The organism is Streptomyces sp. NPDC002795 (assembly GCF_042888725.1).
GTDB lineage: Bacteria > Actinomycetota > Actinomycetes > Streptomycetales > Streptomycetaceae > Streptomyces.
In genome coordinates, this window is the sequence record NZ_JBIAQB010000008.1 from 1 (window position 1) to 56,179 (window position 56,179).

Consider the following 56,179-nt stretch of genomic DNA (forward strand, 5'->3'; position numbering starts at 1 on the left):
CCATGCTCAAACACCGCACTCCCTACCAGCCGAAGTACGAGCAGGCCGCCTGACCAAGCACACAGACCTTGACCGAACAGATAGGAGCACCCCCCTGGTGTGACGTGCGTGTCTGCGGCTCCCGTGACGTCTCCGGGGCCGGCCGCCCTGCCCCGGGGACGCCGCGGAAGGAGTGGACTACGGTCTCAGCAAGCGGCTGTGGACCACAAAACGGGAGGATCCCCATGCTGAAGCAGGTCGCGGAAGGAGTACTCGTCCACCAAAGCGAGTTGCTCCAGAACAACACCGTTGTCGTGCAGGGCAAGGACGGCGTACTGCTCGTCGACCCCGGGATCACAGGCGACGAGATGGCCTGTCTGGCGAACGACCTTCGTAAGGACGGCCGGCCCGTGACGGCAGGCTTCTCGACGCATCCTGACTGGGATCACGCGCTCTGGCACGCCGCATTCGGCGAAGCGCCTCGATACGGTACGGCCCGTTGCGCGGAATTCCTGGAGCAGCTGCTCTCGGACGCGGACTGGAAGACCCACCTCGCCGAGGGATTGCCACCGGAAATCGCCGAGGAGACGCCGCTTGATCTCTTCGGCCGCATTACGGGTCTGCCTGCCGGGACCGCGCGGATTCCTTGGGGCGGCCCCGCGGTTCGGATCATCGAGCATCCGGCTCATGCCCCGGGCCATGCGGCGCTGTTGATCGAGCAGAGCAGGGTTCTCATCGCGGGCGACATGCTTTCCGACGTCCTGATCCCGATGCTCGACGATTCCGCCGACCCGGTCGAGGACTACTTGGTCGGGCTTCGGCGGCTGGAGGACGCGGCGGGCGACGTCGGTGTCGTCATCCCCGGTCACGGATCCGTCGGCAGGGCCGGTCAGGTACGCGCACGCATCGACCAGGACCGTGCGTACGTGCATGCCCTGCGGGACGGCCTTGCTCCCAGCGACCCGCGTATCGGCGCGTCGGCGAAGCCCGGTTGGGAGTGGGTGAGCGACATACACGAGGGGCAGGCACAGAGCGTCGCCAAGCGGGCGGGGGGCGAGGGGACGCGCGGCTAGAGATCCGCTTCGGTCGCCGACCTGCAATACGCTGCCTCCCTTGCCAAGCCGGCGGAAGCGGTGACGCCGACACGGCTGCGCTCCGCCCTGACTGGAGGTCATCCGGGTGTTCCCCGCACGGGTATGTGTCGGCGTGTCGTTGTTCCTGGTGACTCTCGCCCTGTCCGGCTGCTCCTCCTGGACCTGCACCGACACGACGCCAAACGCGGCGAGGCCGCCGGCAGGGTGCAGCTCGGTGCCGGTTCCCGCACGGGTGACGTATGGCTTGACGTCGACCGGCCTGAGCTGGTGGCCGGAGTGCTGTTGATCCCCAATGACCAGTCCTACCAAGGACATACGACCTGCGAGCAGGACCCCAAAGACGGTGGCGGGCAGCATCCTCCTAAGCGCCCGTCATCGAGGAACGGCTGTAAGCCGCCATTCCGGATGGCGTGGGCCCCGAGTCCACGCAGTCAGTCGCGTCAGGCCCCAAGACCCCGCACCCGCCCCGGAGCCACCCCCGTCGACTCACGCGGAACATAGCTCGTACGCAGAGTGTGTCGGCGCGGCCGGGCCGTGGAGCCGTTGATGCGGCGGGTCAGGATGTCCGCCGCCAGGCCGCCCAGCTCCTGCACGGGCTGGCTGACCACGCTCAGCCGGGGCCGGACCAGCGTGGCCCATTCGGCGTCGTCGAAGCCGATGACGGAGACGTCGTCGGGGATGCGGGCGTCGAGGTCGAGGAGGGCGTCCAGGGTTCCGAGTGTGGCCACGTTGTCCGTGGTGAACAGTGCGGTGGGGCGGTCGTTCGACGTCATCAGCTCCAGGACGACCGAGCGGGCCCAGGCCCGGTCGTATCCGGTGTGCCGGATCAGCTCGGCCCCGCGCGGGATGCCCGCGGCGCGCAGGGCCTGGCGGTAGCCGGTGAGTCGTTCGGTCGTGGTCCAGATGTCCGCGCCCGGTGCCAGCCGACCGGAGGTCTCGTCGGCGGTCGCGGAGGTGATCACGGCGATACGGGTGTGCCCCGCGTCGGTGAACCGGGTCACGGCGGATTTGGCGGCGCCTCGGTTGTCGACCACGACGGTGTCCAGTGCGGCGCCGGTGAGGGCACGGTCGAGGAGGACGACGGGGATGCCCGAGGCGACGGCCTTGTCGAGGTGGTCGTGGTCGGCCGCCGCGGGCGCCACGACCAGGCCGTCCACGCGGCGTTCGATGAAGAGTTGCACCGCGGCCTTCTCGGTCTCGCCGTCCTCGTCGCTGTTGGCGAGGACCACCTGGAAGCCGGCCTTGGCCGCGATGTCGGTGACGCCGCGCACAGCGCGCGCGAAGTAGGCGTTCTCGACGTCGGCGACGATCACCCCCAGCGTGTGGGTGCGTCCGCTGATCATGCTGCGGGCCACCGCGTTGGTGCTGTAGCCGAGTTCGGCCGCGGCGGCCAGCACACGTTCCCGGGTGGCCGGGCTCGCCGAGCCGTATCCGCCCAGCACCCGGGCGGCGGTGGCCTGTCCTACGCCGGCGTGCCGCGCGACGTCGGGGATGGTGACGCGACGCGGCGGCCGTGCGGTGTTCGGCATGGGCGGTCTCTTCGTGGAGGACGGCTCGGCGGATGCCGAGGGGCGGGTCGATGAAATCCGGCTCCATCCAACCATTGACGGACGGCGGCAGCCGATGGGTAAGGTACGAGCCGATTGGTAACGTTATCAAAAACCGATCGGCACCCTCCCCCTGTCTCCCTCGGGCCGACCACGGCATGCCCACGTCCACGGTCGCCCCGGTTCCACGTCCCGAACACCGGAGGTACCACGGATGGCACCCGACACCCTCTCGCCGCCGCCACCGGCCACAGGCCCGGCCATCACCCTCGTCGACGTGGTCAAGTACTTCGACGGTGCCGGCGCCCGGGACACGGCGGTCGTCCGCGGCGTCGATCTCACCATCGGCGAGGGCGAGTTCTTCTCCCTGCTCGGCCCCTCCGGCTGCGGCAAGACCACCACCCTGCGGATGATCGCCGGGTTCGAGGAACCGACCAGCGGTCAGATCCTGCTGCACGGCCGCGACATGGTCGGCGTACCGGCCAACAAGCGCGACATCAACATGGTCTTCCAGTCCTACGCCCTCTTCCCGCATCTGAGCGTCGCCGACAACGTGGCGTTCGGACTGCGCCGCAAGCGCGTGCCCAAGGACGAGATCCGCGAGCGGGTCGCGAAGATCCTGCACACCGTCGAACTCGCCGACAAGGCCGACCGCCGCCCCCGCCAGCTCTCCGGCGGCCAGCAGCAGCGTGTCGCGCTCGCCCGCGCCCTGGTCAACCGGCCCCGCGCGCTGCTCCTCGACGAGCCGCTCGGCGCCCTCGACCTGAAACTGCGCCAGTCCATGCAGCTGGAGTTGAAGCGGATCCAGCGCGAGGTCGGCATCACCTTCATCTACGTCACGCACGACCAGGCCGAGGCCCTGACCATGTCCGACCGGATCGCGGTGATGAACAACGGTCTGGTCGAACAGGTCGCGTCGCCCCGCGAGGTGTACGAGCGGCCCGCCACCGCGTTCGTCGCCGGGTTCATCGGTACGTCCAACCTGATCGGTGGGCGTCTGAGTTCCGTGGAAGGGGACAGCGGCGTCGTCGACCTCGGCGACGGCCAGCGCGTCACGGTCCCGCTCAGCGGCGCGCACCGTGTGGGGGCAAGTGTCGAACTGACCGTGCGCCCCGAGAAGATCACGCTGGCCACCGGGCCCACCGACACCGCGAGCCGCGTTCGCGGCACCGTGCGGGAGGTGGTCTACCTCGGTACCTCGACCAGCTACACGGTGGACACGGGACCCGGCGTCGAGATGACGGTCTTCCAGCCCAACGACGGCACGGCGCTCGTCTTCCCGGATCGCGGCGACACCGTCTGGCTGTCCTGGGCCACCGACCACTCCTATCCGCTCACCACCGTGCCCGCTCCCGCGACGCCGGACGCCGCTCCCGTCTCCCTCACCTCGCGCTGACGACAGGCAGACCACCATGCCCGAGCACTCCACACCCTTCGCGCCCCGACCGCGCGGACCCGTCCCGCGCGGATTCACCCGGCGCGGCCTGCTGCGCGCCGCGTTCGGCGCCGCCGCCCTTGCCCCGCTCGCCGCGTGCAGCGTTCCCGGCGCCCGTGTCCATGTCCCCACCGGCAAGGCGGAGATCGCGGCTGCCGTCGATGACTTCTGGAGCGGGAAGAAGCGGTCGGGGAAGCTGGACTTCGTCAACTACACGCAGTACATCGACGTCGACCCCCGCGACCAGAGCAAGCACCCCACCCTCGACGCCTTCACCCGCGAGAGCGGCGTCAAGATCGCCTATCACGAGCTGATCGACGACAGCGCGTCCTGGTTCGGCAAGATCCAGCCCGAGTTCGCCTCAGGACAGGGCATCGGCTACGACCTGATGGTCATCGGCGGGGACAGTTACCTCACCAAGTACATCGAGCTGGGCTGTCTCGCCCCGCTCGACCACAGCCGGCTGCCCACGTTCGCCCGGCACGGCGGCGCCGTCTTCAAGAACTCCTCCTTCGACCCCGGCAACGTCTACACCGTGCCCTGGCAGTCCGGCATGACCGGCATCGGCTACGACCCGGCCCGGGTCGGCCGGAAGATCACCAGCTGGCAGGACCTGCTCGACCCCAAGCTGCGCGGCAAGGTCGGCATGTGGAACGACGCCGTACAGATGGGCAACATCGCTCTCCTGGCCGTCGGTGTGAATCCGGAGACTTCCACACACGCCGACTGGCGCAAGGCCGCGGCCTGGCTGCGCAGGCAGCGCGACGCGGGCATGGTCCGCTCCTACTCCACCGCGACGTACCAGTCCTCGCTCCAGCGCGGTGACCTGGCGGCCTCGCTCGTGTACTCGGGCGATGTGTTCCAGGCCAACCAGAGCGGCTCCGAGCTGGAGTTCGTCATCCCCGACGAAGGCGGTCTGCTCTGGACCGACAACCTCTGCATCCCCTCGACCGCCTCCCACGCCGTGGACGCCCTCGCCTACATGGACTACGTCTACCGGCCCGAGGTCGCCGCGAAGATCACCGAGACCGTGCAGTTCGTCTGCCCCGTGCCCGGCGCGCAGCAGGTCATCGCCGAGGACGCGGCCGCCGCCACCGGCAAGCGGCACACCGTGCTCGACGCGATGAGCACCAGCCCGCTGGTCTTCCCGACCAAGGCCGACCAATCGAAGCTGCGCCGCCTGCGGGTGCTCGACAAGGAGGAGGAGAAGCAGTGGAACGCGCTGTTCGAGCCGATCTACCAGGCCTGAGCCGACAGCGGCGGCGCCGCCGCCCCGTTGCCTCGCTGGCTCCCTACTGGATGATCCTGCCGGGCTGGCTGTGGCTGGCCGCCTTCTTCATCATGCCCGTCATCGTGATGGTGTCCCTGTCCCTGCAGACCGGCGACTTCATCGACGGCTTCCGCCAGACCTTCCATTTCGGCACCTACGCCGATGTGATCAGCACCTACCACGTGCAGTTCCTGCGCTCCCTCGGCTACGGCGCCGCGGCCACCGCCGCCTGCGCGCTCATCGGCTACCCGGTGGCGTACTGGATCGCTTTCAGGGCCGGCCGCCACAAGTCGCTGTTCCTCTTCCTGATCCTGCTGCCGTTCTTCGTCTCCTTCGTCATCCGCACCCAGTCCTGGAACATCGTGCTGGCCGACAACGGCGTCCTGCTCGGCCCGCTCAAGCAACTGGGGCTGCTCCCGGGCGACTTCCACCTGCTGGCCACGCCGTACGCGGTGATCGGCGGACTGACGTACAACTTCCTGCCGTTCATGGTGCTGCCCGTGTACGTCGCCCTGGAGCGGGTCGATCCCAAGGTCATCGAGGCGTCCACCGATCTGTACGCCTCCCGGGTGGGCACCTTCCTGCGCGTGGTGCTGCCGCTGTCGCTTCCCGGCGTCTTCGCCGGTGTGCTGCTGACCTTCGTGCCCGCCTCGTCCGACTACGTCAACGCGAGCATTCTGGGCGGCCCTTCGACCACGATGATCGGCAACATCATCCAGTCCGAGTACTTCACCAACCTCGACTACCCCAGCGCCGCCGCCCTCTCCTTCGTCCTCATGGGCGCGCTGCTGCTGGCCGTGTTCACCTACGCCCGGGTCCTGGGCACCGAAGACGTTCTGGAGGCGGCCGCGCGATGACCACGCACACCGTCGCGCCACCGGCAGGCGCGCCCGCACCCTCACGGCCGCGCCGAGCAGCACGTGTCCGCCGCCGCCCCACCCTGACCGTGTACACCGCGCTGGTGCTCGTCTGGCTGCTGCTGCCGATCGCCGTCATGATCCTTTTCGGCTTCAACGACACCGGCAGCAGGGTCAACTTCACCTGGCAGGGCTTCACCCTGGACTGGTACCGGCACCTGTTCGCCATCCCCAACCTGACGTCCGCGCTGGTGAACAGCCTCACCATCGCCCTGATCGTCGCCGTGGTCGCCACTCTGCTGGGCACCCCGATCGGGCTTGCGCTGGGCCGCTACCGCTTCCGCGGCCGCGGTTCCGTGGACCTGTTGCTCTTCGCTGCCATCGCGGCCCCCGAAATCGCCCTCGGCGCCGCCCTGTTGTCGCTGCTCATCGTCCTGGGCGTGCCCCGCGGCTACTGGACGGTCGTCCTCGCCCATGTGGCGTTCTGCATCCCCTACGTCGCGATCACCGTACGGGCGCGCATGGCGGGGCACGATCCGACGCTGGAGGAGGCGGCCCGGGACCTGGGGGCCGGCCCGTGGACGGCGTTCCGCCTTGTCACCCTGCCGACGCTGCTGCCCGGTGTGGTCTCCGGCGCCCTGCTCTGCTTCGTCCTGTCCGTCGACGACTACATCATCACCAGCTTCAACGCCGGCCGAACGGTCACCTTCCCGCTGTGGGTGTACAGCGCGAGCCGTACCGGCGTACCCCCGCAGGTCAACGTCATGGGAACGCTGATCTTCGTCGGCGGCCTGATCATCGCCGGAGCGAACGTCCTGTTCTCCCGGCGCCGCGCGGTCTGACCCGACCCGGTCCCCGCGCCCCTCGGACACCGGATCCCCGGCATTCGCCGGCCGGTGCGGAACAACCCTGTTGCGGAACAACCCTCTAAGGAAGATTCACCGTGCTCAAGTTCAACGAAGCCGAGTTCGTCTCCCAGACGGAGAGCCTCGTGGCGCTCCGCCCCCAGATCGAGCAGGTCGTCGACCGTCTCGTCGGCGAAGGCTACGACAACGTCCTGCTCGTCGGAGCGGGCGGCACCTACGCGCAGATGTGGCCCTACGAGCACCTCGCCCGACGCACCTCGAAGCTGCCGGTACGCGCCGCGATCGCCGCCGAACTGGCCGTCTCCGGCGACGCCCTCCTCGGCGAGCGCACCATCGCCGTCTTCACCTCCGTGTCCGGCACCACCGAGGACAGCCTGAGCGCGATCGAGCACTGCAAGTCCCGCGGCGCCCACACCATCGGCTTCACCGGCATCGCCGACTCCCCGGTCGCCCAGAACGTCGACACCGTGCTGGTCTCCGCGCCCAAGGCATGGCCGTTCGATGTCCAGATGCTGCTGTTCATGGGCCGACTGCTCGACCGGCGGGGCGAGTTCGAGGGCTACGAGCGGCTCGCGGACGAGCTCGCCGTCCTGCCCCGCGTCCTGGTCGACGTGTCACGGCAGGCCGAGCCGGTCGCCGAGGCCTTCGCCAAGGCACACAAGGACAACGACTACCACTTCCTCATCGGCGGCGGGAACCTGTGGGGATTCACCTACCTGTACTCCATGTGCATCCTCGAAGAGATGCAGTGGTTGCGCACCACCCGGGTGCACAGCGCGGAGTTCTTCCACGGCTCGCTCGAGCTCCTGGAGGAGGACACCAGCGTGATCGTCTTCCAGGGGGAGGACGAGACGCGGCCGCTCACCGACCGCGCCGAGTCCTTCGCCAAGCGCGTCTCGAAGGACGTCACCGTCTTCGACACCCGCGACTACCCCCTCGATGGCATCAGCCCGGAGTTCCGCGGACTGCTCGCCCCACTGGTCATGGACACCGTGCTCGACCGGGTCAGCAAGCACCTGGAGCGGGCCCGCGACCACTCGCTCGACCTGCGCCGCTACTACCGCGTCATGGACTACTGACCGGCCCGACCGGATCCCTCGTCCATCCGTCCCGCGCGCCGGTGCCGGTGGCACCGGCGCGCCACCCCGGGAGACCTCGTTGAACGTCCTGACCGGCCAGCACAGTCCGAACGTCCTCGGCTTCGGCGACAACACCGTCGACCGCTTCGTGGACCGCGGCACCGACTACCCCGGCGGCAACTGCGTCAACGTCGCCGTCTACGCCCGCCGACTCGGCGTGGAAGCCGCCTACCTCGGGATGTTCGGCGACGACGAGCTCGGCACCTTCCTGCGCACATCCGTGGCGGCCCAGGGTGTCACCGTCGACCGCAGCCCCGTCCGTCCCGGCACGCCCTCCGTCTCCACCCTCCACGCGCGCGACGGCGACCGCACCTTCCTCGCCTACTCGGACAGCACCGTCAGCGAGTCACTCGCCCTGGCCCCCGAACTCCTGGCCTACGTGGCATCGTTCGCGCTCGTACACTCCAGCGTCTACTCGTCCACTGAGGCCCAACTCCCCCACCTCGCCGCGGCCGGCCCTCTGGTCAGCTTCGACTTCTCCGACGAGGACGAGTACCGCTCGCCCGACTACCTCGACCGCGTCTGCCCGCACGTCGACCTGGCGCTCCTGTCGTGCTCGCACCTGAATGAGAGCGCCACGCGCGCGTTGCTCGCCGATGTGGTGGGGCGGGGCGCGGGCATGGCGCTTGCGACCCGTGGACTGGACGGCGCGATCGTCCACGACGGCCGCACCACGCTCACGGTGCCGACCCGCCCCGCCGATCCCTCGGCGATGACCGACACGATGGGCTGCGGGGACGCGTTCCTCGCAGGGTTCATCGTGTCGCTGCTGCGCGCCGGATGGTCACGGCAGACTCCCCCGCCCTTCGACACCCTGGAACACGCCCTGGAGCAGGGCGCGCAGGCGGCGTACGAGCAGTGCTTCGTGGAGTCCGCCTTCGGTTGCGGTCGGCCGACAGTCGGGTCGCGTTCTCCTGCTCCGGCCGCGAGCGCCGGCCCGTCCTGAACCACTGCCGCATCACCGGCTTCGGCACCGAAGGCCCACTCGGCGTAGGAGGGCACCCCATCGCGCCCACAGGTGCCGCTCCTCCTACACCGTCGCCCTGACGTCGATGAGGACCTTCCCCACAGCGCCGCCCTCGACAGCCTCGTGCGCCTTCGCCGTCTGCTCCAGCGGGAAGCGGACGAACGGCAGTCCGGCTTCCGCGCCTGCCCGCAGCGCACCGGCCGCGACGGCCTCCGAGACGGCGGCCGCGCCGGCGCGCATGGACTCGGCCGGGACGGTGTAGAGGGACAGCCCGTGCCAGTCCAGGTTCCGGCCGAAGGTCGCGCGCAGGGGCAGACGCAGTTCGTCGCCACCGTTGTTGGCGTAGAAGGCGATCGTCGCGTTGTTCCTGGTGACCGCCAGGTTCAGCTCGGCGTTGACCGCCGGAGCGACCTCGGCGACGAGGTCCACTCCGTCCGGCGCCAGGTCGAGGACGACCTTGGCGACGTCCTGCGTGCGGTAGTTGACGATGTGGTGGGCGCCGGCGGCCTTCGCCAGGTCGGCCTTCTCCGGAGAGCTGACGGTCGTGATGACCGTCGCCCCGGCCCAACGGGCCAGCTGGATCGCCGCGTTGCCGACCGCTCCCGCTCCCCCGGCGATCAGCACGGTCCAACCCGCGAGCGCCCCGGGCGCCAACCGGTCCGGCCCGTCGGCGGCGAGGGTGAGAGCACGGTGGGCGGTGAGCGCCGGCACGCCCAGCGCCGCGCCCAGAGCGTAGTCGGCCTCGTCCGGGAGCGGCACGGCCCGCTCGGCCGGGGTGGTCAGGAACTCCTGCGCCGTACCGCCGGCCGGGCGCCCGGCCGCGGACAGGTACAGCCACACCCGCTCCCCGATCCGCGCGGGGTCGACGCCCGCGCCGACCGCGTCGATCCGGCCCGCGCCGTCCTGGTTGGGCACCTGGCTCTCGCCGTCCCCGAGGCTGCCCGAGAGTCCTGCCCGGACCTTCCAGTCGGTGGGGTTGACCCCGGAGACATGTACCTCGACCCGGACTTCGCCGGGGCCGGGGTCGGGGACGGGGCGCTCCTCCAGTCGCAGAACCTCGGAGTCGCCGTTGCTGCTGTACACGATGGCCTTCATGCTCTGGCCAATCACCACCGCGCTCGTCGTATTCCCGCGATGCCCGTTCAGTCGAGCCGGCTTCGCAGCCAGGCCAGGACCTCCGGGCGCACCGGGTCGACGACGTCGGCCGTCTCCTCCTCGCGCTTCTTGACGTACTTGGCCCAGTAGGGGCAGACGGGGACCACCCGCTTGCCGTCGGCGCGGACGTCGGCCAGGGCCTCGGTGACCAGGATCGAGGCCAGGCCCTGCCCGGCGAAGCGGTCGTCGACCTCGGTGTGGAAGAAGACCCGCTGCTCGTCGCGGTCGCGGTATTCGGTGAAACCGGCCTGTTCGCGGTCGACCGTGATGACGTAGCGCTGCTCGTCGGGACGGTGTTCCACGACCGGAGGGGTGGCAGATGTCATGGCGCTTGTCTCCTTGTTCCCTGTGTGTTGCGGTGTTGGTGTGTTGCCGCTTTGGTGTGTTGGTGTGTTCCTGGGCGGCGGTCAGCGTGGTGATCGGTTGCCGCGCGCCTTGAGCGTGCTGTTGGGCAGTTCTGGCGCCGGCAGGCGTCCGCCGGGGTAGCCGGAGACCGTACCGAAGCGCTCGGCGTCGGCCTCCCAGTCCGCCCGAGCCGCGACGATGTCCTCGTGGCTTCGGCCGATGAAGTTCCACCACATCACGATCTCTTCGCCGAAGGGTGCACCGCCGAGCAGGAGCAGCCGCGCGGGGCCGCTCGCGTCGTTCGTGAGGGTGATGGTGTCTGCGCCCGGAGCGACGTGCCCCAGCTGCCCGTCCGGTACGGGCGTCCCCTCGACCCGGACGGTCCCTTCGTCGACCAGTACGCCGAGTTCGAAGGCCGGGTCCACGGCGAGGACGATGTGCGCGCCCGGTTCGAGCACGATCTCCGCGCCGAAGCCGCCGAGGCCGGTCTGGAGCCCGCCCTGCTGGAGTTGATCAACATACGCGTCTCCCAGATCAACGGGTGCGCCTTCTGCCTGAACACGCACACCCGTGCCGCCCTGGGCGCCGGGGAGTCCCCGTTGCGCCTGGGGGTCCTGCCGGGGTGGCGGGACGCGGAGGTGTTCACCGACCGGGAGCGGGCGGCGCTCGGCCTGGCCGAGACCGTCACCCACCCGGACGACGCCACCGCACAGGAGGCCGCGTACGCCGCGGCGCGGGAGGTGTTCGACGATGCCGAGATCTCCGCCGCGATCTGGGCATCGATCACCATCAACGCCTTCAACCGGGTGTCCATCCTCAGCAAACACCCCGTGCGACAGGCCGCCATGCCGAACCCCGTGGTCCACTGACCGCACGGCCCCACTGCGCCAAACTGTGCAAACAACGCACATTACGACCACGACATGGAGGGCCACGATGGCCATCGAGATCACCGACTCCCCCGACACGAACCGCTACGAGGCCCGGGTCGACGGGCAGCACGCGGGAGTCGCCGAGTACATGCGCACCAAGGAGAGCAAGCTCGTCGTCTTCACTCACACCGAGGTCGACCCGCAGTTCAACGGACAGGGCGTCGGCTCCGCACTGGCGCGCGCGGCCCTGGACGCCGCACGGGCGGACGGGCTCCGCGTCCTCGCCGTGTGCCCGTTCATCTCCGGCTGGATGGCCCGGCACCGCGACTACCAGGACCTCGCCTACCAGAGCCGCAGCAAGGTCGAGGACTGACCTCTTGCCACTGACCGTACTCACGTGATGATCCGCGTCGGTGCCGTCGGAGGCGTGCCTGTACGCCGCCTTGTCCTCCGGGCTCGTCGGCTTGCGGGCTTCGGCCCGGCGAGCGCCGCCCTCGGCGACGCGGCAACTCAAGGGCGCCAGATCACGGCTGGAACGCGACCTCAGGATGCGTGGCCCCGGGGCCGTCGAGGAGCGGTTGCGGTATCCCCCGCAAGTGAAGGTCGAAGAAGGCTGACACGTAGTCGCGGGTGATGCGCCACCCGCGTTCTCCGGACAGTGGTACGGCAGGGTCCGACAGGCCCAACTGGCCCGCGAGGTACGGCAGATCCGTGAAAGAGAAGTGTTCGGCGCCTGCAACGGTCAGCCAGCGTTTCCAGCCGTTCAGATGACTCCACGCCTCAGGCCAGTCGGTTGTCCCGCTGCTGGGGCTGTGGGTGGACTCCGCGCCGAGCATCATGAACGGACGCCCACCGAGCCCCGCCGCGGCAGGGTGCAGAAAGAAGTCACCGTCCAGGTCGACTCCCGCCCGCACACGACGGTCGGCGGCCATCGTGGCCGCCGCGGTCGCGCCGCCGATCGAATGCCCGCCGATCCCGATCCGGCTCCGGTCGATCACATGGGACAGCTCCCCGGCCTGTCGGCCGTTGGTCAACTCGCTGATCACGAAGGACATGTCCTTGACCCGGCCGCCCACAACGGCCGCCCGCTCCTCCACGGTGTCGGCCCGTGCACAGGCCACGCAGGTCAGCGTCCGGCCTCCCGGGAAGGCGGTGCCGACGGATTCGTAGGCGTGGTCCACCGAGGCGACGACATAGCCGCGACTCGCGAGATCGTCGGCGATCGAGGTGAGGGTGGTGCGCGGCATCGAGAAGCCAGGGTCGAGCAGCACCATGGGGAAACGCCCTCGCGCCGGACGAGCGCCCACGTACGCATGAGTACGCGCGTCGGCGACCGTCTCGGGCGGCACGACGCCGCCGAGCCCCCTCTCCTCCAAGAGGAGCCGCGCCTCGTCATCGGTCATGTACGTCGCCCGTGTTCCGCGAGCTGCGCGGGCTGGATAGGACACCGTCACCATCAGCTCCCGGTGACCGGCCGCCGGCACCCATGGGTCGGTGCGGTGACGGTCCACCAAGTGCAGGGTGCGGCGGCCCACGGGGTGCGGGCCGGTGGGGGACGGCAGTTCCAACCCGCTGCTGTACGGAGCTTGGGCCACGATCGGCGCGGCGTCGACGGAGACGGCCGGTGTGGCGCCCGCCGGTGTCGCGCCCAAGAGCGGCGCCGACAGGGTCAGGGTGAGCAGGGTGGCCATAGTGGCTCTGCGATGTCTGGGGTCCATGCGGTCGAAGCTAGGCCCTGGGTTTCCTCAACACGTCAGACTCCAGGGCTACTTGGCCGTACGTCTGTCGGCTGACCCCACCACCGGAGCCGACCGCAAGCCAGGCTCCACCATCGTGCCTACCCGCACACACCGATCGCCCCCGTAGGACACATGGCCGCCGCCTCCCGCACAGCCGCATCGTGCGCCGAGGCGGGTTCCGCGGTCAGGAGGGTCACGACGCCGTCCTCGTCCCGCTGGTCGAAGACCTCCGGCGCGGACAGGACGCAGGCGCCCGCGCCGCAGCACTTGTCCTGGTCGACGGTGAGTTTCATGGTCCGTCTCCTCTACAGGTCCGAGGGGCCGCGGGTCACCAGCTGACGGGGACTTCGCTCAGGCCGCCGACGAGGAGGCCTTCCGTCTTGCGAAGTTCGGCGGCTGGGACAGCGAGGCGAAGGGTGGGTACGCGGGTGAGCAGGGTCTCCAGGACGACCTGGAGTTCGGTGCGGGCCAGCGCCTGGCCGAGGCACGAGTGCGGTCCCACGCCGAAGGTGAGGTGGGGGTTGGGGGTGCGGGCGAGATCCATGGCGGCGGCGCCGGTGAAGGCGCGTTCGTCGCGGTTGGCGGCCGGCATGCTGCACACGACCGTGCTGCCCGCCGGGACGACCTGTCCGCCGATCTCGGCGTCCTCTCCGAGGTAACGGCGCAGCCCGAAGCCGAGGTTGCTGTCGAAGCGCAGGGACTCCTCGACGGCGGTGCGCACCAGCGAGGGATCGGCCAGCAGCCGCTCCCAGCGGGCTCGGTCGTCGAGCAGCAGGGAGACCATCTTGCCGATCGAGTTGGCGGTGGTCTCGTGGCCGGCGACGAGCAGGCCCATACCCGTGGAGACGAGTTCCTCGTCGCTGAGTCCGCCTCCCTCGACCTCGCTGCCCGCGCCGCCCGCCTCCTCGCTCTGCGTGATGAGGACGCTGAGGAGGTCATCGGCCGGTTCCGCGCGCTTGGCGGCGATGTGTGCGGACATGTAGGCGACGAACTCGGCCTGGGCGGCGCGGATTTCGTCGCCACTGTAGCGGGTGACGCTGAGGAAGCTGTCGGACCAGCCGGAGAAGCGGTCCCGGTCCTCCGCGGGCACTCCGAGCAGGTCGCAGATGACGTAGACGGGGAAGGGGAAGCCGAGGCTCGCCCGCAGGTCGGCGGGGGCGCCGTCGGCGAGCATGGTGTCCACGAGGCTCTCGGCGAGGCGGGTCATGGCGGGGCGCAGGGCGGTCATCCGCTTGGCGGTGAAGTATCGGCCCACCTGACGCCGCCAACGCACGTGCGGTTCACCGCGGTTGGGGGTCGCGATGGCGGAGCTTCCGGTGGCGGCGGCCCCTCCGGCACCTTCGGGTGCCATCCTCGCGGCGTTGTCCTGCTCGGCGGGTCGGACGAACCGGGGGTCGGAGAGCAGGCCCCGGACATCGTCGTACCGGGTCAGGTAGACGGCCGTGTCACCGCTGGGCAGGGTGGCGTGGGCGACGGGGCACCGGGCGCGCAACTCCTCCCAGACAGCGGGCGGTTCGAGCGGGGTGTCGCCGGACAGCGGCAGGCGGACGGGTGGCTGGTCGTTCATGGTGCGTCTCCTCGTGGGGTGGAGGCGGCGGCAGGGCGCGGTGCACCGTTCAATAAAAGTGCATCATGCACCGTCTATGCATGATGCACTTCATGTGTATGGCGCACAACCATGCGGGGTGCTTCAATCGCGTACCGGGTACGACGGATGAACAGACGGGGGAACAGACGGGGGGGGAACAGGGGGAACAGACAAGTGCGCAGGCGTGCGCGCCAGGGCGGTCCGGGCGTGCGCACACGACGAGGTCACGGCTATTCGCACCCCTGGGAGGACTGCGTGGACGCACGACAAGCTGGCGGCCGTATCGAGCGCGAACTGCTCATCCTGACCCGGCACTTGGAGATGACATCTCCGCGCCGCGCCCGCCTCGACCACAACGCCCTCGACCGCAGCGCCTACGTCCTGCTCAGTCGCCTGGAGGCGCAGGGGCCGATGTCCGTCCCCGACCTCGTCGAAGCCTTCGGCCTGACCCCCTCCACCCTCACCCGGCAGACCACCGCACTGCTGCGCGACGCTCTCGTGGAACGGACCCTGGACCCGGGAGGCAGCATCGCCCGGCAGCTCCGGATCACCGACGAGGGACGCGAGCGGCTGCGTACGGACCGGGACGCCATCACCACCGGACTCACCGACATCCTCGGCGACTGGCCCGAGGACCGGCTGCGGCGGTTCATCGAGGATCTCGAACGGTTCAACACCGACATCGAGCAGCGCACGGGCCGGCCCTGGCCCCGCTGACCAGAGCATCCGCGCCACGTCCGCGCCGTCGTGCGTCGCGCGCGAGCCGCCGGGCGCCCCGGGTCAGGCCGGGCAGGAGCCTCCCTTGCCCGGGCTGGTCCGGAACGGATTCGGCGGGCTGTAACCCTTCGACCGGGGGTACTCGATGACCGGGACGATCTTGCAGACGGGCCAGTTGTCGTTCTCCGAGGTGTACCCGAAGTCGCCGCTGGCGCCCCGTACACAGTCGCCGCAGTCGCCGTCGGTGCCCACCTTCATGTTGCTGATGTTGCTGTCGACGTCGTACTTGGTGGGCAGTTGGCCCTTGTTGTCCTCGTCGTTCGTGAACTGGGTGACGCCCTTGATGAGGACCTGGAGGGCGTCGTAGTGCATGATCGCGTAGCCGTCGTCCAGGTCGGTCCCCTTGACGCCCGCGTCCTCGGCCATGGTGGTGGCGAAGGTCCGGTACTGCCCGGGTGCGTCCTGCCCCCGGCTCCACGAACGGTTGTCCGTGGGGGCGGCGTTGAGCGTGACGACATTGGCCTCCGCCATCGACTTCTTCATGTCCTCGCCGGTGAGCCGCGAGGTGAGTCCGGTGGAGACACGGAGGACCCGGATGGGGTGCTCGGCCTTGTCCTTGCGGGCCTGGCAGTCGGCGTCCTTGGCGATCGCGTCCACCAGCTCCGGAAGGTCCCAGTCCCGGCCTGCGACGAACACCGTGTCCGCACCCGACTGGCACAGCCGTGACGCGGCGGGCGCCATGGCGGCGGGCGCACCCTCGTAGGGGCCCATGGTGCCGATGTACGAGCGGTCCCGGACCGTCAGCTGGTACTTCGTGCCGAAGGTCTTGAGGAGCTCCGCCTTGGTGTTGGTGACGTAGTCGTCGTCGGTGCGCGAGTCCCACACGAGGAAGCCCTTGCCGTTGCCCGGGTGGCCCTTGAGGTAGTGGGCGAGGGCCAGCACGGAGTTCCGGTTGTTGGGGGCCGTCTTGTAGAACGTGCGGGCCTTGATGTTCGGAGAGCTGAGGACACCGCTGACCGCGGGGATGTTCTTGTCGGCCAGGGCGGTCGCCGCGTCCTGCGAGTCCTTCTCACTGTTGGGCAGTCCCATCACGCCCACCAGCGGGGAGTCGCCCTCCTTCTGCTTCCCGCTGCCGGTCAGCTCGGCCGCCGCGTCCACGGCGGAGGACCACAGGTCGAGATCGGCGCCGATGTTGCCGAGCAGCATCTGGAAGTTGACGCTGTTGCTCGACGTGTTGGCGTCGCGCTGCGCGGCATAGGCGCCCGCGAGGCTTCGCTTCAGGAGCGGGGCGGTCATCGCCCCGGACTTCGAGGTGTTGAACGGGAGCAGCAGCGCCACCTTCACGTACGGCTTCTTGTCGGCGGCGGCCTTGGGGTCCTCCCAGAGGAGCCGCACCCGGTCGTTCTCCCGCGCGATGCGCTCGACCAGCCCGGCGACCTCCTTGTCCGGGCCGTCCTCGCCGGGCTTGAACACCGGCGCCCGGACCGTCGCGTCCACGAGGCCGACGCATTCGCCGCCCTTCTCCTCCAGTCCGTCCCGGCAGTCGCTCCCGGTGACGATCGGCACGACGATCCACGCGGTTGCGCCTACGAGGACGAGGGCCACGAACCCCGCGATCCACCGGCCCAGGATCCGCTCACCGCGCCGGAGCGGGCGCCCCCTGACGAAAGGGCGGACGAAGATGTCAGTGAAGCTCACCGTGGCTCCCTTCGGGGCCGAGCGCCGGACGGGCGGAGGCGGGGGTGCGCAGCTCGCGCAGGTCGTCGTGCCACTCCTGTGCGGCGTCGAACAGCGTGCCCGCGCCGGTGACATGACGGCCCGACAGGAGTTCGAGGTCGAACCGGATCCGCTCGCAGAGTTTGTCGTCCGGCGCAGTCAGCGGGTCGGCTGCCAGCCACACCGCGTGCAGGAGGCGGTGCACGGAGCGCAGCACATCGTCCCCGGCGGGCTCCGTGCCGCTCTTTCCGCTGGCCTTGTCCCAGCAGTTCCTGGCCCAGCGGGCATCCGGCGGATGGGGCGCCGTCGCCACCTGCCACAGGTCGCGCAGCCACTGCTCGGCCCCGCCCGGTCGCGCGAACCGCTCGTACAGGCTCGCCACCACGTGTCCGGCGTTGCCGCCCGCGAGCGCGTGGTGCAGGGCGTCGATGTCCTGTCGGGCCCGCTCGTGATGGAGGCGGAGCAGTTCGTGGAGGCCGTTCCAGCTGGGGGTCGTCGGCGTGGGCCGGGCCCGCCGGCGGCGCAGTTCGAGGACGAGGACGGCCCGCAGGAACGGGTCGGTGACGAACGGCCTCGGCGCCTGCGCACCGTGCTCGGCGCGCAGATGGCTCCGGGCGGTCTCCACCGCCGCGCGGTCCGGGGCCGCGGGCAGGTACGCGGCGGCCAGGGCGCGCGCCGCGGCGCTGTCCCGTGCCACGGAGAACAGGGTCAGATTGCGGCGCAGCTCCGGGTCGGGCACGAGCCGCACCGCGATCTGCCGGGTCACCGACTGACCGTTCAGTTGCAGCGCGCCGACGTCGAGCCCCGGTGTGGCCGCGCTGTTCGGGTCGGCCCGCACCGCCTCGGTCAGGAGCCCGCATCCCAGCGGCGAGCCCCGCGTGAACCGGCGTACCACGCGCGGCAGTTCACCGCGCAGCGAAGGGGCGGCGTCGCTGAGCATGGTGACGATGTCGTGCCGTTCGAGTCGCGGCAGTTCGACGGCGATGAGGCCGGCCGAAGGTGTCCCGGTCTCCGGTCGCTGCCAGTCGGCCGCCCCGCCGGTGACCTGTTCCAGGGTGAGGTGTGTCGCGTCGGGCAGCGAGCGGCGGCGGGCGCTGCCGCGTGCGGCGGCCACCACGATCAGCGGGTCGCCGGTCCGCTTCACCCGGTGGGTGAGGATCTGGTCCATGAGGCGGCCGCCCGGCGGCGTCTGTACGTTGTCGAGCAGGAGCAGCGGCCGCGGCGGCCGGTTAAAGCGCATCCAGCGGGTGTCGTAGCGGGCCCGCAGGTCCTCCAGGAGCGCCACGGCCAGGGATGCCTCGGCCAGCTCGCGCAGGTCGCCGCCCTGGTGGAAGGCGCGGGAGTGCGCGACCAGGGGCGACTCGTCGCGGCGGGTCCCGGGCCGTCCGGCGTAGAAGGCCCGCACCTCGTCGGCCTGCCCCTTCTTCGCCTTCTTCGTCAGGTACCGCTCGGTGAACAGCTCCACCGAGGCGTCCACGACCGGCTGGAGCTCCTCCCGGGCGACGACGTTCGGCAGGCGGTGGTTGACGTCCCGTACCCAGCTGTCCGCGACGGCGGAACCCGCGGCCTCCAGGCCGCACCCGATGAGCAGCCGCCCCATACGGTCCTGGGCGGCCTCCTGCTCCCCCGGGTCACCGAACCGCCAGGCGCAGACGGCGACGAGCCCGGTCCACAGCCGCGGCAGCTGCAACAGCTTGCGCTCCCCTGCGACTTGGGAACAGAGCCCGCACGCGGCGTCGATCAGGAAGTCGGCGCCCTGCGAGGTGTTGCCGACCAACCCCTCGCCGGATCCGGCGCCCTGCGCGCAGTCCACCTCGGCCACCGGAACGCGGGCGCTGTACGAGCGGTACAACGCGTCGAGGACCGCGGTGCGGCCACGGCCGTGCGGGCCGGTCAGGAGCAGCGCGGGCGGATCGTCCCTGTGCACCTGTTCCCTCTCCCCGTGCTCCTTCTTGCGCGGGTAGCCCACGAGGCGTGGCACCAGATCGTCGAGGAGGACGTCCCGGCCGTAGAGTCTGCTCACGCGCGTCCTCCTTCAGTCCGTGCCTCAGCCGCCGAGCACTCTGGTCAGGGCCGGTCCGATGGTCTGCAACAGGGCTTGTGCCGCTACAGAGTTGGGTGCCGTCGCCAACTGCTCACGGATGCGGGCCGCGAGAGTACGTGCCTCGGGGCTCGGCGGCGGTCCGCCCGGACGGTCCTCCAAGTCGCGGTCGGCTTGGATGAGTTGGCGTATCTGCTCGGGGTCCAGGCTGAGTCCGGTCTCCTGGTTGAACGTCTCGATGGTTCCGTACAGGACGTTGACGTTGCCGGTGACCGACCCGATGGTGAGCCCCGCCGGCGCCGGTTCGTGGGCCACGTACGCCGATACGTCGCCTCCGCCGCTGGTCGCACAGGTCCGCCCGCGGTCGGTCAGCTCGACGCGGGCCGTGATCGCGTCCCCGTCGAGCGTGAGCAGCCTGGCCTGCCGCAGATACGCGGCGCTGCCCTCGACGACACCCTGGCCGAGCACCTGGCCGTGGAACGACGACTGCTCGGCGATGAAGAACTCCTTGAGGCGCGGGCGGCGCCCGGACCGGTTCTCCTCGTACGCCCACATGATCAGGGCGTTCTCGGTGTAGCGCCGGACCGCGTCCGGGTTCTCCAGATCGGCGACCAGCTGTTCCGCCTGTGCGAGGCCCGCGGTGGTCAACTCCGCGTCCGGTGGCGGACGTTCGCCGTCCTCGTGGACGCGTACGAGACCGCGCTCCTGGAGCGCCTCGATGAGAGCGGCGACGCCCAGCGCGGGCATGTTCTTCTGCCGCCCGAACCCGCCGGTCGGCACCGGCACGTCGGCCTGCCGGCCGCACTGCTCGTGCAGCCACAGCAGCAGCCGGACTTCATGGCGGCCCAGCGAGGCCGTGTGGCACGTCATCGTGAGCCCAACCCCCGTTGGCGCAGATGCATGAGACAAGCTGTTTGAGCAGTCGAATGTACCCGTCATCCGGCCCGGTCACCAGATCTTCGACACCTCGGGGGCCACATAACTCCCTTGAGTCTCTGTGGAGTTGTGCGAGGTGAGGTTCGGTACGGCTCGCACCGGTCAGCATGTCCGAGGAGAACCGGACCGATCGTTCAAGAGGAGACGGGTATGCGGACACTGTTGCGGGGCGGTCGCGTCATCGATCCGGCCGGCGGGTTCGACGGGGCGGCCGACGTGCTCGTGGCCGACGGAAAGATCGCCGCTGTCGGCACCGATCTCGCACCACCGCCCGGCACGGAGTCGGTCGATGCCACCGGACTCGTCGTCGGTCCCGGCTTCGTCGACCTGCACAGCCACGTCCACTCCGTCGCCGGGCACCGGTTGCAGGCGTTGGACGGCGTGACCACGGCGCTCGACCTGGAGGCCGGGCTGATGCCGGTGGAGCGGGCCTACGCCGAGGCCGCCGCAGCGGGCCGCCCACTCCATTTCGGCTTCTCCGCCTCCTGGGGCGGCGCGCGGGCGCAGGTACTCGCCGGCATCGCCCCCGATGCCCGGATCGCGTCCAGCCTGGCCGTGCTGGGCGACGCGCGCTGGCAACGGTCCTCGTCCCCACGCGAGTTGGCTACCTGGCTGTCTCTACTGGAGGACGAACTGTCCGCGGGCGCGCTCGGGATCGGCGTCCTGATGGGGTACGCGCCGACCACCGAGCCCGCCGAGTTCCTGGCGGTGGCACGGCTCGCCGCGAAGGCCGGAGTGCCCACGTTCACGCACGTACGGGAACTGGTCGAAATGGATCCGGCGACCCCCGTCGACGGCTCCGCGGAGATCGCGATCGCGGCGGCCGAGACCGGCGCGGCGATGCACCACTGCCACGTCAACAGCACCTCGGGCCGGCACATCGACCGAGTCCTCAACACCCTTGAGAAGTCACGGCAGGAGGGCTCCCGTGTCACGGTGGAGGCCTACCCGTACGGCGCGGGCAGCACGGCCGTCGGCGCCGCCTTCATCGACCCGGCGCGGCTGCGTCTGAAGGGCCTGGGCCCCAGCAGCGTCATCATGGTCGAAACCGGGGAGCGGATCGCGGACGCGGCCCGCCTGAAGCAGTTGCGGGCCCAGGACCCGGGCGCGCCCTGCCTCCTGGAGTTCCTCGACGAGGACGACCCGCGCGACCTGACCCTGATGCGGCAGGCACTCGCCTTCCCCGACGCCGTCGTCGCCAGCGACGCGATGCCGGTCTTCTGGCCGGACGGCAGCCACGACAGCACCCACTGGCCCCTGCCTCCCGGCGGCACGACTCACCCTCGTACCGCCGGAACCTTCACCAAGACGCTGCGCCTGATGGTGCGCGAATCCGGAGCCTGGTCCTGGCTGGAGGCCTTCCGCCGCTGCTCCTACCTCCCGGCACGCATCCTCGACGACGTGGCACCGGCCGCCCGCGCCAAGGGCCACCTCGCCGTCGGCGCCGACGCCGACCTAGTGGCCCTTGACCCGTCCACGGTGACCGACACCGCCACGTACGCCGACCCCACACGCCCGTCGCGCGGGGTCCGGCATCTGTACGTGGCGGGGGTGCCGGTGGTCTCGGACGGCGCGCTGCGGGCCGATGCGCTTCCGGGGCGGCCGCTGCGGGGCGAGCCACGGTGAGTGGGGCGCTTCTCGCGAGGACCCGCCCGAGGTCACTTGTTCTGGAGCATGCGCGCGACGCGGGGGCCGAGCCAGCGCTTCATCGAGCGCAGGGCCTGCGTATGTTCCACCGCCCGGTCGACACGGTAGTAGAGCTGGGGCGGGACGTGAGGGAGCAGGGGGGAATGACGCTGCCCGAGCAGGGTGAACATCTGGTGGGGTTCCAGGTGGATGTAGCGCGTCAGGTTCTCGTACCAGTTCGCGCTGTGCCGGGCCGCGCTCTGCAGGGGCAGCAACTCGCGCCGACGTTCCCGTTCGTAGCGCACGAGCGCCGCCGGGAGCGGGTCGGGCTCCCGCAGGGCGCGGGCCAGTGCCATGGCGTCCTGCATCGCCAGGGTCGTGCCGGCGCCGATGGAGTAGTGCGTGGTGTGGGCGGCGTCGCCCAGCAGGACCAGGTTGCCGCGGGACCAGACACGGTTGGTCACGGTACGGAACTGCTGCCACTGCGACGGTCCGTCGGTGTCGGTGCGGCCGATGAGCGGATGTCCTCGCAGCACGTCCGCGAAGAGACTTTCGAGGAGTTTCAGGGCGTCGGCCCGCTCCCTGACGTCGAGTCCTAGGCCCGCCCAGGTCTCGGGCGAGCATTCGACGATGCAGGTGCTGTGCGTACCGTCGAAGCCGTAGGCGTAGCACCAGACCCATCCGTGGCCGGTCTCCACGAAGGCGAAGGTGAAGGAGTGGAACACCCGGGTGGTGCCGAGCCAGATGAACCGGTTGTGCCCCAAGCCGGTCCGGGTGCCGAAGTGTTGTGCGTGCTGATCGCGCAGTGTGCTCCGTGCGCCGTCCCCCGCCACGATCACGTCGCCTTCGAGCTCGGCATGGAGCTGCGGGGCCGGTCGGCCGAAGCGGACGTCGACACCGAGTGAGTCCGCCCGCTTGGCGAGGATCTCCAGCAGGCGGTGGCGGCCGATCGCGAAGCCCTCGTCGCCGTGGTGGGTGGTGATGCGGTCGCGGACGTGCGCCACGCCGTCGCTCCAACGGACCGAATGTTCCTCGATGGCACGCGCGGTCACCTCGTCGTGCGCCGCGAGGCGGGTGAGGAAGTCCGGCCAGTAGGTGACACCCCATCCGTAGGTCGACCCCGCGTGGTTCTTCTCGTACACGGTGATGTCCCGGCCGCGACCTTGCAGCTTCAGGAGGATGGCCAGGTACAAGGACCCGGGCCCTCCGCCGACGCAGACCACCTTCATGTGCGCTCTCCTCTGCCGCGGACGCGGCGCTGTCTCAACGATCCGGCATCCGCCGGGCTCTTGATCGGTTCCGGCACGGGCCCGTCGGACGCTGCCGAATGCCGGGTGCCCGCTCGCCTGTTGGGGCTCAATCCTTACCCTTTTCCGGACGTATCCGTGTATCAGCCGTGTCTCCACATGGGTCACGCCGTTGAATGAGCCGACGGCTGCGACCACGCGGCCGCACCTGCACAAAAGGAGAACGTGATGTCTCGCATCGCGAAGGCAGCCGCTGTGGCTGTCGGCACGGGCGCCGTGGTGCTCAGTGGCGCTGGTCTGGCCATGGCTGACGCGGGTGCCCAGGGCGCAGCCGCCAACTCGCCCGGCGTGCTGTCGGGCAACCTGATCCAGGTTCCGGTCCACGTCCCGGTCAACGTCTGCGGCAACACCGTGAACGTCATCGGCGCACTCAACCCGGCCTTCGGCAACACCTGCGCCAACGGCGACGAGGGTGACAAGGGTGACGGCGGCTACGGCGGCTGACGCTCGCTCGCCCCTGACGAGGGCCCCCGGCACACCGTGCCGGGGGCCCTCGTACGTACCGGCACTCACTCGTACCGGTACAGCGACTTGTGTTCGAGCATGTCGCGCAGCGGGGTGTCCCACGGCGGCATGGTGTCTCCCAGGGCCAGTACGCGGCCGCGCTGCGCCTCCCCGAGTGCGGGCGCTTGCGCGGGAAGGTAGCGGGCCGCCTTCGGGCGACGCTGCCGCCACCGCGACCAGCACAGGTCGACGAAGGAGTGGTGGAGCCAGAAGACGGGGTCGTTCACCGAACCGGCGCCGAGCATGTGGCCGCCCACCCAGCGGTGCACCAGATTGTGGTTGAACCACGTGCGGTCGCCGCGCCGGACGGGCCAGCCCTCGAGTCTGTTGCGAAAGCCGCGGGTCGACAGCGAGTTCCACGGCTCCACGTCGTACTCCGACTGGTTCATGGCGTCCGCGAGATCCGCCTTGCTCGGCAGGCCGACCGGGGACTTCGGCCGACCGAAGTCCCGCATCAGGAAGTCGCCGTCCGTCACGGCCGCCCTGATCTTCCAGTGTCCGTGGTGATGCGCGAAGGGCCCCGACGTCACCCGGCGATCGGAGCGTCGGCCGTTGCCCCCGAGGAAGTCGTCCGCCCACAGCGAGACGGCCGGCGTGCGGTCCACGGTCCAGTCCCAGTAGGGAACCGTGACACCCGGGTCCACCCGCTGGAGGGCCCTCTCGAACTCCAGCAGGAACTTGCGGTGCCAGGGGAAGAACGACGGGGTCATGTGCGCCACCCGCAGCCCGCCGTCCCCGTCCCCCACGTAGAAGTCGATGTGCATCCGCACGAACTCGTCGTAGCGACCCGAGCGTTTGACGGCGAGCACCGCGTCCACAAAACGTCGTTTCTGCGCCTTGGTGAGCGTGCGCTGGTTCTGACGTGTGTGCACCATGGGCCTCACATCTCCTGGCCGTGGGACCGCAGTTGCTGGTCGCCGAGCTCTGCCACAGCCCCCTTGGCAGCGGCAAGCGGTGTAGGGCAGGCCATGTAGTGGTCGACCATGCTCAGATAGGTGCCGTCGGCACGGCGCATGAGGTGCAACGGGCGGCCGTCGACGGTGACTTGCCACGCGCCCGCCCCCGCTGCCCCAGACCCGGGCAGCCGGGCGCCGGCGATCCGCCGACCCCTGTGCGTCTCGTCGAACGCCTCGGGCCCAGGCTCCGAATCGTCCCGCTCCAGCGGTCGAACCCGGAGAACGGCGACAGCGCTGCAGACGGATCCGAAGAGGACCAGGCCCGCGCCACGTCTGGTCAGGAACCCCTCAACAGGGCGAGAAGGCCGAACCCGCATTCGGTCACTGAAGCGCACCGGAGATTGGTGTTTCAAGATGTTCTTGATGTTCACAACACCAACATAACCGTGCAGGCGGCGAAACTCGTCAACCGGCGTACGCAGGAAATACGCCTACCGAGACCTCCCGGAAAGCGGCCGTGAACATGCCACACACCACACCCTTCGACCAGAACAGGCGTCCGACGTAAGCGCAATCGACGAACTGTCTCGCAAGTTGAAGACCCGTCAAGGAAGGAGCCCGCTCAGTCATTGAGCCACCACACGAAGCGCCACGACGCGGCGAGTGGGGTTTTCACAAGTCCGACACAATGGTGTATTAAGTGAAGTCACATTCCGGCACCTACACGAGTGCCTCGTTCGAGGCAACATCCACTGCGGAAGTCGACGAGAAAGTACGACTTTCTCAATTCCCCCCTTGACGCCGCAGAGCGTCCACTCATCCCTGAAAGGGAAGCAGGCCGTGCCCCATTCGAAAGGCCGTTTCCTGCGCCGCACGACACCGTCCGAAAAGTAGGTGGCAATGCATGTGACTTCTGCATCCGTCCCGCCGCATGTACTCCACGTGACACAGCCCGCCGACGGCGGAGTGGCGCGCGTGGTGGCGGACCTCGCGCGCATGCAACGGGCAGCGGGCATGACCGTATCCGTGGCCTGCCCCACCTCCGGCGGCCTGCGACACAGCATGGCCGGCCTCGGCGCAGAGGTCCTGGCATGGGAGGCCTCCAGGTCCCCGGGCGCGGGCCTGCTCGGCGAGGGGCGTCGACTCGCCGAGGTGGTGTCGCGGGTACGTCCCGATGTCATCCACGCCCACAGCGCCAAGGCCGGTCTGGTCACCCGGCTCGTGGTGCGCGGACGCGTCCCCACCGTCTTCCAGCCGCACGCCTGGTCCTTCGAGGCCGTCGACGGCGTCGGCGCACGACTGGCCCTCAGGTGGGAGCGGCGCGGCGCGCGCTGGGCGTCCCGGCTGCTCTGCGTCAGCGAGGCCGAGCAGCACACCGGCAGGAGTCACGGGATCGAAGGGGAATGGCGACTCGTCCCCAACGGGGTGGACCTGGACCGCTTCCACCCGGAAGGGCCGACCGGCCGGGACCTCCCCAGCCCTGCCCCGGACGGGCCGCTCGTCGTGTGCGTGGGACGGCTGTGCCGGCAGAAGGGCCAGGACGTCCTCCTCGCGGCGTGGCCCCAGGTGCGCCGAGCGGTGCCGGGAGCTCGTCTCGTCCTCGTGGGGGACGGGCCGGAGGCGGCGCGGCTGCGTGCTGCGGCGCCCGCCTCGGCCACCTTCACGGGGGCGCTCGACGATCCGGTCCGCTGGTACCGGGCCGCGGACCTGGTGGTGCTGCCGTCCCGCTGGGAGGGCATGGCACTCGCTCCCCTGGAGGCCATGGCCTGCGGGAGCCCGGTGCTCGCCACCGATGTGGGCGGCGCCCGCGAGAGCCTGCCGCCCCACCTGGCGGCCCGGTGCCTGACCGCGCCGGACGATCCCCCGGCCCTGGCTGGGGCGTTGGTGGGTCTGCTGCGGGACGCCGAGGGCCTGCGCGCGCTGGGCCGGGCCTCCTGCCGGCACGTACGCGCGCATCACGACGTCCGGCGCACCGCCACGGCGGTCGCGGACGTGTACCGAGAACTTCTGGGGCTGGAGACCATCGAGTGCAAAGTGCCGATCGCGACGTGAGCCGGGAACGAGCCGTCTCTTCGCCCGCCCGACAGCTCGCCGAGGACGACACGGGTGCCTCCGCCGTACTCATCACGCAGCGGGCCCCGGACAGCAGAAGGATCACTCCGGCAGGTGGACCGCCCGCGGGCCCGTACCGCGTGATCCTGATCGCGACGGACGGTACGGCCGCGTTGCTCGGCGCGGTGGTCCTCGCTCCGCTCGCGCAACACCCTTCACTGTTGGCCGGGTTCGTCCTGCTCGTCCTCGTCCTGCTCGGCAGCGCCGGTCTCTATCGGCTCGCCCACGAACAGCACATGCTCGACGACTGCCCGCCGGTCGTCGCTCGTGTCACGGCCGCGTGGTGCGTCCTCACGGCCGTGTGCGTGCCCCTGTCCCTCCTCCAGCGGATTTCGGGGCAGGACCTGCTCCTGGGTTGCGCCACCCAGGTCGTCCTCACCCTGCTGGGGCGGGGTCTTGTCCACTGGCGGCGACGGATCGCCCTGGTGCGCCGTCCGTGCACTGCTCTTCTGGTGGGCCCTGAGCCGGCCGCCTCCCGCGTCGCCTCCGCGCTGCAGCGGCACCCGGCGAGCGGGATCCGTGTCGTGGGCATCGTCGGTGACGGCGCCGTGCCGCGGCGGCAGGACGGTGCGACGTCCGCCCTGCCACTACTGACGACTGTGGAGGACCTGCGGCGCGCGGTGATCCAGAACGACGTCCGGCGGGCGCTCCTGCTGGGCAGCGCCGGCGCCCCGCAGCACCGGTCATGGCTGCGCGCCCTGGCCGAAATGCGCTGCGAGCTCTGGGAGTTGGACCCGGATCCATCACCGTACGTACCTCAGCTGCGCGAGCCGGTCCGGTACCTGGCGGGGTTCCGCTGCCGCCCCCTCGTGGGCCCGCGCCTCCCGCTCCGCCCCGGCAAGCGGGCGCTGGACGTGGTCGTCTCCGCGCTGTTGCTGGTGCTGGCCGGCCCGCTGCTGGCGACGTGCGCACTGTGGCTGCGCGTCAGCGAGGGGCCCGGCGTCGTCTTCCGACAGGAGCGCATCGGCAAGGACGGCCGACCGTTCACCCTGCTCAAGTTCCGCACCCACCGCCCCGCCGACCCCCTCGAGTCCGCGACGCGCTGGAGCGTCGCAGGCGACCACCACATGCCGTGGTTCTGCCGCTTCCTGCGCCGCACCTCGCTCGACGAGCTGCTCCAGCTGTGGAACGTCTTCCGCGGCGACATGAGTCTGGTCGGCCCGCGCCCCGAACGCCCCTACTTCGTCAGGCAGTTCACCGAAGCCCACCCAGGTTACGACGAACGGCACCGCATGCCGACCGGGATCACCGGTCTTGCCCAGATCAACGGGCTGCGCGGCGACACGTCCATCGAGGACCGCTGCCGGTACGACAACGCGTACATCGCCGACTGGTCGCTGTGGCGGGACATCACCATCCTGCTGCGCACAGCCGGCGAATTCTTCCGGCCGACGGGGAGCTGACGACGTGACCGTTCTCCCCGCCGTCACCGGCCCGCGCACCAGCCCCCTGACCACAGGGTGGCGGGGTGTGCGCCGCGCCGGTCCCGTGCTCCCGGCCCTGCTCCTGGTCGGCATGCTCGCCCTGCCGATCGGCGCGAGCGAGGGCGGCGGGGGCACGCCGGCCGACGCCGTCTCCGGCCTCGTCGTCGTCTTCTGCGCCCTACGGCTCGCGCGCAACCAGGAGCGCCCGCTGACCCGCACCGGATTCATCGTGCTGGGATTGCCCGTCGTCGCCGTCGCGGTGGCCGCCCTCGGAGCGGGCTCGGCGGCGAACGCCCTGGAGGGGGCGGCACGTTACTACCAGATCCTCGTCCTCGTCCCGGCCGCCGTGCTGCTGATGATGCGCGACCGGGACCACTTCCGGCTGGTCGCCTGGGCGCTGGTGGCCCTCGCGCTGTGGCAGGGCGCGATCGGTGTCCACCAGTACCTGACCGGGACGGGCGCCTCGTACGCGGGACAGGACATCCGGGCCGTCGGCACGTTCGGCGCGTCGGATGTGATGGGCATGTCCACCGTGGTCGCGTACGGGCTGGTCTGCGCGGTGGCCCTGTCCCTCGGCGGAGAGACACCGCGCGTACGGATCGCCGCCCGCCTCTGCGCACTGGCACTCGTGGTTCCGCTGGCGCTCTCCTTCAGCCGCGGGGCCTGGATCGCCACCGCCGTGGTCTGCGTCCTGCAGATCGTGCTCGGCGGACTGCGCCGCGCCGCCCGGCTGCTCGCCGTCGCGCTCGCCGCGGGGGTCGTCCTCGTCGGCGGGTTCGGCGTGGGGACGTCGATGCTGGAGGAGCGCCTGAGCAGCATCACGCAGGTCACCGCGGCACCGGACCAGTCCGTCACGGACCGGTACACGATGTGGGCGGCGGCGATCGACATGTGGCAGGAGCACCCGGCCACCGGGGTCGGGCTCAAGAACTTCCCCGCCTACCGCGACAGTCACGCCTCGATCGCCCTGTCCGCCGGAAGCGACGTGGCCGGTGCCGGAGCGGAGTACCACCGCCAGCCGCTGCTGTCGCCGCACAACATGTACCTGCTGCTGCTGAGCGAGCAGGGACTGCTCGGCCTGTGCGCCGTAGTGGGGTCCTGGGCCGCGCTGTTGGTGTGCGGCGTGCGGCGACTCGCCGCCACACACCAACGCGGTGACCGCCTCGACTGCGCGCTCATCGGCTGCGGCCTGCTCACCTGGCAGATGGTCGATTTCGTCTACTCGGACATCGGAGGCCCGTCCACGATGCTGACCGCCGTCGTGTTCGGTCTGGCCGCTTGGTGGGCCCTGTCCCCGGCGGCGTCCGGGACGGCGGGCGGGCGATGAAACGCGCTCTGCCCGCCGGCCGGGACAAGGCCCTGCTCTCCCCCGTGGTGCCGGCCCAGCAGCCGGCTCATGACGAATTCGGCCACGGTGGTGACGAGCACCGCGCGTCCACCACTTTCCTGGCCCGCTTCGCCCTGTTGACCGCCGGCCTCTCGGCCGCCGGGGCGCTGCTCGGCCTGGGACGCGACCAGGCGCTGGCCCAGCTCTTCGGTGCGGGCCCCCAGACGGACGCCTTCCTCGTGGCGTGGACCGTCCCCGAGGTGGCATCGACGCTGCTCATCGAGGACGGACTCGCCTTCATGCTCGTCCCCGCCTTCAGTGCCGCGATCGCCGCACGCGCCGCGGCCGGACCGCGGCCTCGGGCACAGGACCCGGTGCGGGCCCTGGTGGCCGGTTCGCTGCCCCGCCTCGCACTGGCCTTCATGGCGTGCTCCACGCTCCTGATGGTCGGTGCGCGGCCCCTGGTCGCGCTGCTCGCCCCCGGTCTGCCCGATCCGCAACTCGCCGTCGACTGCACGCGATTGACCGCGACATGTGTGCTGACCTTCGGGCTCACCGGGTACTGCAGTGCCGCGCTGCGCGCCCACGGCAGCTTCCTGCCACCGGCTGCCATCTACATCGCCTACAACACGGGCATCATCGCCACCCTTCTGGTGCTGGCCGACCGCTGGGGCGTGCGCGCCGCGGCCGCGGGTGTGGCCGTGGGGGGCTGTCTGATGGTGCTCGTGCAGGCGCCTTCGCTGTGGCGGCGCCTGAAGCGCGCGGCCCCACGCCCCCGCACGGTCGGGGAAGGCGAGGCAGCTGCCCCTGCGCCGAGCCGACGGTCGATGAACCTGGCCATGATCGCTGTCGTGCTGCTGTTCGCGCTGTGCCGGCAGTCGCAGGTCTTCATCGAGCGCTTCCTCGCCTCTTCCCTGCCGTCCGGAGCCATCTCCCAGCTCAACTACGCGCAGAAGATCGCACAGTTGCCGATGGTGCTCTCCCTCATGCTGTGCACCGTCACCTTCCCCGTCGTGGCGAAGGCCCTGGCGCGGGGAGACATCGAGCAGGCACGGGACCGCGTCGAACGTGATGTCGCGCTGGCGGCCTGCATCGTCCTGTCCGGCGCCGCCGTGGTGTTCACCTGCGCCCCGCAGATCGTCCAACTCCTCTTCCAGCACGGCGCGTTCACGGCCGAGGACACCGCGTCCACCGCGGCCGTCATGCGGGTCTACTCCCTCGGCCTGCTCGGGCACTGCCTCGTCGGGGCGCTGGTGCGCTCCTACTTCTCCGCCGGCCGTCCCACCTGGTACCCGGTGGCCTCGATGGCCGCCGGCATGATCCTCACGGCCGTCGCCGGGATCTGGGCCGTCGGCGTCTGGGGCGTCAGCGGCATCGCGTCCGCGAACGCTCTGGGCATCACGTTCACCGCCCTGCTGCTCCTGACGGCCATGGGCAGGCGCAGTGTGCCCGTACGGCTTCCCGTGGTGCTGCTCGAACTCGCCAAGACGCTGCTCGCGGCGGTGACCGCCACGGCCGCCGGGCTGCTGTGCGCGGCCCGGATCGAGCAACCGCTGGGCTCCCTCGCCGCCGGTTGCCTGGCCATCGGGGCCGTGTTCGGCCTCCTGCTGTGGGCCCTGAAGGTCCAGGCGTTTTCGCCCGCCGTCCGCCTCGCGACCAGAAAGCTCCGCCATGCTCGATGAATCAGCGTTCCAGGGACCCTGTGGATCCCGCCCGGGGGGCCTGCTGCCCGGCAGGTCTCCATGGGTGGCGATGTACCACTCCGTGGACGACTCCCCCGACGACCCGTACAACGTCACCGTCACCCCCGAGCGCCTGCGGCAGCAGCTGAGCTGGCTGCGCTCGCGCGGGCTGCGGGGGGTCGGCGTCACGGAGCTCCTCGACGCCCGCAGGCGCGGAGCCGGACGCGGTCTGGTCGGCCTGAGCTTCGACGACGGCTACACGGACTTCCTCGAGAACGCCCTGCCGATGCTGAAGCACTACGGGTGCACGGCCACGGTGTTCGTCCTCGCCGGTCGGCTCGGCGGGGACAACGCGTGGGACGCCGAAGGTCCGCGCAAGCCCCTGCTGACCGCGCAGGGAATCAGGACGGTCGCGGCGGCCGGCATGGAGATCGGGTCGCACGGCCTCATGCACGTGGACCTCACCGGCGTCGACGAGACGGCGCGCCGGGCCGAGATCCAGCAGAGCAGGGCGCGGCTCGCCGAGCTCACCGGCGGCCCGGTGCACGGCTTCTGCTACCCCTACGGAAGCCTCGACCGGCAGGTGGTGGAGGCGGTCCGCCTCGCGGGCTACCGCTACGGCTGCGCCGTCTCCCCGGGCCCGCTGGCCGGCATCCACGCCCTGCCCCGGGTGTTCGTCGGACAGCGCGACACCCCGTGGCGCCTCGAACTCAAGCGCCGGATCCGCCCCGGACGAAGACATTCATGGGAAGTCGCGGAGGGGGCCCGGTGAAGGCCCTGCACATCATCACCGGCCTGGGAGCCGGCGGCGCTGAACAGCAACTGCGCCTGCTCGTACGCCATTTGCCGGGCACTCACGACGTGCTCACCCTGACCAATCCGGGGCAGGTCGCCACCGGACTGCGCCAGGACGGCGTGCGTGTCGCCCACCTCGGTATGGCGGGCAACCGGGACGCGCGGGCGCTGCCCCGCCTCGTGCGGTTCGTCCGTGACGGGCGCTACGACCTCGTCCACACCCACCTCTACCGGGCCTGTCTGTACGGCCGCGTCGCCGCGCGGATGGCGGGTGTGCGGGCGGTCGTCGCCACGGAGCACTCCCTGGGCGACGAGCAGATCGAGGGCCGCGCGCTCACCCCGGGGGTGCGGGCCCTGTATCTGGCGGGCGAGCGGCTGGGCAGGGCGACGATCGCCGTCTCGCCCGCGGTGGCCGAGCGGCTGCGCCGGTGGGGCGTGGCGCCACACCGCGTGCACGTGGTGCCGAACGGCGTCGACGTCCCTCGCTTCGCCTTCGACGCCGCGGCACGCGCCGCCACGCGCCGCGAACTCGGCCTGCCCGCCGACGCGTTCGTGATCGGCGGTGTCGGGCGGCTGGTCGCGGGCAAGCGGTTCGACGTACTGATCGACGCGCTGCGCGACCTGCCCGGCGACGTACGCCTGCTGCTTGTCGGCACCGGGCCCGAGGAGCAGGTCCTGCGCCGGGCGGCGCGTCGGGCCGACGTGTCCGACCGGGTCGTCCTCGCCGGGGAGCGCCCGCACACGGCCACGGGCATCGGCCCGCCCGGGGCCGTGATCGACCTGCCGGCCCTGATGTCCGCGATGGACGTGCTGGCCTCACCGTCCGCCGACGAGGCGTTCGGCCTGGCCGTGGTGGAGGCGCAGGCCAGCGGGCTGCCCGTGCTCTACGTCAGCTGCCCCGCGGTCGACGACCTGCCTGCGGGGATCGGGGCCCACGCCGCCCGCCTCCCCTGTGCTCCCTCCGCGTTCGTCCGTGAAGTCACCAGAACCCGCGCCGAGTCGGCAGGCCCCAGGTCGCCGTCGCAGGCCGCTCTCCACTACAGCATCGCCGGCAGCGCCGCCCTGCACCACGAGGTGTACGCGACGGCCCTGGGCGCACCGACACCAGGAGTGATGACGTGAAAACCGCAACCGCAACCGCACCGGACACCGACGCCTCCCGCGCACGGTTCGCCCGTATCGGCCCCGCCACGGGGAAGCTGCCGCGGTGGTGGCCCCTACCCGCGGCCATCGTGGTCGGTGCGCTCGCCGGTGGTGTGTACGGCGCGGTGAGCACGCCGCAGTACACGGCGACGAGCTATGTGATCGCCGTACCCACGAAGAAGTCCGACCCGATGTCCGCGCTGGGCTTCGCCCAGGCGTACAGCCGGGTGGCCACACAGGTCGCGGTGCTGGCCGACGCCCAGGACACCGCGGGCGTATCGGTCCAGGCCCTGAAGTCGCAGGTGCGTGCCGAGACGTCGCCCGACGCCCCCATGGTCGCTCTGTCGGCGTCGGCGGCCGAGCCCGCCCGGGCCAAGAAGATGGCTGACGCCGTCGCCCGCGCCCTCACCAGCAGCGCGAGCCACGCCAAGTCCGACACACACGTGAAACTCCTGCGCTTCACCAAGGCCGCGCAACCGACGGAGCCCTCGACGCCGTCCACCGCGCTGACCACGCTCGTGGGCGGATGCGCGGGCGGACTGCTGGGCGGGCTCGCGTTGCTGGTCCGCCCACGCCGCGAGCCCGGGGCGGCCTCGGTTCCGGCACCCGCCGCAGCGGCCGGGATGCGAGGTGGCGCCTGATGAATCGAGCCGGGGGCGAGCCTGTCGTCACGGTGTGCACGGGCACCGCCGAGTTCGAGTCCCTGCGCGGGGAGTGGGACCGCCTGTACCGGTCCTCACCGACCGCGACCCCTTTCCAGAGCCATGCCTGGCTACACTCGTGGTGGCTCTCCTACGGCCGCTCGGGCCGGCTTCGCGTCGTGCTGGTCCGCCGGGAGGGCAGGCTTGTCGCGGCCGCCCCGCTGATGCTGCGACTGCGTCCTTTCCCGGTGCTGACGCCGCTCGGGGCGGGGATCTCCGACTTCGGCGACGTACTCGTCGACGACGGGGACGCCGGATCGGGCGGGTGCGCGGTCACGGGGCTGGGCACGGGGCTGTGGAGGCTGGCCAGGGGGGCGGCCATCGACCTCCGAGAGGTCAGGCCGGGCAGTGCGCTGCGAACGCTGCACGACAACTGGCCGGGCCCGCGGCGCCGTTTCGACGACTCGGCATGCCTGGAGCTGCCCGCCCTGCCGATGGACGAGCTGGTGCGGCGACTGCCGCGGCCCACGGCGCAGCGGGCACGGGCCAAGATGCGCAAGCTGGACGCCAGCGGGATCGAACGCCGGGTCGTTCCTGCCGCGCAGGTCGGCCCCGCTGTGCATCGACTGCTCGCACTCCACCAACTGCAGTGGCAGGGCCGCGGGGTGACGACCGAGCACGTGAAGCCGCGCTTCGCCGAGCACCTGTCCCGCTCGGCCACCCACATGGCGGAGGCGGGCGACGCGGTGGTCACGGAGTTCACCCTGGACGACCGCGTCGTGGCGGCCGACCTGACCTTCGTGTCACCACGGCTCGCGGGCGGCTATCTCTACGGCGCCCACCCTCTGTTGAGGGAGCGCAAGATCGACGTGTCCACGATGCTGCTGCGCTCGTGCACCGAGCACCTGCGGGACGCTCCACGGGCCCAGGTCCTGAGCCTGCTGCGCGGCACCGAGCCGTACAAGATGCACTGGCGTCCCGAGCAACTCCGCAACCAGCGGCTCCTGTTGGCGCGCCCGAGCTCCGCACCCCAGTTGGCCGCGCTCGTCGCCGGCATCCGCGCCCGCTCCGCCGCGAAGCTGGCGCGGGCCGCCTGGAGAGAGCGCGGTGGCGGCCGGGCCTAGAGACCGGGCCGCCACCGTTTGGCCAGCTGTGCCGCTTGCGATCGAGCCGGTCTCAGGAAGTCCGCTCCCACCAGTCGAACCGGACACACACCGTGCCACCGAGCCAGCGCTCGACCCAGTCGCCCAGAGGGATCTGGTGACACTTCGCCGGACGCGTCGGCTTGGTCGGCGGGGTCGGCCTGGTCGGCTTGGTTGTCGTGTCACGTCCGGCCAGCGTGGCCCGGTAGACCTTCGACGCCTTCGGATTCTCGTCGCACTGCCACACACCGTGCGGGCAGTAGTCCGTCAAGGTGTTGTAGAGCGGCTTGTACTTGTCCATCCAGGCGAGCATGCGCCGCATGTACTCGGGGTTGTCGCCGTTGCGGAACAGTCCCCACTCCGGATAGGAGATCGGCTTGCCGTGCTCCTTGGCGAACTCGACCTGCTTCCGCAGTCCGTAGGGCTCGGACACCTGCTCGTCGAAGGACTTGCCCGCAGGCTGGTCGTACGCGTCCATCCCGACGATGTCGACGACGTCGTCGCCCGGGTAGCACTTGGTCCACGGCACGGCGTCCAGGCCGCGGCTCGGCGTGAAGTCGAAGCGGAACCTCTGCCCCGGCACGGCGCGCATCGTCGTGACGATCCGCGTCCAGTACTTCTTCCACGCCGCGGGATCGGGGCCACAGCGGTGCGTATAGGTGACGCCGTTCATCTCCCAGCCGAGCACCACCACGGTGTCCGGCACCTTCAGATCGACCAGGCGCTCGGCCAGGACCTTGAAGTGCGCGTCGAAGTCACCGGCCGCGCCCCGCCGCAGCAGCGTGCGCACCTCCGCGTCGGGCAGTCCTGCCTCGTTGCGCTCCAGCATGGGCACGTTGAGCACGAAGAGCCTGTCGTCGCTCGCCCTGCGCCACTTGGCCCAGCTGTCGAGGAACGTCGGCGCGCCCTCGATGTTGCTCCACCTGTCGCCGGGCAGGTAGGTGTGCCCCACGCGCACATCGGCCCCGCCCAGCCAGCCCGACAGTTTCGTCATACGCGTCATGCCCTGGGGCCCGTAGTCCAGATAGGCGCCGAACGCGGGGAACTCGTGCCGCGAGTCCGTCCCGGAGGGCGGCGCGGGCGGACTCGGGGGCGGACTGGGGCTCACGGCGGTCTCGGAGCTCGCGGGCGTACTCGACGATGCGGAGGGCTTGGGGCTCGCCGAGGCCGAGGGCGACGGGTCGGCCGAGCCGGACGGGCCCGGGCCGCTGCGCGGGGTGGCGTCCGCACGCTCGATGGACACCGGTCCCGAGGCGACCACCAGCGGGACCAGAACGGCCGCCGAGATCAGCGAAAGCCGTCTTCGATTCGTCCATCGGGGTCTCTTTCCGACCATGTCTTCTCCCTGTTCCGCACTCGCTCCATTGCTGACACTGAGTCATATGAACGCGCACGGCGCCAATCGTGGGCCGCCCGATCCCCGCCTCCCGTCACTCTCATGGGTCAGCTCCCGCAGGCCCGGACCGGGACCTCCACGGACTCCGGCGTGCGCACCGGACCCATACAGGTCACGGGCTGCGCACTCGACGCAGCGGATCGCTCGTACCCCCGCACCCCAATTGGGGTGACGTTGCGGGCAAACGAGTGAACACGCCCCTCGCGGTGAGCTCGACGGTGGTCCACTGGCACCCGGCATGAGAGTGCCCGCGCTGCCTCCCTCCCAGCCGTCGGCTTCACGCCGTGGGGGAGGCAGCCGCTCAGCCCCGCGCTCCCCCGGAGCCGAGGCCGGCCGACGCGGCAACACGGCGAACCGTGCGCCGTTGAGGGCGAGTTGACGGTTCGAACAGTCGGCTCGCTTCGGGCGGGCAGGTGTCAGGCGGTCGGGTGGGCATTGGGCGCATCGGGCATCGCCGGGCGGATCCGCAACGCCTTCACACCACCCTGCGTGGCGACAAGGAGAACGCCGTCGGGGGACATGTCGGTACCCGTGAAGGGTGTGGCGGACACCAGAGCTGTGACGATCTTCGAGTCGTCCTTCTGCTCGCCACGACGCCAGACGCGCACGTAGTCGGAGCCACGGCTGAACCCGAGCGGGCCCGCGGCGCGCTCGTCGTCCGAGGGGCGCTGGATCCGGGTCGGGTCGGCAGCGATGACGGCGCCGGTGGTGAGGTCGTGCACGAGTGCGGCGGGGGCCTCGGGGTCGTCGGCCTTCAACGGGCTTGATCCCGGGGTGCCTTGAGGAACCACGCTGACGGCGACCGCGAGCGGGCCCTGCTCCCCCGGCAGGCTGCCGACCGTCACACCGTCGACCCCGGCGACCGACACACTCCACAACGTGTGCCAGGGAAGCGCGGGCAGCGCCCCGCGCAACACCGCCGCGTACTCCGGCAGCCCGTCCTCGACGAACGCGGTCTCCAGGAACGCCGCCCGCAGAATGGCGGGCGCTTGCGTCCGGGTGAGCAGTGGGGCCGTACGCAGATACGTGCGCGCCGGTGCATCCAACTGCTCGTAGGGCAGGGTCTCCACCGCGGCGCGCAGCAGCACCGGATCGGCGTGGGCGAACAGGTTGGGGTCGGTGAGGAGCCGGGGCAGCAGTCCGGCCTCCAGGGTGTGTCCCGCGATGCGGTCGCGTACGTACTCCCCCGCCTTCGCCCAGTCCTGGTCGGGGACGGCCTCCAGCAGCTCCATGGCGATACGCGCCTGCGCGCCCGGCACATCCGGGATGCCCGCCCGGACGGCCTCGCCGATGCCCGGGTGTTGCAGTGCTACGAGCGTCCGCTCGTTCTCGGGGATGCCCTCGGGGATGTCTTCGGCGGCCCTCTCGACGGGACGGATGAAGGGCGCGGCGAGCAGCATGCCCCGTGCCATGTCCTCGCTCATGTCCCGCTCGGCGACGGCGGAGGCCAGCGGGGTCACCAGGTGCACGGGCAGGCCTTCGCCCTCGGCGAGGGCGAGGGGCGCGAGGATCTGCCGCAGGGCGCGGGGGTGGGCGCCGAGCCGCTGGGCGTGCAGATCGAGCGCTTCGCCTACGCTGCCGGGGAGTTGGCCGGCATCGGCCGGGTCGAACCCTTCCGGGTGCGTCAGGATCGACTGCACGGCGAGGTGTGCGGTCAGGCGGCTGCCCGCGCCGTCGCCCGCGTGCCGGGCGATCGCCTCGGCGAGCGCCCTTCGAGCGTCGGGGTCGGTCGTGAACGGCAGCTGAGGGGCGCCGAATTGGGGGTTGAGGAGCGCCTCTGCCTGGAGCACGAGCCCTTCGGGGTCGGCCCACTCGGGTGCGTCGAGGTCGATGATCCGGGCCGCTCCGGACGGCAGGCTCTCGGCGAGTTCGGCGGCGAACTCCCGGGGTACGTCGGCGAGAAGGCGTACGGACTCGACGGCGGCGAGGGGCTTCAGCACGTCCCGCACCACACGCGCGGGCTCCCCCGCCCCTCGCACGGGACCGGCCCGGTCCACATCCGGCACGACGATCGTCACCGGCTGCCCGGACGCGGCGAGCCGGCCGAGTTCGGGGAAGATGTCGGCGGTGCGGGTCACGGACAGCCCGTAGTGATCGGCGAGCAGCCACAGGATCTGCGCCGCCGTCAGCCCGTCGACGCTCGGCACCGAGGGCGCGGGCAGATCCGGCGGCACGGTCGCCGGATCGAAGGCGTCCAGCACCAGCCCCTTGCGGTACTCCGGGTCGCAGAGCATCAGGAACCCCGTGAGCAACCGCGAACACCCGGTACCCGGGCTCCCGGTCAGGATGACGACCCGGGGCGCGCCCGGCCACTCCATCCGCCACGCGGCGAGCGCACGCAGCGCGGCGTTGCGCCCCCCGATGTAGGGGTGCGGCTCGTAGGTGGCCTGGGCCCGCTCTGGGGCCTGGGTCGGGCTGGTCATCGTTCCCCCGTTGTCCTGTCCGTCCGACACCGTCACATCGTGTTGACCGTACGACGTTCATCCTATGGGGGTCGCACGGGACGAATCACGCCCCGGCCGCCGCTTGTTACCTCGACGTCGAGGTCAGGGCCGGACGAGGGCCTTGAGGACCCGGCGGTCGGCCATGGCCCGGTAGGCGTCCGGTGTCTCGTCGAGGGGGAAGGTGCGGTCGAAGACACGGCCGGGGGCGATGGTGCCGTCCAGGACGTCGGGCAGCAGCTGCTCGATGTAGGCGCGGGCGGGGCTGGCGCCGCCGGTCAGCGTGACGTTCCGCATGAACTCGGACGGGCCGATCGGGCCCTGCTCGTACTGCGGGACGCCCAGGCGGCTGACGGTGCCGCCGTCGCGGACCGCGCCGAGCGCGGTGTCCAGCGCCTGGCGGGTGCCGACGGCCTCGATCACCTTGTCGACGCCGCCGGTCAGTTCGCGGATGCGGGCGACGCCCTCGTCGCCGCGCGCGGCGACGACGTCGGTGGCACCGAAGTGGCGCCCCAGTTCGGTACGTGTCTCGTGGCGTCCCGCGAGCACGATCCGCTCGGCGCCGAGCCGCTTCGCGGCGATCACCGCGCACAGGCCGACCGCGCCGTCCCCGACCACGAGCACCGCGTCGCCACGGCCGACACCGGCGGTGACCGCCCCGTGGTGGCCGGTGGTCATCACGTCCGACAGCGCGAGGAGCGAGGGCAGCAGCGCGGAGTCGGCGGCCACCGGCAGCTTGACCAGGGTGCCGTCCGCGTGCGGCACGCGGACGGCCTCGCCCTGTCCGCCGTCGACGCCGTCGAACCCGTAGCGGCCGCCGTTGCGACAGGAGATGTGCAGGCCCTTGGCGCAGTAGTCGCAGGTGTTGTCGCTGTACGTGAACGGGGCGACGACCAGGTCCCCCGCCTTCAGGCCGGTCACCTCCGCGCCGGTCTCCTCGATGACGCCGAGGAACTCGTGCCCCATGGGTCGTCCCGTCCCGGTGGCGGGCATCGACTGGTACGGCCACAGATCGCTGCCGCACACGCACGCGGCCAGCGTGCGCACCACGGCGTCGGCCTGCTGGACGATCTTCGGGTCGGGCCGGTCCTCGACGCGGACGTCGCAGGCTCCGTACATCAGGGCTGCACGCATGTCGGGCGTACTCCAATCAGGTGTGGTGTCGGGGGACGTGGGGGGGGATCAGCGTTCGAGCATGCGCGCCTGCGCCTCGGTGTGGGTGTCACCGGCGGCGGGCGGCAGGCTGCTGAGCTGGTCGAGCTGCTCGCTGGTGAGCGTGAGGGCGTCGGCCGCGGTGTTCTCCTCGACACGGGCGACGCGCTTGGTGCCGGGGATCGGGGCGATGTCGTCGCCCTGCGCGAGCAGCCAGGCGAGGGCCACCTGGGCGGGTGTGGCGCCCGCGGCGGCGGCGATGGCCTGGACCTCGTCGGCGAGCGCCAGGTTGCGCCGGAAGTTCTCGCCCGTGAAACGCGGGTTCCCGTGCCGGAAGTCGCCGGGCCCGAAGTCGGCCTCGGAGCGGACGGTGCCGGTGAGGAAGCCGTGGCCGAGCGGGGAGTACGGCACCAGGCCGATGCCCAGCTCGCGCAGGACCGGCAGGACGCGGTCCTCGATGCCGCGGGTCCAGAGTGAGTATTCGGACTGCACGGCGGTGACGGGCTGGACGGCGTGGGCGCGGCGGATGGTGTCGGGGCCGGCCTCCGAGAGGCCGAAGGCGCGCACCTTGCCCTCGGCGATCAGCTCGGCCACGGCGCCGGCGGTCTCCTCGATCGGTGTGTCCGGGTCGACGCGGTGCTGGTAGTACAGGTCGATGTGGTCGGTGCCGAGGCGCTTGAGGGAGCCCTCGACCGCGGTGCGGATGTTGGCGGGGCTGGAATCCAGGTTCCCGGCGCCGTCACCGGCGTGGGCGACCATGCCGAACTTCGTCGCCAGGACCACGTCGTCGCGCCGCCCCTTCAGTGCACGTCCGACCAGCTCCTCATTGACATACGGGCCGTAGATCTCGGCGGTGTCGATGAGGGTGACGCCCAGGTCCAGCGCCCGGTGCACGGTCCTGATCGACTCCGCGTCGTCGGTGCCGGATCCCGTGTAGCCGTGGGACATCCCCATCGCGCCCAGGCCGATCCGCGAAACCTCCAGGTCACGCAGGTTGATGTACCGCATGTCGCCCTCTTTCGATCCATGGCGTACCCGGCACCCTCACTCTCGCCCGGCCCGACAGGTCGCGCCTGTGGTGGCGGGGTCGAAGACCGGTGTGCCGACGTCTTGCTCCTTCACCCTCGCGCGCATCGCGCCCATGTGGCAGGGCGGGCTCTTCAGGGGTCATGACAGGGCCCCCCTCGGCCCTGCGGGGCGAGTGCTCATCGGGTGAGACTGGAGGCATGCCAGCATCGACGAGCGCGCACAGCGAGGGCGCCGAGCTGGGCCGCTACCTGCGCGCCCGCCGCACCCAGACAAGCCCCGACCACGTCGGCCTCACCGTCGGCGCCGGCATCCGTCGTACCCCCGGCCTGCGCCGCGAGGAGCTGGCCACCCTCGCCGGCATCAGCATCGACTACTACGTACGTCTGGAGCGCGGCAAGGAGACCCGCCCCAGCCCCGCCGTCCTCGACGCGCTCGCCCGCGCCCTGCACATGGACGACCAGGAGCACCAGCACCTGCGCGAGCTCGCCGCCCGCGCGGCCCGCTACGTCTCCGAGCCACCGCCCGCCCCCAGCCGCACCGTGCGCCCCCACCTCAAGCTGCTCCTGGAATCGCTGCGCCCGAACCCCGCGTACGTCATCAGCCGCAGCATGGACGTGCTCGCCTGGAACCCCGGTGGCCTCGCCCTGTACGCGGGTCTCGACGGCTGGCCCGTGAAACAGCGCAACCTCGCCCGCTACCTCTTCCTGCACCCTGCGGCCCGCGAGCTGTTCACCGACTGGGACCGGCAGATCACGGCCTGCGTCGCGCGCCTGCGCGCCATCGCCGGCACCGCGCCCGACGCCCCCGACCTCACCAACCTCGTCGGTGAACTCCTGCTCAAGAGCCCCGACTTCGCGGGCCTGTGGGAACGCTACGAGGTGACCGGACGCAAGCCCGCTCACAAGACGTTCCAGCACCCGCGGGTCGGAACCGTCACCCTCACCTCGCAGTCCCTGCACGTCGAAGGCACCCCGGGCCAGCGCATCGGGGTCTACACCGCCGACCCCGGCACCCCCGACCACGACGCCCTGCTCCTGCTCGACATGACGGCGCCGGCCGCGGCGACACCCACCACGGCACCTCACAGGAATTGACGCTGCCGCAGCGCTGCCCTGGGTGACGTGCGCAGGGGTCAGTGCGCGCGCCGGACGCGTACCGGCAGGGAGGCCCAGGAGCGCAGGGTGTTGTTCAGGTGGCGGCGTGGCGGGGCCGTGAGTTCCAGGTGTTCCACGCGGTGGGCCAGGGCCGTCAGCAGGCACTCGGCCTCCAGGCGGGCGACGTGCTGGCCGACGCATTGGTGCAGTCCCATGCCGAAGCCGACGTGGCCGGAGGGGTCGCGGGTGAGGTCGAAGCGATCGGGGGCGGTCCAGCGGCGCGGGTCGCGGTTGGCGGCGCCGAGGAACATGAGGATCTTTCCGCCCTCGGGGATGGTGGCACCGGCGATCTCGACGTCGGTGGTGGCGGTGCGGAAGAAGGTCTGCACGGGTGACTGCCAGCGCACCGCCTCGTCGAACGCGACCCGTGTCAACTGCGGTCGCTCGCGCAGCCGTTGCCACTCCTCGGGGTGCGTGGCGAAGGCGTACAGGGCGGCGGCCAGGCCGTGCACCGTGGTGTCGACGCCCGCCGTGAGCAGGGAGCGCACCACCAGTGGTGCCTGCGCGGGGGTGAGGTCGCCGCGGTCGGCGGCGGCCCAGATGCGGGCGCCGAAGCCGTCCTCGCTCAGTGCGTCGCGGGCGCACTGGTCGTTCACCCAGGCGGAGAGTCCGGCCATCCGGTCGGCGTCGGCGCGCACGAGCTCGTTGCGCGGGCCGAAGGCGTTGAAGGCCATGTTGCCGTAGGGCAGCAGGTTCTCCCTGCCGTCGGGGCCCAGGCCGACGGCGTCCGGGAAGACCCGCAGCGGGAAGGCCGTCGCCAGCGACTCGAAGGCGTCGAACTCCGGTCCCTGGGTGGCCAGTACGGTCTCGACGAGTTCGTCGGCGACGCGCTGCCAGGTCTCGCGCAGCCGGCGCAGGGCGAGCGGCGAGAGGATCTCGCGGAGCACGCGGCGCGGGGCGTCGTGGTGGGGCGGGTCGGCCTCCAGGAGGAGGCTCGGCGGCCGCCACGGCTTCTCGTGCCGGAAGTTGGCCAGGCCCACACCGGCCCCGGACTGGAACGTCTGCCAGTCGACGAGGGCGGTGTGCACCTCTTCGTAGCGGGACAGGGCGTGCACGTCGTAGCGGGTGAGGTGGACGACGGGCCCCGCGGTGCGCAGGGTCTCGTGCAACGGGTCGGGGTCGGCGAGGTGTTCGGCGGCGAAGGGGTCGACGTCGCTGGTCGGCACCGGTGCGGGGACAGCGGCTGTTGCGGACATGGCGGCTCCACGAATGCGGCTCGGACGAACTCGGGGACGTAAGGGGGTTCGAAAGGTGGGGTGTTGAGGGATCAGAGGTCGAGGACCAGCCGGTCCGAGCGCGAGCGGGACACACAGGGCAGCAGGCAGTCCCCGGCCGCGCGTTCGTGCTCGGCGAGGACCGCGTCCCGGTGGTCGGGGGCGCCCGCGAGCACCGGGACCAGGCAGGTGCCGCAGGTGCCCTGCTCGCAGGAGGACAGGACCTCAACTCCCGCGCGGCGTACGGCATGCAGCACCGAGAGGCCCGGTGGGACGGTGACCGTGCGGCCGCTGCGGCGCAGTTCCACCTCGAAGGAGGTGTGACGGACGGGCGCGGACGGCGCGGCGGCGGTGAAGCGTTCGGTGCGCAGGCTGTGCGGCGGCCAGGCGGCGCAGGCGGATTCGACGGCGGCGAGGAGCGGAGGGGGCCCGCAGCAGTAGACCTTGGTGCTGGGTTCCGGTCGGCTCAGCCAGGTGTCCAGGTCGAGCAGCCCGTACTCGTCCTGGGGGCGCAGGTGCACGCGCTCGCCGTAGGTGTCCGCGAGGTGGTCGCGGAACGCCATCGAGGCCCGGGTACGGCCTCCGTAGAGCAACTGCCAGTCGCTGCCCATCAGTTCGGCCTGGTGGGTCATCGGCAGCAGCGGGGTGATGCCGATGCCGCCCGCGATGAAGAGGTAGCGGTCGGCGGGCGCCAGCGGGAAGTGATTGTGCGGGCCGCCGACGCCGACCGGGTCGCCGGCCTCCAGCCGGTCGTGGACGTACGCCGATCCCCCGCGCCCCGCGGGCTCGCGCAGCACGGCGACGCGGTAGGTGTACGGGTCCCAGCGGTCGCCGCACAAGGAGTACTGGCGGGTCGTCCCGTCCGCGAGTACGAGGTCGATGTGGGCGCCGGGCGTCCAGTCCGGCAGCCGGGCGCCGTCCGGGCGTTCCAGGGTGAGGGCCATGACACCGTCCGCGGCGGTGTCCTTGGCGCGTACCCGCAGGGTCAGGGCCGCGGCGGGGCGGGCAATCTCAGGCAGCAGGTGGTGTGCGACCACGTCGTCGCCTCCCGTCTGTGGATTGCACGCAGGATGCGCGTGGCGGCGGTCACACCGCGACGGCCTTCTCACCCAGTGAGAGACGGATTGTGCGCCGCTGACATCACTCGGCCATGACGCGGCCATCAAGCCGCCGTCACCCCGCCGTCCCGAGCGCACGCGACACACCACGGGCGGCCGTGCGGACGACGGGCACCATCGCCTGTGCGCTCTGGTCGTTGGGGACGATGACCGACAGCGCCGCCGCGACCGTGCCGTCGGCGCCGCGCACCGGGGCGGCGATCCCGAGGGCGTCGTCGTGGACGTATCCGGGGCAGTAGGCGTAGCCCTGTCGGCGCACCTCGGCGAGGACGGCCCGCAGCCTGGCGGGGGTGGCCGGGGTGGCGGCGGTGTAGGCGGCCAGTTCGCCGGCGAGCACCCGGTCCTTGAGGGCGGCCGGTCCGTGGGCGAGCAGCACGAGGCCGCTGGAGGAGGCGTGCGGGGGAAGCCGTCCGGCGATGCGGGTGTAGTTGATGACCGAGCGCGGGGCCGAGAGACGTTCGAGGAACAGCACCTCCTCGCTGTCCAGGACGGCGAGTTGGACGTGGTGGCCCACCACGTCGTGCACGCCCTCCATGAACGGCATCGCCGCGTCGCGCAGCGACAGCGTGGGCGAGGCGCGGACGACGAGTTCCCACAGTCTGACCCCGATCCGTACGCGGCGGTCCGCGTCGCGGCTGAGGAATCCGTGGCCGACCAGCTCACCCACGAGGCGGGAGGCGGTGGCCACGTGCAGTCCGGTGCGGCGGGCGATCTCGGAGACGGTCAGCGCCGGTTCGTCCTGGCTGAAGGCCTGCAGGATGCGGGCGGCGCGGGAGAGCACCGACTCGCGGTGGGGTGGCTTCATCGCGTGACTCCGTCCAACTCGCCGCTCACGCCGCGCCGTTGGCGGCCGGATCGTCCTGCGGCCGGGGCAGGCGCGCCCCGACCGCCGCGGCGGTCTCGCGCAGCCAGATGTGGGCGGCGTCGTGGGTGTGCACGGGATGCCACCACAGTGCCTCTTGCAGGGGCACCGCCTCGTAGGGCGGCTCCATGACCGTGACCGCCGCGATGGGCGCGAGGAGGCGGGCGAGCCGGGCCTGGACGAGGGCGATGCGCCGGGTGCCGGCGACCAGCAGCGGCAGCAACTGGAAGCTGTCGACGGAGACCTCGACGTGCGGCTCGACACCGAGCATGCCGAGCTGGCGCACGGCAGGGGCGTCGTAGGTGCGCTGATAGGTGACCCAGGGCAGGTCCGCGAGATCCTGCCGGGTGAGCCGGTCCCCGACCGACGGATGGTCGTCGGCGACGAGGAAGACCCACCGGTCGTCGTAGAGGTCGGTGGCGGGGAAGTCGCTGATGACACCGTGCGGCATCAGCAGTCCGTCGACGGTGCTGAGCAGCGTCGACGTGTCCTCGACCACCGTGGACGGGGTCTGGGTGAAGCGCAGCCGGATGCCCGGTGCCTCCTCGTGGAGGTGGCGGGCGAGGGCCGTGCCGAACACGGAGACGGCGTAGTCGGAGGCGACGAGCGTGAACTCGCGCTTCTCCCGCACCGGGTCGAACGTGGCCTGGCTGGCGAAGAGGCGCTCCAGCACGTCGTAGGCGGTGGAGGTGCGGTCGAGCAGTACCTGGCCGAGCGCGGTCAGCTCGTAGTGGCCGCCGACGCGGGCGAGCAGGTCGTCGTCGAAGTGGCGGCGCAGCCGGGCGAGCGCGGCGCTCATGGCGGGCTGGCTCAGTCCGACGCGGTGTCCGGCGCGGGTGACGTTGCGCTCTTCCAGCAGGGCCCGCAGGGCGACGACGAGGTTGAGGTCCAGGCGGGCCAGATTCACGGGCTTTCCCTTGCTGTACGGGGCCGGGGTCGGGGCGTGCGGCGCTGACCAGGGGTAATTTACGCGATGGATGCTTTACATCCACAGAATCTATTTCCCTGATCACCGGTGGCGGGTCCAGATTAGTACCACCGCAATACAGGAGGACATGTCCGTGAAACCCGCTCCCGCATCCGCACCCTTCGCCGGCCCCTTCGCGCTGGCGACCCTCTCGGTCCCCGGGGAGCCCTCTTTCCCCGCGCTGGTCACCTCCGGACAGCTCGTCATCGATCTGCGCACCGCCCTGGACGACGCACAGTTGACGACCCGTCGGCTCCTTGAGGACTGGCAGGCCGTGCTGCCGCGGCTGCGCTCGCTCGCCGAGGACGGCGCCGCGCCGCGCCGGCCCTTGACGGACTTTCAGGTGCACGCGCCGGTGGAGCCGCGCCAGGTGTTCCAGTCCGGGGCCAACTACCGCCAGCACGTGATCGACCTGCACGTCGCGCACAAGGCACCCGGTGACGACCGCCCGGAGGACGAGCGGCGCGCCGAGGCGGCCGAGATCATGGACCGGCGGGCCACGGACGACCTGCCGTACGTGTTCATCGGACTGCCGAGCGCGATCACCGGCCCGTACGACGACGTGGTGCTGCCCTCCTGGGCCGCGAAGCCGGACTGGGAGCTGGAGCTGGTGGCCGTGATCGGCCGGCCGGCCCACGGCGTGTCCGTCGACGAGGCCCTGGAGTACGTCGCCGGATACGCCATCGCCAACGACCTCACCGACCGTGCCACCGTCTTCCGCCGTGACATGCCGCAGATCGGCACCGACTGGCTGCGCAGCAAGAACGCGCCCGGTTTCACCCCGCTCGGCCCGTGGATCGTGCCCGCCGACTCGATCGCCGATCCTGACGACCTCCAGCTCACCCTGAAGCTCAACGGCGAGACCATGCAGGACGAGTCCACCAAGGACATGATCTTCAACGTGGCCCGCATGGTGTCCTACGCCTCCCAGAGCGCCCACCTGCTCCCCGGCGACCTGGTGCTGACCGGCTCCCCCGCCGGCAACGGCATGCACTGGGGCCGACTGCTGCGCGACGGCGATGTCATGGACGGCTCCATCACCGGGCTCGGCGCGCAGCGCACCCGATGTGTGGCGGAGGTGACGTCGTGATTCCCGAGCAGTCACCGCTGGACCGCAACGACCCCGAGGGCGCGATCGCCGAAGCCGCCAAGTCGTACTCCAACTGGGGGCGTTGGGGCGAGGGCGACCGGCTCGGCACGCTGAACTTCCTCGACGAGGCCAAGCGCCGCGAGGGTGCCGCGCTCGTGCGACGGGGCGTCAGTTTCTCGCTCGCCCAGAGCTTCGACATGAACGGCCCTCAGAAGGGCTGGCGGCGCCGGACCAACCCGGTGCACACCATGCTCGACACCGGCGCCGACGCGGCCCTCGCCAACCAGGGCTTCCCGCACGGCATGGGCGGCGCCGACGACGTGATCGCCATGCCGCTCCAGTGCTCCACCCAGTGGGACGGCCTGGGCCACATCTTCGACCACGGCAAGGCGTGGAACGGCCGCCCCGCCGAGCAGGTCGTCACCTCCGAGGGCGACCTCGTCACCGGCATCGAGCACATGGCCCCGCACGTGGCAGGGCGTGGCGTCCTGCTCGACGTCGGCCGCGTCATCGGCACCGACGGCGAGCTGCCCGACGCGTTCGCCGTCACCGAGGAACACCTGGCCGCGACGGCCGAGGCCCACGGGGTGACCGTCGGACGCGGTGACATCGTCGTCGTACGCACCGGGCAGCTCGCCCGCGCCCGCCGCGACGGCTGGAACGACTACGCTGGCGGTCCCGCCCCCGGCCTGTCCTTCACCGCGGCCGGCTGGCTGCACCGCACCGAGATCGCCGCGATCGCCACCGACACCTGGGGCTTCGAGGTGCGGCCCAACGAGTTCGAGCACGCCTTCCAGCCGCTGCACCAGGTCGCGATCCCCAACATGGGCCTGCTGATCGGCGAGATGTGGGACCCGGACGCGCTCGCCGCGGACTGCGCGGCGGACGGTGTGTACGAGTTCTGGCTGACCGCGGCGCCTCTGCCCATCACCGGCGCCGTCGGCTCCCCGGTCAATCCCGTAGCCGTCAAGTAGCCGACGCAGCAGAGGAGTTATCCATGAGTACCCCCAGCATCCCCCGCTCGGTCCTCGTCGTCGGCGGCGGCGCGGCCGGCAACGCCGCGACGATCCTGCTGCGCCGCGCCGGGATCGCGGTCGACCTGATCGAGGCCAAGGACGACTGGAACGCCACCGCCGGCTCCGGCATCACCCTCCAGGGCAACGCGCTGCGCGTGCTGCGCGAACTCGGTGTGTGGGAGCAGGTGGAGCGGTCCGGCTACGGCTTCGACGCGGTCGGCATCACCGCACCCGACGGCACGGTCCTGCACGTCAGCGAGGACCTGCGCACCGGCGGCGACGAGCTGCCCGCCACCGTCGGCATGCAGCGCCCGCAGCTCCAGCGGATCCTGATCGACGCGGTCCGTGCGAGCGGAGCCACCGTCCGGCTCGGCGTCCGCGCCGAGTCCCTCGACCAGGACGACACCGGTGTCTCCGTGCGTTTCAGTGATGCCACCGAGGGCCGCTACGACCTGGTGATCGCCGCCGACGGCATGGGCTCCGCCACCCGCGCGGCGATCGGCATCACCGAGCGGCCCGAGCCCACCGGCATGGCCATCTGGCGCGTCGCCACCCCGCGCCCGTCAGGCCTGACCCGCACCGACCTCGCCTACGGCGGCCCCGCGTACATCGCCGGCTACTGCCCGACCAGCGAGTCCACCCTCTACGCGTACGTCGTCGAGGCCAACCGCGACCGGAGCACCATCCCCGCGGACTCCTACGCCGACGAGATGCGCTCCCTCGCGAAGCACTACGGCGGCCACTGGCCGGAGATCACCGCGACCATCACCGATCCGGCGCAGGTCAACTACACCTGGTTCGACCGGATGTTGGTCGAGGGCTCCTGGCACCGCGGCCGGGTCGTCCTGGTCGGCGACGCCGCGCACTGCTGCCCGCCCACCCTCGCGCAGGGCGCCGCCCTGTCGATGGAGGACGCCTGGGTGCTCACGCAGATGCTGTCCGCAGCCGACACCTGGGACGACGCACTGCTCCAGGCGTACTACGAGCGGCGTGTCGCGCGCGTGCGCCCGGTCGTGGAGGCGTCCGTACAGATCGGCCAGTGGCAGCTCGACGGGGTCCGCGACGCGGATGTCCCCGGCCTCATGGGCCGCACGATGACGATGCTGCGGGAGCTGCCGTGACCGACATGTCCGCCACCCCCGGGACACCCACCGTGGACGTGCACGCCCACGTCCTGCTGCCCGAGATCGAGGCACTGGTCGACGGCCTGCCGGGCCACGCGGAGGCGAAGGCCCTGGACGCCCGGCGCAACGGCCCCGAAGCGCTGAAGGTCAGCGGCCGGATGATCGGCGAGCGGTTCGCCCGCCTCACCGACGTACCCACCCGGCTGGCGGTGATGGACGCCCAGGGCGTGCACGTCCAGCTGGTCAGCCCGTCCCCTTCCCACTACCACTACTGGGCCGACGAGGTGGCCGCGGAGAAGGTGTACCGGCTGGCCAACGAGGCGACGGCCGCGCACTGTTCGGCCGCTCCCGACCGGCTGCGCGGACTGGGCCTCGTACCGCTCCAGCATCCCGAGCAGGCGGTGCGCGCGCTCGACCACGCCCTCGAACAGGGCCTGCTCGGGGTCGAGATCTCCAGCCACGCACCGGGCCGCGAGCTGTCCGACCCGGCGTACGAACCGCTGTGGTCACGGGCCGAGGAGAGCGGCGCGCTCGTCTTTCTGCACCCCTTCGGCTGCACCCTCGACGAGCGCCTCGACCAGTGGTACTTGTCCAACTCGGTGGGCCAGCCCACCGAGAACGCCGCCGCGCTCTCGCACCTGATCTTCTCCGGCGTCCTCGACCGCCACCCCGGCCTGCGGATCATCGCGGCGCACGGCGGCGGCTATCTGCCCACCCACATCGGCCGCGCCGACCACGCGTGGCGGGCGCGGGCCGACGCCCACGCGTGCGCGCAGGAACCGAGCGCGTACCTGCGCCGCCTGTACTTCGACTCGCTCGTCCACGACCCGTACGTACTGCGGGAGTTGGTGCGGGTCGCGGGCGCGGACCGTGTGCTGCTCGGCTCCGACTTCCCGTTCGACATGGGCGCCGACGACCCGGTCGGAGCGCTGCGCGCGGCGGACCTCTCCGACGCCGACCTCCGCGCCGTACGCGGCGGCACCGCGGCCACCCTCCTCCGTCTCTGGAAGGACTGACACCATGAGCAATCGTCTGCTCACCCACCTGCGGCACGTCGATCTCGCCGTGCCCGACTACGACAAGCAGCTCGACTTCTACTCCGGTGTCTGGGGCCTGACCAAGGTCGCGGAGGACTCCGGCATCTCCTTCCTGGCCGCAGAGGGCTCCCCCGAGCAGTACGTGGTGCGCCTGCGCGAGGCCGAGGAGAAGCGCCTCGACCTCGTCTCGTACGGCGCCGCAAGCCCGGCGGATGTGGACACACTCGCCGAGCAACTCCTCGCCGGGAACGTGCAGTTGATCACACAGCCGGGCAAGGTCGACACTCCCGGCGGCGGCTACGGCTTCCGCTTCTTCGACGTCGACGGGCGCACCATCGAGGTCTCCGCCGACGTCGACGTCCGGCAGCACCGCAAGATCGAGGAGAAGGAGGCCATCCCGGTCAAGCTCTCCCACGTGGTCCTCAACTCCCCCGATCTGAACCGGACTCGGGAGTGGTACGAGCGCCACCTCGGCTTCGCGCTCTCCGACACCCTGTCGTCGCCGCACATGGGCGAGGTCATGCACTTCATGCGGATCTCCAACCAGCACCACTCGATGGCGATCGCGCAGGGCCCGCACACCGCGCTGCACCACGTCTCCTTCGAGATGCGCGGGATCGACGAGTACATGCGGGGTTCGGGGCGTGTCATGCGCGCCGGGTTCAAGAAGGTCTGGGGCCCGGGCCGGCACATGGCGGGCGACAACACGTTCACGTACTTCCTCGACCCGCACGGCAACACCGTCGAGTACACGACGGAGTTGGAGAACCTGGACGAGGACACCTGGCACCCGCACGTCTATGACTTCTCGAAGCCCGAGGTCACGGACCAGTGGGGCACCGCGAACGCGATGAACGAGCTCGTCGCGAAGGAGTCGTTCAACGACCCCGACCGCGGCGTGTTCATCGCCCCGCCGGTCTGATCCCACCCCATTTTTCCGGGGGCGCGGTGGTGCCCTGTCCATGCCCTGACACACCCACCGCGCCCCCGGTCCGCCCTCGCGCCAGGAGCTCCCATGCGTTTCGCCACCTACTCCGCGTACGAGCAGGAACCCCGCACCCGCGTCGCCGTCGTCGCGGAGGACGGCACGTTGTACCCGGTGCCGGACACCTCGTCCCTCACCGACCTGATCCGCGCCGGGGGCGGCCTGCGGTCCCTCCTGGACGCCGGTACCGCCGCGCTCGCCGGGCCGCCCGGCCCGCAGGTCTCCCAGGTGCGGCTATTGCCCCCGCTCCAGCCGTCCTCCATACGGGACTTCGTGGCGTTCGAGGAACACGTCGAAGGTGTACGCAAGGCCGTGGACGGTGTGGCAGGTGTCCCCGAGCAGTGGTACGCGGCGCCGACCTTCTACTTCACCAACCCCTACGCCGTCTACGGCCCCGGCGATGACATCCCGATGCCGCCCGGCTCGACGGTCCTCGACTACGAACTCGAAGTCGCCGCCGTCATCGGCCGCGAGGGCCGCGACCTCGGCCCCGAAGAGGCCCGCGAACACATCATCGGCTACACCGTCTTCAACGACTGGTCGGCCCGTGACCTCCAGTCCGCCGAGATGAAGGTCGGCCTCGGCCCCTGCAAGGGCAAGGACACCGCGACCACGCTCGGCCCGTACCTGGTCACCGCCGACGAACTGGAGCCGTACCGCGACGCGGACGGCATGCTGCGCCTCGCCCTGACGGCGGAGATCAACGGCGAGACCATCGGCAAGGACCTGCTGTCCAACATGAGTTGGACCTTTGAGGAGATGGTCGCGTACGCCTCGCGCGGCACCGTCGTCCGCCCCGGCGACATCCTCGGCTCCGGCACCTGCGGCAACGGCGGCTGCCTCGCCGAACTGTGGGGCCGTCACGGCGAACAGACCCCGCCGCCGCTGGGGCCAGGAGACACCGTCACCCTCACGGTCGAGGCCGTCGGCAGCCTCACCAACACGGTCGTCGAAGGCGCTGCCCCGGTCCCGCTCCCGCCCGGCCGCCGCCGCACGCGGGAACGTCCGTGACCCCGAAGCGCCTGGCGGGCCGGGTCGTCGTCGTCACCGGCGCGGCCCGCGGCCAGGGCGCCGCCGAGGCCGCGACCCTCACCCGCGAGGGCGCCCACGTCATCGCGACGGACGTCGAGGACGGTCCGGGGATCCGTCCGCTCGACGTCACCGACGAGACGCAGTGGGCCCAACTCGCCGCGGAGCTACGGGAGTCGTACGGCCAGGTCCACGGCCTGGTCAACAACGCGGGCGTCACCTGGCGTGCCCGAATCGACGAGGTGCGCGCCGAGGACTTCACCCGCGTGCACACCGTGAACGTCACGGGGCCGCTCCTCGGCATCCAGCACCTCACCCCGCTGATGCCCGCCGGTGCCTCGATCGTCAACGTCGGCTCGTCCGCCGCGCTCACCGCCCACTACCCGGTCGCGTACACGGCCAGCAAGTGGGCGCTGCGCGGCCTGTCGAAGACGGCGGCGCTCGAACTCGGCCCGCGCGGCATCCGCGTCAACACGATCCATCCGGGCTTCATCGAGACGGAGATGACCGCGTCCGCGGCCCCCGCCTTCCGCGAGAGCAACCTCCGCGAGACCCCGCTCGGCCGCACGGGCACGGTCGACGAGATCACCCCGCTGGTCACCTTCCTGCTGTCGGACGACGCCTCGTTCATCACCGGCGCGGAGATTCCGGTCGACGGTGGCTACACGGCCCACGGCGGCGCCAAGTCGATCTCGGACGCGCTGCGGGCGGGTCCGGAGGCGTGAACCCCTTGCCTGTTCCATCCCATACACCTTAAGTTACTGACAGGTAGCCCACCGCTCGGCGGTGGGCGCACCGTCGCCAAGGGTTGGGGGGGGGACAGCCGTGAACGGATGGCCCACAGCGCAGCCCCACGCGGCTCGCGACACTCTCCGTCCGGCACGGCCCGACCCAGGAAGGCGGTCGCCGGCTGGGCGCGTTCATCATCGCCGCGGCCGAAGGCGCCGTGATCATGTGCCGGGCCGAGCAGAGCACCGCCCCGATCGAGGCGGCCCTCCCCGCACCCCCTCGCACACCTCGAAGGAGCCACCATGCCTACACTCGACCGCCACGACAACGTCTTCGTCCTCGATCTCGGGGACGGCGAGAACCGCTTCCACCCCGACTGGCTCACCGCTGTCGGCGCAGCGCTCGACGAGGTGGAGAAGGCGGAGGGCCCCCGCGCCCTGGTCACCGCCGCCACGGGCAAGTTCTACTCCAACGGACTCGACCTGGACTGGCTGTTCACCCACGCCGACCAGCACCAGGAGTACGTCATCTCCGTCCACGAACTGTTCGCGCGGATGCTGTCGCTGCCGGTCGTCACGGTCGCCGCGTTGCAGGGACACACCTTCGCCGCCGGCGCGATGTTCTCCCTCGCCCACGACTTCCGCGTGATGCGGGCCGACCGCGGCTTCTGGTGTCTGCCCGAGGCGGACATCAACATCCCCTTCACGCCCGGCATGGCCGCCCTGATCCAGTCCCGCCTCGCACCGCAGAGCGCGCACGAGGCCATGGTCACCGCGCACCGCTACGGCGGCGCCGACGCGGCGGCCGCCGGCATCGTCGACCAGGCGGTCGCCGAGGACGCCGTGCGCTCCACCGCGATCGAGCTCGCGCAGGCACAGGTGACCAAGGCCGGAGACACCCTCGGCACCATCAAGGCCCGGATGTACGGCCCGGCCCTGGCCACCCTGCGCGACACCACCAACCCGCTCGGCTGACCGGCCCCGCCGGAGAGGCACCGCTACGCGTCCTGGTTCACCCGCGTGAGGTGGGTGTCCATGGCCGCGCACATCTCCCCCAGCAAGTCCCCGAATCTGGCGAGGAGTTCGGGCGGGTAGCGGCCGATGACGGCGTCCATGGGCGCCGCCAGCGGGCGGAAGAATTCATCGGCGCGCTCTTGGATGTGCGGGCTGCCGCGCAGGGTGACCACGCGCCGGTCACTGTGTTCGCGGCTGCGCACGATGTGTCCGGCCTCTTCGAGGCGGTTGAGCAGTGAGGTCGTGGCGCCCGACGACAGCAGGATGCGTTTGCTCAGGCGGGCCGGGGAGATCGGGGCGCCCCGCTCCTCGGCCGCGATGATCTCCAACAGGGCGGCCGCGTCGGTGGAGTACAGACCGAGATGGGCGGCGAAGCTACGACTGAGTTCCGCGTAGTGCCCCCCGTAGACCCTCAGGGCCTCCACCAACAGCTCGCGCCGCTCCGCCACGCCCTCGTCGAGCGCCGACTCCTCCATCACCAACGGCCGTCCTTTCCCGCATACGCATCGCCATCGCCATCGCCGGACCTGCGCCGCAGATCACCTTTGACAATCTACCCACTCCCTCAATACCTTCATGGTGGAATTACTTCACTATGGAGGCACTACATGCGGGATTCGACAGCCACCAGGCGGTGGCTCGGACTGATCGCCATCGCCCTGGGCGTGGCGCTGATCGTCGTGGACACGACGATCGTCAACGTGATCACGCCGTCGGTCGTCAAGGACCTGGGCGTCAACTCCTCGCAGGCACAGTGGATCCAGGAGTCGTACGCGATCGTCTTCGCCGCGCTGCTGCTGCTGACCGGCCGGCTTTCCGACATGCTCGGCGCCCGCCAGGTCTTCACCTGGGGCGTCGTCGTCTTCGGCGCCACCAGCGTGCTCGCCGGCCTCGCGCCGGGCGGCGAACTTCTGATCCTGGCCCGCTTCCTTCAGGGCGCGGGCGCGGCGATGATCCTCCCGACCTCGCTGGCTCTGCTGAAGGCCAACTTCACCGGCAAGGCCCGCGGCCAGGCGTTCGCCGTCTGGGGCTCGACCATCGGGGCCGCCGCCGCGCTCGGGCCGCTGCTCGGCGGCTGGCTGTCCGAGCACGTCTCGTGGCGCTGGGCGTTCGGCATCAACGTGCCGCTGTCCGTCCTGGTCGCGTTCGGCGTGGTGCGCTACATGGCCCGCTCGCCCCGGACCAAGGGGCGCATCGACGCACCCGGCGCCGTGCTGTCGGTCATCGGGCTCGGGCTGCTCGCCTTCGGCCTCGTCGAGGGCCGCGTCTACGGCTGGGCGGCCACCATCCACCCGCTCGGCCTTCCCGGCTTCACCTGGGACAGCGGGCCCTCGCCCGTCCTGGTCGCGCTGATCCTTGCCGCCCTCGCGCTGGGCCTGTTCGTGCGCCGCCAGTCGAAACTGGCCCGCGGCAGCGACGCCTCCCTGGCGCTGATGGACGTACGGCTGTTCTCCATCGCCTCGTTCCGCGGCGGCAACATCGCCACCCTGATCATCGGTGTCGGCGAGTTCGGCATCGTCGCGGTGCTCCCGCTGTGGTTGCAGTTCACCCTCGGCTACAGCGCGCTGCAGGCCGGGCTCGCCCTGGTGCCGGTGGCCATCGGCAGCTTCGTCGCCAGCGGGGCCAGTTTCGGGATGGCCGCCAAGGTGTCGCCGCTGATCCAGCTGCGCATCGGCCTCGCCCTCGAAGTCGTCGGCCTGGCCGGCGTCGCCCTCGTGGCCGCCCCCGACACCTCCTGGTGGGCCGTCTCGGCGATGCTCTTCCTCTACGGCATCGGCGTCGGCTTCGCGACGGCCCAGGTCACCAACGTCGTCCTCGCCGACGTCCCCGACGACAGCAGTGGTCAGGGCTCCGGCATCCAGAGCGCGTTCCGCCAGCTCGGCTCCGCCCTCGGCATCGCCGCCCTCACCACGGTCTTCTTCACGACCCTCAGCTCCAAGCTGCACGACAGCCTGGCATCG

52 protein-coding genes and 1 pseudogene (1 of these 53 cut by a window edge) are annotated in these 56,179 nt (G+C 71.1%); 31 read left to right on the top strand and 22 right to left on the bottom strand.

Translation table 11 applies throughout. From position 1 onward, the window contains the following. Window positions 1-224: 224 nt before the first annotated feature. Complete coding sequence (locus ACFYWS_RS23785) at window positions 225-1,052, top strand: MBL fold metallo-hydrolase (RefSeq protein ID WP_389279844.1); 828 nt, start codon at window positions 225-227, stop codon at window positions 1,050-1,052. Window positions 1,053-1,513: 461 nt separating this feature from the next. On the opposite strand, the gene ACFYWS_RS23790 is transcribed toward ACFYWS_RS23785, so the two are convergent. Further along, a complete protein-coding gene (locus tag ACFYWS_RS23790; protein ID WP_389279846.1) occupies window positions 1,514-2,602 on the bottom strand; it encodes a LacI family DNA-binding transcriptional regulator in 1,089 nt (362 codons plus the stop codon). 232 nt (window positions 2,603-2,834) lie between these two features. Here ACFYWS_RS23790 and ACFYWS_RS23795 point away from each other — a divergent pair, with 232 nt between their 5' ends. From ACFYWS_RS23795 to ACFYWS_RS23820, 6 genes are all read left to right on the top strand, one after another. Next, the gene (locus tag ACFYWS_RS23795) at window positions 2,835-4,016 is read left to right on the top strand and encodes an ABC transporter ATP-binding protein (protein WP_389279848.1); all 1,182 of its coding nucleotides are present in this window, start codon (window positions 2,835-2,837) and stop codon (window positions 4,014-4,016) included. 16 nt (window positions 4,017-4,032) lie between these two features. Continuing rightward, window positions 4,033-5,304 carry a spermidine/putrescine ABC transporter substrate-binding protein gene (locus tag ACFYWS_RS23800; protein WP_389279850.1) on the top strand — a complete coding sequence of 424 codons (1,272 nt, stop codon included), beginning with the start codon at window positions 4,033-4,035 and terminating at the stop codon, window positions 5,302-5,304. Next, entirely contained in the window at window positions 5,268-6,182 is a 915-nt protein-coding gene (locus tag ACFYWS_RS23805; RefSeq protein WP_389279852.1) for an ABC transporter permease, read from the top strand. The genes ACFYWS_RS23800 and ACFYWS_RS23805 overlap by 37 nt, the downstream gene beginning before the upstream one ends. Continuing rightward, a complete protein-coding gene (locus ACFYWS_RS23810) occupies window positions 6,179-7,024 on the top strand; it encodes an ABC transporter permease (protein WP_389279855.1) in 846 nt (281 codons plus the stop codon). The genes ACFYWS_RS23805 and ACFYWS_RS23810 overlap by 4 nt, the downstream gene beginning before the upstream one ends. 101 nt (window positions 7,025-7,125) lie before the next feature. Continuing rightward, window positions 7,126-8,127, top strand: a complete 1,002-nt coding sequence (locus ACFYWS_RS23815) for an SIS domain-containing protein (protein ID WP_389279857.1) — start codon at window positions 7,126-7,128, stop codon at window positions 8,125-8,127. 79 nt (window positions 8,128-8,206) lie between these two features. Beyond that, a complete protein-coding gene (locus ACFYWS_RS23820; RefSeq protein ID WP_389279859.1) occupies window positions 8,207-9,133 on the top strand; it encodes a PfkB family carbohydrate kinase in 927 nt (308 codons plus the stop codon). 84 nt (window positions 9,134-9,217) lie between these two features. Here the strand turns inward: ACFYWS_RS23820 and ACFYWS_RS23825 are convergent, their stop codons facing one another. The 3 genes from ACFYWS_RS23825 to ACFYWS_RS23835 all read right to left on the bottom strand — a co-directional run bounded on the left by ACFYWS_RS23825 (window position 9,218) and on the right by ACFYWS_RS23835 (window position 11,112). Then, window positions 9,218-10,249, bottom strand: coding sequence for an NADPH:quinone reductase (locus ACFYWS_RS23825; protein WP_389279861.1), 1,032 nt, complete (start codon window positions 10,247-10,249; stop codon window positions 9,218-9,220). 47 nt (window positions 10,250-10,296) lie between these two features. Further along, entirely contained in the window at window positions 10,297-10,635 is a 339-nt protein-coding gene (locus ACFYWS_RS23830; protein ID WP_389279863.1) for a GNAT family N-acetyltransferase, read from the bottom strand. 81 nt (window positions 10,636-10,716) lie between these two features. Further along, window positions 10,717-11,112, bottom strand: coding sequence for a pirin-like C-terminal cupin domain-containing protein (locus ACFYWS_RS23835; RefSeq protein WP_389279865.1), 396 nt, complete (start codon window positions 11,110-11,112; stop codon window positions 10,717-10,719). Between ACFYWS_RS23835 and ACFYWS_RS23840 the strand changes: the two genes are divergently transcribed. Together ACFYWS_RS23840 and ACFYWS_RS23845 are read left to right on the top strand one after the other, a co-directional pair. Continuing rightward, window positions 11,092-11,523 (top strand): carboxymuconolactone decarboxylase family protein, encoded by a 432-nt coding sequence (locus ACFYWS_RS23840; RefSeq protein WP_389279867.1) that lies wholly within the window; start codon window positions 11,092-11,094, stop codon window positions 11,521-11,523. The two genes, ACFYWS_RS23835 and ACFYWS_RS23840, sit on opposite strands and share 21 nt — an antisense overlap. Continuing rightward, on the top strand, window positions 11,405-11,899 hold the full coding sequence (locus tag ACFYWS_RS23845) for a GNAT family N-acetyltransferase (protein WP_389279869.1): 495 nt from the start codon (window positions 11,405-11,407) through the stop codon (window positions 11,897-11,899). Before ACFYWS_RS23840 ends, ACFYWS_RS23845 begins: the two co-directional genes overlap by 119 nt. Window positions 11,900-12,050: 151 nt before the next feature. Here ACFYWS_RS23845 and ACFYWS_RS23850 read toward each other — a convergent pair whose 3' ends face one another. From ACFYWS_RS23850 to ACFYWS_RS23860, 3 genes are all read right to left on the bottom strand, one after another. Further along, window positions 12,051-13,244, bottom strand: coding sequence for an alpha/beta hydrolase family protein (locus ACFYWS_RS23850; protein ID WP_389279871.1), 1,194 nt, complete (start codon window positions 13,242-13,244; stop codon window positions 12,051-12,053). A 119-nt stretch (window positions 13,245-13,363) separates the two neighbouring features. Further along, the gene (locus tag ACFYWS_RS23855; protein ID WP_389279873.1) at window positions 13,364-13,558 is read right to left on the bottom strand and encodes a ferredoxin; all 195 of its coding nucleotides are present in this window, start codon (window positions 13,556-13,558) and stop codon (window positions 13,364-13,366) included. Window positions 13,559-13,593: 35 nt separating this feature from the next. Then, complete coding sequence (locus ACFYWS_RS23860; protein ID WP_389279875.1) at window positions 13,594-14,832, bottom strand: cytochrome P450; 1,239 nt, start codon at window positions 14,830-14,832, stop codon at window positions 13,594-13,596. Between the two features lie 276 nt (window positions 14,833-15,108). On the opposite strand from ACFYWS_RS23860, the gene ACFYWS_RS23865 reads away from it, so the two are divergent. Then, window positions 15,109-15,570: a MarR family winged helix-turn-helix transcriptional regulator gene (locus ACFYWS_RS23865; RefSeq protein ID WP_389279877.1), complete on the top strand. Its 462-nt coding sequence runs from the start codon at window positions 15,109-15,111 to the stop codon at window positions 15,568-15,570. A gap of 63 nt (window positions 15,571-15,633) precedes the next feature. Here the strand turns inward: ACFYWS_RS23865 and ACFYWS_RS23870 are convergent, their stop codons facing one another. The 3 genes from ACFYWS_RS23870 to ACFYWS_RS23880 are packed head-to-tail and all read right to left on the bottom strand — an operon-like array spanning window position 15,634 to window position 20,197. After that, a complete protein-coding gene (locus ACFYWS_RS23870; protein ID WP_389279879.1) occupies window positions 15,634-17,268 on the bottom strand; it encodes a hypothetical protein in 1,635 nt (544 codons plus the stop codon). Beyond that, window positions 17,255-19,309 carry an ATP-binding protein gene (locus ACFYWS_RS23875; RefSeq protein WP_389279881.1) on the bottom strand — a complete coding sequence of 685 codons (2,055 nt, stop codon included), beginning with the start codon at window positions 19,307-19,309 and terminating at the stop codon, window positions 17,255-17,257. Before ACFYWS_RS23875 ends, ACFYWS_RS23870 begins: the two co-directional genes overlap by 14 nt. A gap of 24 nt (window positions 19,310-19,333) precedes the next feature. Then, the gene (locus ACFYWS_RS23880; RefSeq protein ID WP_389279883.1) at window positions 19,334-20,197 is read right to left on the bottom strand and encodes a hypothetical protein; all 864 of its coding nucleotides are present in this window, start codon (window positions 20,195-20,197) and stop codon (window positions 19,334-19,336) included. A gap of 216 nt (window positions 20,198-20,413) precedes the next feature. On the opposite strand from ACFYWS_RS23880, the gene ACFYWS_RS23885 reads away from it, so the two are divergent. Beyond that, window positions 20,414-21,889: an amidohydrolase family protein gene (locus tag ACFYWS_RS23885; protein WP_389279885.1), complete on the top strand. Its 1,476-nt coding sequence runs from the start codon at window positions 20,414-20,416 to the stop codon at window positions 21,887-21,889. Between the two features lie 32 nt (window positions 21,890-21,921). Here the strand turns inward: ACFYWS_RS23885 and ACFYWS_RS23890 are convergent, their stop codons facing one another. Beyond that, entirely contained in the window at window positions 21,922-23,118 is a 1,197-nt protein-coding gene (locus ACFYWS_RS23890; protein ID WP_389279887.1) for an FAD-dependent monooxygenase, read from the bottom strand. Window positions 23,119-23,364: 246 nt separating this feature from the next. Between ACFYWS_RS23890 and ACFYWS_RS23895 the strand changes: the two genes are divergently transcribed. Then, window positions 23,365-23,640: a chaplin gene (locus ACFYWS_RS23895; protein WP_389279889.1), complete on the top strand. Its 276-nt coding sequence runs from the start codon at window positions 23,365-23,367 to the stop codon at window positions 23,638-23,640. A 65-nt stretch (window positions 23,641-23,705) separates the two neighbouring features. Here the strand turns inward: ACFYWS_RS23895 and ACFYWS_RS23900 are convergent, their stop codons facing one another. Both ACFYWS_RS23900 and ACFYWS_RS23905 read right to left on the bottom strand, forming a co-directional pair. Beyond that, a complete protein-coding gene (locus ACFYWS_RS23900) occupies window positions 23,706-24,575 on the bottom strand; it encodes a tyrosinase family protein (RefSeq protein WP_389279891.1) in 870 nt (289 codons plus the stop codon). Window positions 24,576-24,580: 5 nt separating this feature from the next. Next, window positions 24,581-25,027, bottom strand: coding sequence for a tyrosinase family oxidase copper chaperone (locus ACFYWS_RS23905; RefSeq protein ID WP_389279893.1), 447 nt, complete (start codon window positions 25,025-25,027; stop codon window positions 24,581-24,583). 469 nt (window positions 25,028-25,496) lie between these two features. Here ACFYWS_RS23905 and ACFYWS_RS23910 point away from each other — a divergent pair, with 469 nt between their 5' ends. The 8 genes from ACFYWS_RS23910 (at window position 25,497) to ACFYWS_RS23945 (ending at window position 34,844) form a co-directional block, all read left to right on the top strand. Next, entirely contained in the window at window positions 25,497-26,648 is a 1,152-nt protein-coding gene (locus tag ACFYWS_RS23910; protein WP_389279895.1) for a glycosyltransferase family 4 protein, read from the top strand. Further along, the gene (locus ACFYWS_RS23915; protein ID WP_389279897.1) at window positions 26,645-28,111 is read left to right on the top strand and encodes an exopolysaccharide biosynthesis polyprenyl glycosylphosphotransferase; all 1,467 of its coding nucleotides are present in this window, start codon (window positions 26,645-26,647) and stop codon (window positions 28,109-28,111) included. Before ACFYWS_RS23910 ends, ACFYWS_RS23915 begins: the two co-directional genes overlap by 4 nt. Before the next feature lie 4 nt (window positions 28,112-28,115). Next, window positions 28,116-29,459 (top strand): O-antigen ligase family protein, encoded by a 1,344-nt coding sequence (locus ACFYWS_RS23920; protein WP_389279899.1) that lies wholly within the window; start codon window positions 28,116-28,118, stop codon window positions 29,457-29,459. Beyond that, window positions 29,456-31,141 carry a murein biosynthesis integral membrane protein MurJ gene (gene murJ, locus ACFYWS_RS23925; RefSeq protein WP_389279901.1) on the top strand — a complete coding sequence of 562 codons (1,686 nt, stop codon included), beginning with the start codon at window positions 29,456-29,458 and terminating at the stop codon, window positions 31,139-31,141. The genes ACFYWS_RS23920 and murJ overlap by 4 nt, the downstream gene beginning before the upstream one ends. Before the next feature lie 70 nt (window positions 31,142-31,211). Continuing rightward, window positions 31,212-31,913: a polysaccharide deacetylase family protein gene (locus ACFYWS_RS23930; RefSeq protein ID WP_389280542.1), complete on the top strand. Its 702-nt coding sequence runs from the start codon at window positions 31,212-31,214 to the stop codon at window positions 31,911-31,913. Next, window positions 31,910-33,058 (top strand): glycosyltransferase, encoded by a 1,149-nt coding sequence (locus ACFYWS_RS23935; RefSeq protein WP_389279903.1) that lies wholly within the window; start codon window positions 31,910-31,912, stop codon window positions 33,056-33,058. The genes ACFYWS_RS23930 and ACFYWS_RS23935 overlap by 4 nt, the downstream gene beginning before the upstream one ends. Then, window positions 33,055-33,720 (top strand): lipopolysaccharide biosynthesis protein, encoded by a 666-nt coding sequence (locus ACFYWS_RS23940; protein WP_389279905.1) that lies wholly within the window; start codon window positions 33,055-33,057, stop codon window positions 33,718-33,720. Before ACFYWS_RS23935 ends, ACFYWS_RS23940 begins: the two co-directional genes overlap by 4 nt. Next, window positions 33,720-34,844, top strand: a complete 1,125-nt coding sequence (locus tag ACFYWS_RS23945) for a GNAT family N-acetyltransferase (protein ID WP_389279907.1) — start codon at window positions 33,720-33,722, stop codon at window positions 34,842-34,844. Before ACFYWS_RS23940 ends, ACFYWS_RS23945 begins: the two co-directional genes overlap by 1 nt. A 52-nt stretch (window positions 34,845-34,896) precedes the next feature. On the opposite strand, the gene ACFYWS_RS23950 is transcribed toward ACFYWS_RS23945, so the two are convergent. From ACFYWS_RS23950 to ACFYWS_RS23965, 4 genes are all read right to left on the bottom strand, one after another. Beyond that, window positions 34,897-36,198: a glycoside hydrolase family 26 protein gene (locus ACFYWS_RS23950; protein ID WP_389279909.1), complete on the bottom strand. Its 1,302-nt coding sequence runs from the start codon at window positions 36,196-36,198 to the stop codon at window positions 34,897-34,899. Window positions 36,199-36,674: 476 nt separating this feature from the next. Beyond that, window positions 36,675-38,681, bottom strand: coding sequence for an ATP-binding protein (locus tag ACFYWS_RS23955; RefSeq protein ID WP_389279911.1), 2,007 nt, complete (start codon window positions 38,679-38,681; stop codon window positions 36,675-36,677). A 123-nt stretch (window positions 38,682-38,804) separates the two neighbouring features. Next, window positions 38,805-39,833: a zinc-binding dehydrogenase gene (locus tag ACFYWS_RS23960; protein WP_389279913.1), complete on the bottom strand. Its 1,029-nt coding sequence runs from the start codon at window positions 39,831-39,833 to the stop codon at window positions 38,805-38,807. A gap of 48 nt (window positions 39,834-39,881) precedes the next feature. Then, entirely contained in the window at window positions 39,882-40,859 is a 978-nt protein-coding gene (locus ACFYWS_RS23965) for an aldo/keto reductase (protein WP_389279915.1), read from the bottom strand. Between the two features lie 218 nt (window positions 40,860-41,077). Between ACFYWS_RS23965 and ACFYWS_RS23970 the strand changes: the two genes are divergently transcribed. Beyond that, complete coding sequence (locus ACFYWS_RS23970) at window positions 41,078-41,974, top strand: helix-turn-helix transcriptional regulator (protein ID WP_389279917.1); 897 nt, start codon at window positions 41,078-41,080, stop codon at window positions 41,972-41,974. A 38-nt stretch (window positions 41,975-42,012) separates the two neighbouring features. Here the strand turns inward: ACFYWS_RS23970 and ACFYWS_RS23975 are convergent, their stop codons facing one another. The 4 genes from ACFYWS_RS23975 to ACFYWS_RS23990 all read right to left on the bottom strand — a co-directional run bounded on the left by ACFYWS_RS23975 (window position 42,013) and on the right by ACFYWS_RS23990 (window position 46,135). Then, complete coding sequence (locus ACFYWS_RS23975) at window positions 42,013-43,230, bottom strand: cytochrome P450 (RefSeq protein ID WP_389279919.1); 1,218 nt, start codon at window positions 43,228-43,230, stop codon at window positions 42,013-42,015. 71 nt (window positions 43,231-43,301) lie between these two features. Continuing rightward, window positions 43,302-44,192, bottom strand: coding sequence for a PDR/VanB family oxidoreductase (locus ACFYWS_RS23980; RefSeq protein ID WP_389280543.1), 891 nt, complete (start codon window positions 44,190-44,192; stop codon window positions 43,302-43,304). Between the two features lie 229 nt (window positions 44,193-44,421). After that, window positions 44,422-45,171, bottom strand: a complete 750-nt coding sequence (locus ACFYWS_RS23985) for an IclR family transcriptional regulator (protein ID WP_389279921.1) — start codon at window positions 45,169-45,171, stop codon at window positions 44,422-44,424. A gap of 25 nt (window positions 45,172-45,196) precedes the next feature. Further along, complete coding sequence (locus ACFYWS_RS23990; RefSeq protein WP_389279923.1) at window positions 45,197-46,135, bottom strand: LysR family transcriptional regulator; 939 nt, start codon at window positions 46,133-46,135, stop codon at window positions 45,197-45,199. Between the two features lie 148 nt (window positions 46,136-46,283). Here ACFYWS_RS23990 and ACFYWS_RS23995 point away from each other — a divergent pair, with 148 nt between their 5' ends. The 9 genes and pseudogenes from ACFYWS_RS23995 to ACFYWS_RS24035 all read left to right on the top strand — a co-directional run bounded on the left by ACFYWS_RS23995 (window position 46,284) and on the right by ACFYWS_RS24035 (window position 54,179). Continuing rightward, on the top strand, window positions 46,284-47,285 hold the full coding sequence (locus ACFYWS_RS23995; RefSeq protein WP_389279925.1) for a fumarylacetoacetate hydrolase family protein: 1,002 nt from the start codon (window positions 46,284-46,286) through the stop codon (window positions 47,283-47,285). Between the two features lie 17 nt (window positions 47,286-47,302). Continuing rightward, window positions 47,303-48,259, top strand: coding sequence for a cyclase family protein (locus tag ACFYWS_RS24000; protein ID WP_389280544.1), 957 nt, complete (start codon window positions 47,303-47,305; stop codon window positions 48,257-48,259). A gap of 23 nt (window positions 48,260-48,282) precedes the next feature. After that, entirely contained in the window at window positions 48,283-49,422 is a 1,140-nt protein-coding gene (locus tag ACFYWS_RS24005) for an FAD-dependent oxidoreductase (protein WP_389279927.1), read from the top strand. Between the two features lie 5 nt (window positions 49,423-49,427). Continuing rightward, window positions 49,428-50,441, top strand: coding sequence for an amidohydrolase family protein (locus tag ACFYWS_RS24010; protein WP_389280545.1), 1,014 nt, complete (start codon window positions 49,428-49,430; stop codon window positions 50,439-50,441). Between the two features lie 4 nt (window positions 50,442-50,445). Next, window positions 50,446-51,384, top strand: coding sequence for a VOC family protein (locus ACFYWS_RS24015; RefSeq protein ID WP_389279929.1), 939 nt, complete (start codon window positions 50,446-50,448; stop codon window positions 51,382-51,384). 93 nt (window positions 51,385-51,477) lie between these two features. Further along, a complete protein-coding gene (locus ACFYWS_RS24020) occupies window positions 51,478-52,458 on the top strand; it encodes a fumarylacetoacetate hydrolase family protein (protein ID WP_389279931.1) in 981 nt (326 codons plus the stop codon). After that, the gene (locus tag ACFYWS_RS24025; RefSeq protein WP_389279933.1) at window positions 52,455-53,201 is read left to right on the top strand and encodes an SDR family NAD(P)-dependent oxidoreductase; all 747 of its coding nucleotides are present in this window, start codon (window positions 52,455-52,457) and stop codon (window positions 53,199-53,201) included. The genes ACFYWS_RS24020 and ACFYWS_RS24025 overlap by 4 nt, the downstream gene beginning before the upstream one ends. Window positions 53,202-53,362: 161 nt before the next feature. Continuing rightward, window positions 53,363-53,458: pseudogene (locus tag ACFYWS_RS24030) on the top strand (TetR/AcrR family transcriptional regulator); the annotation flags it as partial. Between the two features lie 49 nt (window positions 53,459-53,507). Next, window positions 53,508-54,179, top strand: a complete 672-nt coding sequence (locus tag ACFYWS_RS24035; protein WP_389279935.1) for an enoyl-CoA hydratase-related protein — start codon at window positions 53,508-53,510, stop codon at window positions 54,177-54,179. A gap of 23 nt (window positions 54,180-54,202) precedes the next feature. Here the strand turns inward: ACFYWS_RS24035 and ACFYWS_RS24040 are convergent, their stop codons facing one another. Beyond that, a complete protein-coding gene (locus ACFYWS_RS24040) occupies window positions 54,203-54,694 on the bottom strand; it encodes a MarR family winged helix-turn-helix transcriptional regulator (protein ID WP_389280546.1) in 492 nt (163 codons plus the stop codon). 132 nt (window positions 54,695-54,826) lie between these two features. Here ACFYWS_RS24040 and ACFYWS_RS24045 point away from each other — a divergent pair, with 132 nt between their 5' ends. Further along, window positions 54,827-56,179, top strand: partial view of a DHA2 family efflux MFS transporter permease subunit gene (locus ACFYWS_RS24045; protein WP_389279937.1) — the 5' portion only. The gene runs 276 nt beyond the window's last position; only the first 1,353 of its 1,629 coding nucleotides appear in the window; its start codon is at window positions 54,827-54,829; its stop codon lies off the right edge, out of view.

Bases quoted from the DNA above. Each gene is read 5' to 3' on its own strand.
- ACFYWS_RS23845 (WP_389279869.1), top strand. From the start codon at position 11,405: ATGCCGAGATCTCCGCCGCGATCTGGGCATCGATCACCATCAACGCCT.
- ACFYWS_RS24040 (WP_389280546.1), bottom strand. From the start codon at position 54,694: ATGGAGGAGTCGGCGCTCGACGAGGGCGTGGCGGAGCGGCGCGAGCTG.
- ACFYWS_RS23785 (WP_389279844.1), top strand. From the start codon at position 225: ATGCTGAAGCAGGTCGCGGAAGGAGTACTCGTCCACCAAAGCGAGTTG.
- ACFYWS_RS24010 (WP_389280545.1), top strand. From the start codon at position 49,428: ATGTCCGCCACCCCCGGGACACCCACCGTGGACGTGCACGCCCACGTC.
- murJ (WP_389279901.1), top strand. From the start codon at position 29,456: ATGAAACGCGCTCTGCCCGCCGGCCGGGACAAGGCCCTGCTCTCCCCC.
- ACFYWS_RS23855 (WP_389279873.1), bottom strand. From the start codon at position 13,558: ATGAAACTCACCGTCGACCAGGACAAGTGCTGCGGCGCGGGCGCCTGC.
- ACFYWS_RS23810 (WP_389279855.1), top strand. From the start codon at position 6,179: ATGACCACGCACACCGTCGCGCCACCGGCAGGCGCGCCCGCACCCTCA.
- ACFYWS_RS23960 (WP_389279913.1), bottom strand. From the start codon at position 39,833: ATGCGTGCAGCCCTGATGTACGGAGCCTGCGACGTCCGCGTCGAGGAC.
- ACFYWS_RS23950 (WP_389279909.1), bottom strand. From the start codon at position 36,198: ATGGTCGGAAAGAGACCCCGATGGACGAATCGAAGACGGCTTTCGCTG.
- ACFYWS_RS23955 (WP_389279911.1), bottom strand. From the start codon at position 38,681: ATGACCAGCCCGACCCAGGCCCCAGAGCGGGCCCAGGCCACCTACGAG.
- ACFYWS_RS23995 (WP_389279925.1), top strand. From the start codon at position 46,284: ATGTCCGTGAAACCCGCTCCCGCATCCGCACCCTTCGCCGGCCCCTTC.
- ACFYWS_RS23790 (WP_389279846.1), bottom strand. From the start codon at position 2,602: ATGCCGAACACCGCACGGCCGCCGCGTCGCGTCACCATCCCCGACGTC.
- ACFYWS_RS23800 (WP_389279850.1), top strand. From the start codon at position 4,033: ATGCCCGAGCACTCCACACCCTTCGCGCCCCGACCGCGCGGACCCGTC.
- ACFYWS_RS23830 (WP_389279863.1), bottom strand. From the start codon at position 10,635: ATGACATCTGCCACCCCTCCGGTCGTGGAACACCGTCCCGACGAGCAG.
- ACFYWS_RS24005 (WP_389279927.1), top strand. From the start codon at position 48,283: ATGAGTACCCCCAGCATCCCCCGCTCGGTCCTCGTCGTCGGCGGCGGC.
- ACFYWS_RS23945 (WP_389279907.1), top strand. From the start codon at position 33,720: ATGAATCGAGCCGGGGGCGAGCCTGTCGTCACGGTGTGCACGGGCACC.
- ACFYWS_RS23795 (WP_389279848.1), top strand. From the start codon at position 2,835: ATGGCACCCGACACCCTCTCGCCGCCGCCACCGGCCACAGGCCCGGCC.
- ACFYWS_RS23975 (WP_389279919.1), bottom strand. From the start codon at position 43,230: ATGTCCGCAACAGCCGCTGTCCCCGCACCGGTGCCGACCAGCGACGTC.
- ACFYWS_RS23885 (WP_389279885.1), top strand. From the start codon at position 20,414: ATGCGGACACTGTTGCGGGGCGGTCGCGTCATCGATCCGGCCGGCGGG.
- ACFYWS_RS23825 (WP_389279861.1), bottom strand. From the start codon at position 10,249: ATGAAGGCCATCGTGTACAGCAGCAACGGCGACTCCGAGGTTCTGCGA.
- ACFYWS_RS24020 (WP_389279931.1), top strand. From the start codon at position 51,478: ATGCGTTTCGCCACCTACTCCGCGTACGAGCAGGAACCCCGCACCCGC.
- ACFYWS_RS24015 (WP_389279929.1), top strand. From the start codon at position 50,446: ATGAGCAATCGTCTGCTCACCCACCTGCGGCACGTCGATCTCGCCGTG.
- ACFYWS_RS23910 (WP_389279895.1), top strand. From the start codon at position 25,497: ATGCATGTGACTTCTGCATCCGTCCCGCCGCATGTACTCCACGTGACA.
- ACFYWS_RS23850 (WP_389279871.1), bottom strand. From the start codon at position 13,244: ATGGACCCCAGACATCGCAGAGCCACTATGGCCACCCTGCTCACCCTG.
- ACFYWS_RS23965 (WP_389279915.1), bottom strand. From the start codon at position 40,859: ATGCGGTACATCAACCTGCGTGACCTGGAGGTTTCGCGGATCGGCCTG.
- ACFYWS_RS23970 (WP_389279917.1), top strand. From the start codon at position 41,078: ATGCCAGCATCGACGAGCGCGCACAGCGAGGGCGCCGAGCTGGGCCGC.
- ACFYWS_RS23895 (WP_389279889.1), top strand. From the start codon at position 23,365: ATGTCTCGCATCGCGAAGGCAGCCGCTGTGGCTGTCGGCACGGGCGCC.
- ACFYWS_RS23980 (WP_389280543.1), bottom strand. From the start codon at position 44,192: ATGGCCCTCACCCTGGAACGCCCGGACGGCGCCCGGCTGCCGGACTGG.
- ACFYWS_RS23890 (WP_389279887.1), bottom strand. From the start codon at position 23,118: ATGAAGGTGGTCTGCGTCGGCGGAGGGCCCGGGTCCTTGTACCTGGCC.
- ACFYWS_RS23930 (WP_389280542.1), top strand. From the start codon at position 31,212: ATGTACCACTCCGTGGACGACTCCCCCGACGACCCGTACAACGTCACC.
- ACFYWS_RS23900 (WP_389279891.1), bottom strand. From the start codon at position 24,575: ATGGTGCACACACGTCAGAACCAGCGCACGCTCACCAAGGCGCAGAAA.
- ACFYWS_RS23860 (WP_389279875.1), bottom strand. From the start codon at position 14,832: ATGAACGACCAGCCACCCGTCCGCCTGCCGCTGTCCGGCGACACCCCG.
- ACFYWS_RS23880 (WP_389279883.1), bottom strand. From the start codon at position 20,197: ATGACGTGCCACACGGCCTCGCTGGGCCGCCATGAAGTCCGGCTGCTG.
- ACFYWS_RS23985 (WP_389279921.1), bottom strand. From the start codon at position 45,171: ATGAAGCCACCCCACCGCGAGTCGGTGCTCTCCCGCGCCGCCCGCATC.
- ACFYWS_RS24035 (WP_389279935.1), top strand. From the start codon at position 53,508: ATGCCTACACTCGACCGCCACGACAACGTCTTCGTCCTCGATCTCGGG.